51 protein-coding genes and 1 pseudogene (1 of these 52 running past the window's edge) are annotated in these 56,650 nt (G+C 62.3%); 24 read left to right on the top strand and 28 right to left on the bottom strand.

Annotation, left to right across the window (positions count from 1 at the left end; all coding sequences use genetic code 11):
• Positions 1–318: 318 nt before the first annotated feature.
• Complete coding sequence (locus tag FW789_RS01870; protein WP_207072985.1) at positions 319–1,215, top strand: sensor histidine kinase; 897 nt, start codon at positions 319–321, stop codon at positions 1,213–1,215.
• Positions 1,205–1,864, top strand: a complete 660-nt coding sequence (locus FW789_RS01865) for a response regulator (RefSeq protein ID WP_103438034.1) — start codon at positions 1,205–1,207, stop codon at positions 1,862–1,864. Before FW789_RS01870 ends, FW789_RS01865 begins: the two co-directional genes overlap by 11 nt.
• On the opposite strand, the gene yegS is transcribed toward FW789_RS01865, so the two are convergent.
• The gene (gene yegS / locus FW789_RS01860) at positions 1,848–2,735 is read right to left on the bottom strand and encodes a lipid kinase YegS (protein WP_446430808.1); all 888 of its coding nucleotides are present in this window, start codon (positions 2,733–2,735) and stop codon (positions 1,848–1,850) included. The genes FW789_RS01865 and yegS overlap by 17 nt on opposite strands.
• Before the next feature lie 291 nt (positions 2,736–3,026).
• Between yegS and FW789_RS01855 the strand changes: the two genes are divergently transcribed.
• Positions 3,027–4,481 carry a mannose-1-phosphate guanylyltransferase/mannose-6-phosphate isomerase gene (locus tag FW789_RS01855; RefSeq protein ID WP_103438036.1) on the top strand — a complete coding sequence of 485 codons (1,455 nt, stop codon included), beginning with the start codon at positions 3,027–3,029 and terminating at the stop codon, positions 4,479–4,481.
• A 57-nt stretch (positions 4,482–4,538) separates the two neighbouring features.
• Complete coding sequence (locus FW789_RS01850) at positions 4,539–5,786, top strand: glycosyltransferase family 4 protein (RefSeq protein ID WP_411562806.1); 1,248 nt, start codon at positions 4,539–4,541, stop codon at positions 5,784–5,786.
• Here the strand turns inward: FW789_RS01850 and FW789_RS01845 are convergent.
• On the bottom strand, positions 5,775–6,962 hold the full coding sequence (locus FW789_RS01845; RefSeq protein ID WP_103438038.1) for a molybdopterin molybdotransferase MoeA: 1,188 nt from the start codon (positions 6,960–6,962) through the stop codon (positions 5,775–5,777). The genes FW789_RS01850 and FW789_RS01845 overlap by 12 nt on opposite strands.
• A 22-nt stretch (positions 6,963–6,984) precedes the next feature.
• Entirely contained in the window at positions 6,985–7,524 is a 540-nt protein-coding gene (moaB, locus tag FW789_RS01840; protein WP_103438039.1) for a molybdenum cofactor biosynthesis protein B, read from the bottom strand.
• Between the two features lie 182 nt (positions 7,525–7,706).
• Between moaB and FW789_RS01835 the strand changes: the two genes are divergently transcribed.
• Entirely contained in the window at positions 7,707–7,928 is a 222-nt protein-coding gene (locus tag FW789_RS01835; RefSeq protein ID WP_103438040.1) for a YgdI/YgdR family lipoprotein, read from the top strand.
• 76 nt (positions 7,929–8,004) lie between these two features.
• On the opposite strand, the gene FW789_RS01830 is transcribed toward FW789_RS01835, so the two are convergent.
• From FW789_RS01830 to FW789_RS01820, 3 genes and pseudogenes are all read right to left on the bottom strand, one after another.
• A complete protein-coding gene (locus FW789_RS01830; RefSeq protein ID WP_411563179.1) occupies positions 8,005–8,709 on the bottom strand; it encodes a methyl-accepting chemotaxis protein in 705 nt (234 codons plus the stop codon).
• Between the two features lie 228 nt (positions 8,710–8,937).
• Positions 8,938–9,048 (bottom strand): annotated as a pseudogene (locus FW789_RS01825) (hypothetical protein); the annotation flags it as partial.
• 765 nt (positions 9,049–9,813) lie between these two features.
• A complete protein-coding gene (locus FW789_RS01820; protein WP_186699573.1) occupies positions 9,814–11,577 on the bottom strand; it encodes an ABC transporter transmembrane domain-containing protein in 1,764 nt (587 codons plus the stop codon).
• A gap of 266 nt (positions 11,578–11,843) precedes the next feature.
• Here FW789_RS01820 and FW789_RS01815 point away from each other — a divergent pair, with 266 nt between their 5' ends.
• The gene (locus tag FW789_RS01815) at positions 11,844–12,011 is read left to right on the top strand and encodes a PA1571 family protein (protein WP_181003811.1); all 168 of its coding nucleotides are present in this window, start codon (positions 11,844–11,846) and stop codon (positions 12,009–12,011) included.
• A 96-nt stretch (positions 12,012–12,107) separates the two neighbouring features.
• Here the strand turns inward: FW789_RS01815 and pdxB are convergent, their stop codons facing one another.
• From pdxB to FW789_RS01790, 5 genes are all read right to left on the bottom strand, one after another.
• On the bottom strand, positions 12,108–13,250 hold the full coding sequence (pdxB, locus tag FW789_RS01810) for a 4-phosphoerythronate dehydrogenase PdxB (RefSeq protein WP_207072983.1): 1,143 nt from the start codon (positions 13,248–13,250) through the stop codon (positions 12,108–12,110).
• Positions 13,251–13,310: 60 nt separating this feature from the next.
• Complete coding sequence (gene tusA, locus FW789_RS01805; RefSeq protein WP_101321253.1) at positions 13,311–13,553, bottom strand: sulfurtransferase TusA; 243 nt, start codon at positions 13,551–13,553, stop codon at positions 13,311–13,313.
• 75 nt (positions 13,554–13,628) lie between these two features.
• Positions 13,629–15,032 carry an aspartate aminotransferase family protein gene (locus FW789_RS01800; RefSeq protein ID WP_103438044.1) on the bottom strand — a complete coding sequence of 468 codons (1,404 nt, stop codon included), beginning with the start codon at positions 15,030–15,032 and terminating at the stop codon, positions 13,629–13,631.
• Positions 15,033–15,146: 114 nt separating this feature from the next.
• Entirely contained in the window at positions 15,147–16,469 is a 1,323-nt protein-coding gene (locus FW789_RS01795; RefSeq protein WP_446430807.1) for an ATP-binding protein, read from the bottom strand.
• Complete coding sequence (locus FW789_RS01790) at positions 16,466–17,140, bottom strand: response regulator (RefSeq protein WP_101321259.1); 675 nt, start codon at positions 17,138–17,140, stop codon at positions 16,466–16,468. The genes FW789_RS01795 and FW789_RS01790 overlap by 4 nt, the downstream gene beginning before the upstream one ends.
• 182 nt (positions 17,141–17,322) lie before the next feature.
• Here FW789_RS01790 and dsbD point away from each other — a divergent pair, with 182 nt between their 5' ends.
• Genes dsbD through dsbG form a run of 3 tightly spaced genes read left to right on the top strand, consistent with a single transcriptional unit; the run spans position 17,323 to position 20,631 of the window.
• A complete protein-coding gene (dsbD, locus tag FW789_RS01785; RefSeq protein ID WP_186699581.1) occupies positions 17,323–19,035 on the top strand; it encodes a protein-disulfide reductase DsbD in 1,713 nt (570 codons plus the stop codon).
• Positions 19,035–19,871 carry a TlpA family protein disulfide reductase gene (locus FW789_RS01780; protein WP_103438046.1) on the top strand — a complete coding sequence of 279 codons (837 nt, stop codon included), beginning with the start codon at positions 19,035–19,037 and terminating at the stop codon, positions 19,869–19,871. Before dsbD ends, FW789_RS01780 begins: the two co-directional genes overlap by 1 nt.
• Before the next feature lies 1 nt (position 19,872).
• Positions 19,873–20,631 (top strand): thiol:disulfide interchange protein DsbG, encoded by a 759-nt coding sequence (gene dsbG, locus FW789_RS01775; RefSeq protein ID WP_186699583.1) that lies wholly within the window; start codon positions 19,873–19,875, stop codon positions 20,629–20,631.
• A 13-nt stretch (positions 20,632–20,644) separates the two neighbouring features.
• On the opposite strand, the gene rlmM is transcribed toward dsbG, so the two are convergent.
• Positions 20,645–21,721: a 23S rRNA (cytidine(2498)-2'-O)-methyltransferase RlmM gene (gene rlmM, locus FW789_RS01770; protein ID WP_186699585.1), complete on the bottom strand. Its 1,077-nt coding sequence runs from the start codon at positions 21,719–21,721 to the stop codon at positions 20,645–20,647.
• A gap of 242 nt (positions 21,722–21,963) precedes the next feature.
• Here rlmM and acnA point away from each other — a divergent pair, with 242 nt between their 5' ends.
• A complete protein-coding gene (acnA, locus tag FW789_RS01765; protein ID WP_446430806.1) occupies positions 21,964–24,705 on the top strand; it encodes an aconitate hydratase AcnA in 2,742 nt (913 codons plus the stop codon).
• Positions 24,706–24,828: 123 nt separating this feature from the next.
• Positions 24,829–26,394 (top strand): methyl-accepting chemotaxis protein, encoded by a 1,566-nt coding sequence (locus FW789_RS01760; protein ID WP_103438050.1) that lies wholly within the window; start codon positions 24,829–24,831, stop codon positions 26,392–26,394.
• 47 nt (positions 26,395–26,441) lie between these two features.
• Here the strand turns inward: FW789_RS01760 and FW789_RS01755 are convergent, their stop codons facing one another.
• From FW789_RS01755 to FW789_RS01735, 5 genes are all read right to left on the bottom strand, one after another.
• Positions 26,442–27,326, bottom strand: a complete 885-nt coding sequence (locus FW789_RS01755) for a pseudouridine synthase (RefSeq protein WP_101321272.1) — start codon at positions 27,324–27,326, stop codon at positions 26,442–26,444.
• Positions 27,327–27,376: 50 nt separating this feature from the next.
• On the bottom strand, positions 27,377–27,682 hold the full coding sequence (locus FW789_RS01750; RefSeq protein ID WP_101321275.1) for a transcriptional regulator: 306 nt from the start codon (positions 27,680–27,682) through the stop codon (positions 27,377–27,379).
• A 72-nt stretch (positions 27,683–27,754) separates the two neighbouring features.
• Positions 27,755–28,186 carry a D-Ala-D-Ala carboxypeptidase family metallohydrolase gene (locus tag FW789_RS01745; protein ID WP_446430805.1) on the bottom strand — a complete coding sequence of 144 codons (432 nt, stop codon included), beginning with the start codon at positions 28,184–28,186 and terminating at the stop codon, positions 27,755–27,757.
• A gap of 110 nt (positions 28,187–28,296) precedes the next feature.
• Positions 28,297–28,533: a glutaredoxin family protein gene (locus FW789_RS01740; protein WP_101321279.1), complete on the bottom strand. Its 237-nt coding sequence runs from the start codon at positions 28,531–28,533 to the stop codon at positions 28,297–28,299.
• A 56-nt stretch (positions 28,534–28,589) separates the two neighbouring features.
• Positions 28,590–29,798, bottom strand: a complete 1,209-nt coding sequence (locus FW789_RS01735; protein WP_446430804.1) for an ammonium transporter — start codon at positions 29,796–29,798, stop codon at positions 28,590–28,592.
• Positions 29,799–30,111: 313 nt separating this feature from the next.
• Here FW789_RS01735 and FW789_RS01730 point away from each other — a divergent pair, with 313 nt between their 5' ends.
• From FW789_RS01730 to FW789_RS01705, 6 genes are all read left to right on the top strand, one after another.
• Complete coding sequence (locus tag FW789_RS01730; RefSeq protein WP_101321284.1) at positions 30,112–30,426, top strand: DUF883 family protein; 315 nt, start codon at positions 30,112–30,114, stop codon at positions 30,424–30,426.
• 9 nt (positions 30,427–30,435) lie between these two features.
• Positions 30,436–30,807, top strand: coding sequence for a phage holin family protein (locus FW789_RS01725; RefSeq protein ID WP_186699614.1), 372 nt, complete (start codon positions 30,436–30,438; stop codon positions 30,805–30,807).
• Positions 30,804–31,133: a hypothetical protein gene (locus FW789_RS01720; protein WP_101321288.1), complete on the top strand. Its 330-nt coding sequence runs from the start codon at positions 30,804–30,806 to the stop codon at positions 31,131–31,133. The genes FW789_RS01725 and FW789_RS01720 overlap by 4 nt, the downstream gene beginning before the upstream one ends.
• Positions 31,134–31,210: 77 nt before the next feature.
• The gene (locus FW789_RS01715; RefSeq protein WP_103438058.1) at positions 31,211–32,542 is read left to right on the top strand and encodes a deoxyguanosinetriphosphate triphosphohydrolase; all 1,332 of its coding nucleotides are present in this window, start codon (positions 31,211–31,213) and stop codon (positions 32,540–32,542) included.
• A gap of 314 nt (positions 32,543–32,856) precedes the next feature.
• Positions 32,857–33,477, top strand: a complete 621-nt coding sequence (locus tag FW789_RS01710) for a response regulator transcription factor (protein ID WP_186699616.1) — start codon at positions 32,857–32,859, stop codon at positions 33,475–33,477.
• Positions 33,478–33,485: 8 nt separating this feature from the next.
• Positions 33,486–37,088: a response regulator gene (locus FW789_RS01705; protein ID WP_446431047.1), complete on the top strand. Its 3,603-nt coding sequence runs from the start codon at positions 33,486–33,488 to the stop codon at positions 37,086–37,088.
• Between the two features lie 51 nt (positions 37,089–37,139).
• On the opposite strand, the gene FW789_RS01700 is transcribed toward FW789_RS01705, so the two are convergent.
• The gene (locus FW789_RS01700; RefSeq protein WP_101321297.1) at positions 37,140–37,484 is read right to left on the bottom strand and encodes a YggL family protein; all 345 of its coding nucleotides are present in this window, start codon (positions 37,482–37,484) and stop codon (positions 37,140–37,142) included.
• 184 nt (positions 37,485–37,668) lie between these two features.
• Between FW789_RS01700 and dacB the strand changes: the two genes are divergently transcribed.
• A complete protein-coding gene (gene dacB / locus FW789_RS01695) occupies positions 37,669–39,129 on the top strand; it encodes a D-alanyl-D-alanine carboxypeptidase/D-alanyl-D-alanine endopeptidase (protein WP_103438061.1) in 1,461 nt (486 codons plus the stop codon).
• Between the two features lie 65 nt (positions 39,130–39,194).
• Here dacB and FW789_RS01690 read toward each other — a convergent pair whose 3' ends face one another.
• Together FW789_RS01690 and rlmKL are read right to left on the bottom strand one after the other, a co-directional pair.
• On the bottom strand, positions 39,195–41,552 hold the full coding sequence (locus tag FW789_RS01690; protein WP_427115811.1) for a diguanylate cyclase: 2,358 nt from the start codon (positions 41,550–41,552) through the stop codon (positions 39,195–39,197).
• A gap of 101 nt (positions 41,553–41,653) precedes the next feature.
• The gene (rlmKL, locus tag FW789_RS01685; RefSeq protein WP_103438063.1) at positions 41,654–43,855 is read right to left on the bottom strand and encodes a bifunctional 23S rRNA (guanine(2069)-N(7))-methyltransferase RlmK/23S rRNA (guanine(2445)-N(2))-methyltransferase RlmL; all 2,202 of its coding nucleotides are present in this window, start codon (positions 43,853–43,855) and stop codon (positions 41,654–41,656) included.
• Positions 43,856–44,401: 546 nt separating this feature from the next.
• On the opposite strand from rlmKL, the gene rmf reads away from it, so the two are divergent.
• The gene (gene rmf / locus FW789_RS01680) at positions 44,402–44,617 is read left to right on the top strand and encodes a ribosome modulation factor (RefSeq protein WP_101321305.1); all 216 of its coding nucleotides are present in this window, start codon (positions 44,402–44,404) and stop codon (positions 44,615–44,617) included.
• A 97-nt stretch (positions 44,618–44,714) separates the two neighbouring features.
• On the opposite strand, the gene FW789_RS01675 is transcribed toward rmf, so the two are convergent.
• Positions 44,715–45,740 carry a quinone-dependent dihydroorotate dehydrogenase gene (locus FW789_RS01675; RefSeq protein WP_101321307.1) on the bottom strand — a complete coding sequence of 342 codons (1,026 nt, stop codon included), beginning with the start codon at positions 45,738–45,740 and terminating at the stop codon, positions 44,715–44,717.
• A gap of 138 nt (positions 45,741–45,878) precedes the next feature.
• Here FW789_RS01675 and FW789_RS01670 point away from each other — a divergent pair, with 138 nt between their 5' ends.
• The 5 genes from FW789_RS01670 to cobA all read left to right on the top strand — a co-directional run bounded on the left by FW789_RS01670 (position 45,879) and on the right by cobA (position 51,541).
• Positions 45,879–47,093 carry a CmpA/NrtA family ABC transporter substrate-binding protein gene (locus FW789_RS01670; protein ID WP_446430803.1) on the top strand — a complete coding sequence of 405 codons (1,215 nt, stop codon included), beginning with the start codon at positions 45,879–45,881 and terminating at the stop codon, positions 47,091–47,093.
• Positions 47,094–47,104: 11 nt separating this feature from the next.
• Positions 47,105–47,680: an ANTAR domain-containing response regulator gene (locus FW789_RS01665; protein ID WP_103438824.1), complete on the top strand. Its 576-nt coding sequence runs from the start codon at positions 47,105–47,107 to the stop codon at positions 47,678–47,680.
• Between the two features lie 193 nt (positions 47,681–47,873).
• A complete protein-coding gene (locus FW789_RS01660) occupies positions 47,874–49,085 on the top strand; it encodes a nitrate/nitrite transporter (RefSeq protein ID WP_101321311.1) in 1,212 nt (403 codons plus the stop codon).
• 9 nt (positions 49,086–49,094) lie between these two features.
• Positions 49,095–50,765 carry a protein kinase domain-containing protein gene (locus tag FW789_RS01655; RefSeq protein ID WP_446430802.1) on the top strand — a complete coding sequence of 557 codons (1,671 nt, stop codon included), beginning with the start codon at positions 49,095–49,097 and terminating at the stop codon, positions 50,763–50,765.
• 26 nt (positions 50,766–50,791) lie between these two features.
• Positions 50,792–51,541: a uroporphyrinogen-III C-methyltransferase gene (gene cobA / locus FW789_RS01650; protein ID WP_186699629.1), complete on the top strand. Its 750-nt coding sequence runs from the start codon at positions 50,792–50,794 to the stop codon at positions 51,539–51,541.
• Positions 51,542–51,616: 75 nt separating this feature from the next.
• Here the strand turns inward: cobA and FW789_RS01645 are convergent, their stop codons facing one another.
• The 7 genes from FW789_RS01645 to FW789_RS01615 form a co-directional block, all read right to left on the bottom strand.
• On the bottom strand, positions 51,617–52,651 hold the full coding sequence (locus FW789_RS01645; protein WP_103438067.1) for an OmpA family protein: 1,035 nt from the start codon (positions 52,649–52,651) through the stop codon (positions 51,617–51,619).
• A gap of 110 nt (positions 52,652–52,761) precedes the next feature.
• Positions 52,762–53,328, bottom strand: coding sequence for an RNA polymerase sigma factor SigX (gene sigX, locus FW789_RS01640; RefSeq protein ID WP_101321319.1), 567 nt, complete (start codon positions 53,326–53,328; stop codon positions 52,762–52,764).
• A 113-nt stretch (positions 53,329–53,441) separates the two neighbouring features.
• Positions 53,442–54,266, bottom strand: coding sequence for a mechanosensitive ion channel family protein (locus FW789_RS01635; RefSeq protein WP_101321321.1), 825 nt, complete (start codon positions 54,264–54,266; stop codon positions 53,442–53,444).
• Positions 54,267–54,268: 2 nt separating this feature from the next.
• A complete protein-coding gene (locus FW789_RS01630; protein ID WP_101321323.1) occupies positions 54,269–54,520 on the bottom strand; it encodes a CrfX protein in 252 nt (83 codons plus the stop codon).
• 89 nt (positions 54,521–54,609) lie between these two features.
• Positions 54,610–55,605, bottom strand: a complete 996-nt coding sequence (locus FW789_RS01625; protein ID WP_103438068.1) for a CorA family divalent cation transporter — start codon at positions 55,603–55,605, stop codon at positions 54,610–54,612.
• 27 nt (positions 55,606–55,632) lie between these two features.
• The gene (gene rraA, locus FW789_RS01620; protein WP_101321327.1) at positions 55,633–56,124 is read right to left on the bottom strand and encodes a ribonuclease E activity regulator RraA; all 492 of its coding nucleotides are present in this window, start codon (positions 56,122–56,124) and stop codon (positions 55,633–55,635) included.
• 47 nt (positions 56,125–56,171) lie between these two features.
• Positions 56,172–56,650, bottom strand: partial view of an alpha/beta fold hydrolase gene (locus FW789_RS01615; RefSeq protein WP_186699631.1) — the final stretch only. It continues 541 nt past the right edge of the window; 479 of the gene's 1,020 nt are visible here — the last part of the coding sequence; its start codon lies off the right edge, out of view; its stop codon occupies positions 56,172–56,174.

The following is a 56,650-nucleotide window of genomic DNA, read 5'->3' as shown; positions in this document are numbered from 1 at the left end:
GCAAGTTTCGACTGGCCGCTTGAGTAATAGTCGTTAGTTGCAGTACTCGATTATGCACGCACTTGCCAATGCTGGCTTTTTGATAGTTAGGCCAGACCCGGCCAGATCGTTTCGAGCCCGTGAATACGGCGGTTTGAGACCCCTGAGCAAGGCGACCAAACACAACTTAAGTGATACCATGCGCGCCAATGAATGCAGCCCATGCAGATAGCCGTCAATTGAACAGATGCTTTTAATTGATTGTGAGCAGGACGCCAAAGCCGCTGACTAGACACGTGCAAGGCCTCCAATAGCATTAACTCAGTGGCTTTCCAATTTATGTTCCCACGTTTGAATCTTACCCCGCGCCACTGCTCTCGCAACGCCGTGGCGCGCTGGACGACCGCGGCGCTATGCGTGGCGTCACTGAGCGCTAACGTGGCACTGCACGTAAAAGCCGTGCCGATGCCGATCGGCCTGATCCTGCTGCAGATGGCGGCCCTGCTTGGCGCCGCCTGGCAATGGCACCAGTGGGCCCGCTCGATCAGCCTGCGCCCCGCAGAACTGGCCGAGCGCATGCTCAAGGTCCAGGAGAACGAACGCCAGCGTCTGAGCCGTGAATTGCATGATGATATCGGCCAATTGCTCACAGCAGCGAAGCTACAGTTGGACTGGCTCCAGCGGCGCCTGCCAAGCGAGCTGCTGAGCCATGCCAGCAGCTTGCGCAGCACCCTGGATGAGGCCTTGAACAGCGTGCGTGATGTTGCCGCCCTGCTTAATCCGCGCCAGCTGGCCAGCCTCGGCTTGGAAGCCAGCCTGCGCGAGCACCTGCTGCGCACGCTGAACGATAGCGAGGTGCAGTGGAGCCTGGAGTGCAAACAGCGCCTGACCGGGATCAACGACGACATCAGCATGGCTGCGTTTCGCATCACCCAGGAGGCTGTCACCAACATGCTGCGCCACGCCGGCGCGCGCAATCTGCGGGTGCAGTTGCAGCGCACCGCTGCGGGGCTGGCCTTGACCATCGAGGATGACGGCTGCGGTTTCATCCCCAACAGCGATCCGGCTGCGGCCGGTCAGCGCGGCATGGCCGGCATGCATGAACGCGCCCGGGCGTTGCACGGTAGCCTGAGCGTGTACAGCCAACCGGGACGCGGCGCCCGGATCGAGGCCATGCTGCCGTGGCCAGCCCGCACCCAAGAACGCGCCAGGACCTTTGCCAGCCATGACCTGTAGATTACTTCTGGTCGATGACCATTCGCTCATTCGCGCGGGTGTGCGCGCGCTCGTGGCGGACATCGCTGGCTATACGGTGGTTGGTGAAGCGGATGACGGCGGCCAGCTCAACGCGCTTGTCGCACAGCTGCAGCCGGACATCGTCCTGCTGGATATCTCCATGCGCTCCACCAGCGGCCTGGACGCACTGACCCAACTGCGTGCCAGCGGGCATCCCTGCAAAGTACTGATTCTGTCGATGCACACTGATCCGGAGCTGATCATGCGTGCGCTCGAATGCGGTGCGCATGGCTACTTGCTCAAAGACACCAGCGCTGTTGAACTGGAGCAGGCGCTGAGCGCCTTGCGTGGGGATGAACGCTATCTCAGCCCAGCGATCGCTCACACAGTGATCAACCAGGCCTTACTGCGCGCGCAGAACAGCCGCCAAAGCATCAACGACCGACTTAACCTCACTGCACGCCAGCTGGAAATCCTGCGCTTGATCGTACGCGGCAAATCAACTCGGGAAATAGCCGGCGGCCTGGGCCTGTCGATCAAGACCGTGGAGACCCATCGCTCTCAGATCATGAAGCGCCTGCAGATTTACGACGTCGCAGGCCTGGTGCTGTTCGCCGTGCGCGAGAAGATCATCAGCCTTGACGACTGAGCAGCGGTGAATCGGCTGGCAGGTGCACACGCAGTGCTGCCGGGACCGCTTCGAAGCGCAGACTTTCGCCGTGCATCGGCTCACCATCCAGGTTGATATCCAACCCCTGCGCACTTTTTACCTCGACCCACGGCAGGCGAGCACGCACGTACAAGCCCTCACCACCGATCAGCTCTTTCAGCGCACCGACCACCTCCTGCGGTGCGGGCAAGATGCCGATATCGAGCAGACCGTCGTCAGCCAGCGCCTCGGGGCACAGCTCATGCCCACCTCCGGCCTGGCGGCCATTGCCGATACCCAACGCCAGCACCTCGCCTTGCCAGTGAAAATCCGGCCCGGTCAGCTCGACTGCAGCGGCCTGCAGCTCAGTGAAGCGTGACAGCCCGGTGAACAGGTAAGCCGCAGCACCGAGAACCTTCTTCAGGTCCTCAGAGGTGTTGGCGGTAACCTGGCTACCGAAGCCGCCGGTGGCCATGTTCAGAAACAACTGATCACCGGCCCGCCCCAGGTCGATGGCGCGTGCGGGCTGGTCCAGCAAGGCCAGCGCCTGGGCTGGTTCCAGCGGTATTCCGGCCGCTTTGGCGAAGTCATTGGCAGTGCCCAGTGGCAACAGCACCAGGCTGGCCTCTGTCGCGGCCAGGCCCATGGCTTCGGCGATATCGCGAAGGGTGCCATCACCACCACCGGCGATGATGTGGCTGTACTCTGCTGCCAGGGCTTCAGTGACCAGCCGCTGGGCGTCGCCGCCCTCCCAGGTCAGGCGCACATCGATCTGCCAGCCTTGCTCGCGCATGATGCCCACAGCGGCTCTGACATCCTCGTTCATGGCTTGCTTGCCATGCAGCACCAACATCGCCTTGCGCTCGCTCATCCGTTCCACTCCGCAAAAATACCTATCCCAATCTCGACCATGGCCGAGGGCAAAGTGCTGCATACAAAGAGCGCTTGCGTCAGAAAATAAACGGGTTTAACACAAATGCCATTGAAAGCCGGGGCGAGCAAGCGCATCATCGACAAATAATTGGCCATCACGGATGGGGTCACTAATAAATGTCGGTTTTTTGACTTATTGCCTCGCCGTACATCTGACAGATCGCCTGATTCTATGGCGAAGTCCCTTTGATCGCGCTGCCCCCAGCGCCCCCGCTTCGAGGCTGTGATAATGAGCGTTCTGATCCCTTGCATCATTGCTGGCGGTGCCGGCACCCGATTGTGGCCGGTTTCCCGTGAAGCCATGCCCAAACCGTTCATGCGCCTGGCCGATGGTGAAAGCCTGCTGCAGAAGACCTTCGTGCGTGCCAGCGCCCTGCCGGGTGTCGAGCGCGTGCTGACCGTGACCAACCGCGACGTGCTGTTCCGCACCCAAGATGAATACAACCGGGTCAACAGCTTCAATGTCGCGCTGGACTTCATTCTCGAGCCATGTGGCCGCAACACTGCGCCGGCCATCGCTGCCGCTGCGCTGCACTGCGCCAAGCAGTACGGTGAGGATAGTCTGCTGCTGATCTTGCCGGCAGATCATTTGATCGAAGACATCCCAGCCTTCGAACAAGCGGTCGCCCAAGCGGCGCAGCTGGCCCATGACGGCTGGTTGAGCACCTTCGGCCTGGTGCCCAGCCGTGCTGAAACCGGCTTTGGCTATATCGAGCAAGGCGAGACATTGGGTGAGCGCGCGTACAAGGTCGCACGCTTTGTCGAAAAACCGGACGCCGCGACCGCTCAGGCCTACCTGGACGGCGGCCGCCATCTGTGGAACGCCGGCATGTTCTGCCTGCGCGTCGACGCCGTGCTGCGCGAGTTGCAGACCCACGCGCCCGAGGTGCTGGAAACCGTCGCCCATTGCCTTGAGCAGAGCGTCAGCAAACAAGGTGAGCGTGCCCTTCAGGTAGAACTGGACCCGGACACGTTCGTTCTGGCGCCGGACATCTCCATCGACTACGCGTTGATGGAGCGTTCCAGCCAGGTTGCAGTGGTACCGTGCGAGCTGGGCTGGAGCGATATCGGCAGCTGGGAAGCAGTACGCGAACTGCGCCAGACCGACGCTCAGGGCAACTACGCCAACGGCGAGACCGTACTGCATGATGTGAGCAACTGCTACATCGACTCGCCGCGGCGCCTGGTCGGCGGCGTGGGCCTGGACAACCTGATCGTCATCGACACCCCCGATGCGCTGCTGATCGCCGATGCGGCGCGCAGCCAGGAAGTCAAGATCATCGCCCAGCAGCTCAAGCGCCAGGGCCACGAAGCCTATCGCCTGCACCGGACCGTGACCCGGCCGTGGGGCACCTACACCATCCTCGAGGAAGGTGCGCGGTTCAAGATCAAGCGAATCATGGTCCGCCCCGGCGAATCGCTGTCGCTGCAAATGCACCATCACCGCAGCGAGCACTGGATCATCGTCAGCGGCATGGCCTGCGTGACCAACGGTGACGAAGAGTTTCTGCTCGACACCAACGAGTCGACGTTCATCAAGCCAGGCCGTACCCACCGCCTGACCAACCCAGGGGTGATCGACCTGGTGATGATCGAGGTGCAGAGCGGCGAGTATCTGGGCGAAGATGACATCGTCCGCTTTACTGATATATACGGACGCGTCCCGGAAACAGCCATCGGCTGATACCGTGCGGGCGCGCCTTGCCATCCATGACCCAACCGTCAGCGAGGATTTGGGGCGATGCGCATACTTTGGACCTTGCCCTACCTGCCCTGGCCAACCACCAGTGGCAGCAAGACCCGGCAATACCACCTGCTGCGCGAACTAGCGCAGCGTGGTCACCGGATTACCTTGTTGGTGCAGTCCAAGGTGCCCCTCGGCGACGCCGCCCGCACTGCCCTTGAACCGCTGCTCGAGCGGCTGATCGTGCTGCCCAGGCGCGCGCTGCACAGCCCGCTCAACCTGCTTGCCTCACCGATCATCGATTACCCCATGCGGGCGATCATCCATGGCCTGGCACCTGCCCTGCGTCATCAATTCGAACAACTGCTGGACGAACCCTGGGATGTGATCCAGATCGAGCACAGCTACAGTTTTCAGCCTTTCGAAAAAGCCCTGCAGGCCCGCGGCCTGCCCTACATGCTCAGCGAACACACGCTCGAGTCAGTGATGGGCGCAGCCTGTCACGACCGTCTGCCGCTGTGGCTGCGGCCTCTGAACGCCTTCGACCGCTGGCGCTACCGGCGCTGGGAGCAGCGGGTGCTGCGCCAGCCCACAGCGGTGGTAGCAGTAAGCCCGCACGATGCCGAGCTGATCAGCCAGATCAGCGGCAGGCCGGTCGATGTCGTGGTCAACGGCGTTGATTGCGACTACTTCGAACAGGTGCGCCCCGCCACGCACAGTCAGCGCCTGCTGTTTGTCGGCAATTTCGAGTACGGCGCCAACCTCGAGGCTATCGAGTGGGCGCTGGAAGAAATCCTGCCGCAGGTCTGGCAGAGCAACCCCGCCGTGCGCCTGGCGATTGCCGGGCATGCCCTGCCAGCGAGCTGGAAGCTGCACTGGAACGACCCGCGCATCGAATGGATCGGCTACCGCCCCGACCTGCGCGAACTGCAGCGCCGCTCCGCGCTGTTTTTTGCCCCGCTACGGTATGCCGGCGGCTCCAAAGTGAAGATTCTCGAAGCCATGGCGGCCGGCCTGCCGGTGATCACTACCAGCAAGGGTGTGTCGGGACTGGCGGTCAACAACGGCGAGCATTATCTGGGCAGCGATGACAGCGGACAGTTGGCGTTGCAGATCACCCAGTTGCTCAATCAGCCGTGGCGGATGTGTCAGCTCGGCGAAAGCGGCCGCCAGTTCACCCGCCAGCGGCATGACTGGAGCGTCGTCGCGCAGCAGCTGGAGAACGTACACACGCGCTTGACCCAGACGCTGCCAAGCACCGCCCCAGCGCCAGCGGCGGTGATTCTGAGGCGCTCAGCCAAGTAGTTCGCTTAGGGGAATGAAATTGACGTTGTCGCCCTGTTGCGGGGTGCTGCCTTCGCGCACTTCGACCAGACCTTCAGCCCACGCCGCGCTGCGCAGCACACCCGAACTCTGGTTCTTGTAAATGCGCACGCGGCCGTCTTCGATACGGGCGCGCAGGTACTCGCGGCGCGTCCCGGCCTTGGGCCAATCGAACCCGGCCGGCACGCTGAACTGCAGCGGTGTGACAGTTGCCACGCCCTGGCGACGCAATAGATAAGGTCGCGTCAGCAGGCCAAAGGTGACCAGGGTCGAGGCCGGATTGCCAGGCAAGCCGATCACCGGCACACCGCGATAATGGCCAAAGGTAAGCGGTTTGCCGGGTTTGATCGCCAGCTTCCACAGCGCCAGCTCGCCGGCTTCACGCAGGGCGATGCCGAGATAATCAGCCTCGCCTACCGAAACCCCGCCTGTCGAAAGAATCAGATCAACGTCAGCCAACCGCGCCAGGCAGTCGCGGGTCAGTTGCAGGTCGTCAGCCAGGATACCGGCATCAACCACTTCGCAGCCCAGCCGCTGCAGCCAACTGGCGAGCAGGCGACGATTACTGTTGTAGATCTGCCCCGGCCCCAGGGGCAAACCCGGCTCGACCAGTTCGTCACCGGTCGACAGCAGCGCCACGCGCACCTTGCGCACCACTTCAAGGCGCGCATGGCCAAGCGTCGCCGCCAGGCCAAGTTCAATCGGCCCAAGCCGAGTGCCAGCGCTCATGACCTGCTCGCCAACGCGGGTTTCCTGGCCCTGCGGGCGAATATTCTGGCCCACCCGCAACGGCTCGCTGAAGGTTACCCGGCCGTCATCCAGCACTTGGGCGTTTTCCTGCATTTCGACACAGTCGGCGCCCTCGGGTAGCGGCGCGCCGGTGAAAATCCGCGCACAGGACCCGGCCTGGAGCGGCTGCGGCGCATGCCCTGCAAAGATCCGCTGGCTGACCGCCAGCGGCTCGCCGTGCCAGTCGGCCAGGCGCAGGGCGTAGCCGTCCATGGCGCTGTTCGGCCAGGGCGGCAGGTCCAGGGCGGCCACCAGCTCGGTGGCCAGCACGCGACCTTCAGCGTCCGCCAAGGCAACCCACTCGGTGTCCTTGATTGGCGCAGCTTCGGCCAAGGCCAGCAGACGTTGCAGGGCCTCTTCGACCGGCATCAATGGCCGGCTCGGGGCGGGTTCAACCACGGCTGTCACAGGCCGCTGCCTGCTTCAGATGAGGGACAAAGTTGCACGGGCGATGACGCGCGTCGAGCTGTTCGGCAAGAATGCCGTCCCAGCCGGTGCGCACGGCATTGGTCGAACCCGGCAGGCAGCACACCAGCGTGCCATTGGCCAGACCAGCCAAGGCCCGGGACTGGACGGTCGAGGTGCCGATGTCGGCAAGCGATATCTGCCGGAACAATTCGCCAAAGCCATCGACCTGTTTATCCAGCAGGCAGGCGACCGCCTCGGGCGTGCTGTCACGGCCGGTGAAGCCGGTACCGCCGGTGATCAACACCACCTGCACCTGGTCGTCAGCAATCCAAGTCGCAACCTGAGCGCGAATCCTGTACAGGTCATCCTTGAGCAGCACCCGCGCGGCCAATTGGTGACCAGCCTCGGTGAGACGGTCGACAAACACCTGGCCAGAGGTGTCGGTTTCAAAAGTGCGGGTATCGCTGACCGTGAGCACGGCAATGTTCAGCGGCACGAACGGGGTGTCTGCCTTGGCTTTCATAGGGGCTCCAGCGCAGGGAAGGAAGAAGATGGCGCCTGTTATATCACAGCCCGCACAGCGCCGAACGCGACGCTTGTTCTCGGTCAATGTCAGCCTGCTGTGACTATGCTGCACTGGCTGAGGAACTTGCGCGGACACACCGCGTCATAAAACCATCAAGCACCATCGACAGGAGAGACACGATGATTCAACGGACCCTTCCCGCCTTTATTCTTGCACTTGGCCTCGGCGCCCTCGCTGGCTGTGCCTCGCCAACGGTGATCACCTTGAACGACGGCCGCGAAATTCAAGCGGTAGACACCCCAAGCTATGACGAAGATGCCGGCTTCTACGAATTCGAGCAGCTCGACGGCAAGCGCGCCCGGATCAACAAAGACCAGATCCGCACGGTCAAAGAGCTCTGATCTGAGCTTGGTATCCAAGGCCGCCCGCGCACCCTGTGCAGGGGCGGCCTTTTGTCACTTGGATCTGTAACCTGGATCACACCCCCAGTTGCGCCGTGACCTGGCCCAACTGCCCGGACAACCCATGCAAGCGCTGCCCAGCCTGCTCGGTATGCTCGACCGCCTGCTGATTGGCCGTGGCGATGCGAGTGATTTCGATCAAGTTGCGCGAGATGTCCTCGGCCACGCTGGTCTGTTCCTCGGCTGCCGTTGCAATCTGCCGATTCATATCGCGAATCGCCTCGACCGCCTGGGTAATCCGCTGCAGCATCTGCCCCGCATGCTGGACTTGTTCGGCGCCCTCCTCGCTGCGCCGCTGGCCGCTCTCGATAGCCTTGACCGCCTCCACCGCTCCTGACTGCACCGCGTCGATGATCTGATTGATCTCGGCAATCGAAGCCGCAGTGCGCTGGGCCAGGCTGCGTACTTCATCGGCCACCACGGCAAATCCGCGCCCGGCCTCTCCGGCACGAGCCGCTTCAATCGCGGCGTTGAGTGCCAGCAGGTTGGTCTGTTCGGCAATCCCGCGGATGACTTCAAGCACTTTGCCAATACGCGTGCTGTCGTGCTCCAGGTCGCGAATCACTGCAGCGGTACCGGCAATCTCGCGGTTGACCCCGGCAATGGTGTCGATGGTTGCCTGCATCACCTGCTCGCCCGCCTGGGCACTGTGATCGGCATCGTCGGCAGCGTGGGCGGCCTGGGCAGCATGGCGCGCGACATCCTGCGCAGTCGCCGACATTTCATGCATGGCCGTGGCCACCTGATCGGTGCGCTGGAACTGATCCTGGGTGCCCCGCGCCATGTCGCCGGCAAGGTTGCGCAGCTGGCCACTGGCGCCTTCCAGTTCTTCGGCGTTGTCCTTGAGCCGACCGATGGTCTCGGCAAGAAAATCACGCAAGGTATTGGCCGCACGCGCCAGGCGCCCGAGCTCATCTTTACGGCGATCATCAACACGGGCGGCGAAACGTCCTTGGCTGAGCTGAGCCACATAGTCGATCAACTGGCGGATTGGCTCGATCAGGCTGCGGTTTACCAGCCACAGGCTGAGCAACCCCACCAATATGGCTGAGCCAAGCATGACCAGCAGACCGATCCACACGGTACGCTGGGCGCTGTCATTGATCATCGCCGCACGCTCGCGGGCCTCACTGCGCAGTTGCTCAACCAACGCGCTCATCTGCTCACTGGCGGCGCGGTCGACACCCTTGACTGCAGCATCGCCTGCCACCGGGTCGCCGCCGGCGGCCAGAAACGCCTCACGCCCTTTGCTGTAGGCCTGGCCCAACTGGCGATGGCTGTCGCGCAGCTGGCGCAGTGGCGCCGTCAGCTCGCCATCGCTGTCTGCCAGCAACTGCGCCAGCAGGGTCTGCACCTGCTGCTCGCGGCTCTGAAACTGTTGCCAGTACTTGTCCAGCTCGGCCGGTTGGCGGCCGCGCAGCAGCACGTTCTTCCACTCCTGCACCTGGATCTTGAATTGCAGATTGGCCTCGTCGATCAACTGTGACGCGCGCAATGGCCCATCGACCAGCTCGGCATAGCTGCGCACGCTGGACGACAGGAACTGGAAGCAAACCAGCGCGATCAGCAGCATGGCGATCAGGCTGCCGCCCAGCAGAGAGAGAATTTGCACGCGAAGGGATGTACGCAACATGCGGGTCTCGAGAACAAGGAGAGAAGAAAACGGCGCTGCAGGCAGCACCACGACAGACATCCATGTCCTCGTTCGCAGGGCAAAAAAAAGCTGCCATCAGTCGATAGCAGCCAGGTCGAGCACTTACGCTGAGGCAGATAGTCTCAGGCCATTGCTACAGAAATGTGACAGATCAGCGACGTGCCTCCAATTTCAGCTCGAGGTGAACTGCAACTGCGCCAACCGCGCATATAGTGGGCTTTCTTCGATCAACTGGCGATGGCTGCCCACCGCCACGATCTGGCCCTTGTCGATCACTGCGATACGATCAGCATGCTGCACGGTGGCCAAGCGGTGCGCGATCACCAGGGTGGTACGGCCCGCCATCAGCGCGGGCAGCGCCTGCTGGATCAGGTGCTCGCTCTGGGCGTCGAGGGCACTGGTGGCTTCGTCGAGCAACAGGATCGGCGCATCCACCAGCAGCGCCCGGGCAATCGCCAGGCGCTGGCGTTGACCACCGGACAAGCCGACCCCGCCTTCCCCAAGCAAGGTCTGATAACCCTGCGGCAGCTGCTGGATAAACTCCTCGGCATGCGCCCCGCGGGCCGCGGCCTGCACCTCGGCGAAGCTGGCATCGGGGCGGCCATAGCGAATATTGGCCTCAACCGAGCCGCGAAACAGCGCAGGGTTCTGCGCCACCATCGCGAACTGGCTACGCAACAACAGTGGGTCGAGACTGGTCAATGCCTGGCCATCGAGGAGGATGCTGCCTTGTTGCGGGTCATAGAAACGCAGCAACAGGTCAAACAACGTCGACTTGCCGGCGCCGGACGGACCAACCAGCGCCAAGGTCTGGCCCGGTTCGATCAGCAAGCTAAGGCCATCGAGCGCCGCCACGGTCGGCCGCGACGGGTAGGCAAAGCGCACCTCGCGCAGCTCGATGCGACCGCTGGCGCGCGTGTCAGCCAGGCCCGCGCTCAGCGCCGGCGGCAGGATCGTACTCTGCGCTGCCAGCAACTCGGCGATCCGCTCTGCCGCCCCAGCCGCCCGTTGCAGCTCGCCGATCACCTCGCTGAGGGTGCCAAACGCGCTGCCGACGATCAGGCTGTAGAACACGAATGCGGCCAGCTCGCCACCGGTGATACGCCCGGCGATCACATCCATGCCGCCCACCCAGAGCATTACCCCGACAGCGCCGAGCACCAGCACGATGACCAGCGTGATCAGCCAGGCCCGCTGGGCAATCCGCTGCCGCGCCACATCAAAGGCCGCCTCGACCGTGTCGGCAAACCGTTCACGGTCGAGGTTTTGGTGGTTGTAGGCCTGCACGGTCTTGATCTGGCCGAGGGTCTCTGCGACATAACTGCCGACATCGGCGACCCGGTCCTGGCTCTGCCGCGACAGGCTACGCACCCGTCGGCCAAACAACAGGATCGGCGCCAGCACCAGCGGCAGTGCCAGCACGACGATGCTGGTGAGCTTGGGGTTGGTGATGAACAGCAACACCACGCCACCAATCACCATCAAGGCGTTGCGCAGGAACATCGACAACGACGAGCCGATCACCGATTGCAACAAGGTGGTGTCAGCGGTCAGCCGCGACTGGATTTCCGAACTGCGGTTGTCCTCGAAAAAGCCCGGATGCAGACCGACCAGGTGATCGAACACGGCGCGGCGGATATCGGCCACGCAGCGCTCGCCGATCCACGACACGAGGTAGAAGCGACTGAACGTGCCGATCGCCAGTGCCAGCACCAGCAACATGAACAAGCCGAGGGTCTGGTTGAGCTGGTGCGCAGAACCGGTCATGAAGCCTTGATCGACCAGCAGGCGAATGCCCTGGCCCATCGACAAAGTGATCGCAGCGGTGACGACCAGCGCGAGCAGTGCCAGTACCGCCTGCTTGCGGTAGGGACGCAGAAACCGCCAGCTGAGGCGCAAGGCGCGGCGCTGACGTGAGGAGACAGGTTCGGTCATGACTCAGATCATTCAGGCGAAGAAGCAGCAAGCCTACCATCCATCTGCACAGGCTGAACTTTGCAGCGGTTGTCAGGATCGCAGAAAAGGACATGCCATTGGCCAGCACAGCAGAGCACAGTAGCAATAGCTTATGGTTCTAAAGTGGTAGTGGAGCTTTGCCGAGCTTTCTGTTGGACTAGAGCAGTCGTGGCGGCACAGACAATGTCATACGCCAGTCACGACCCGTGGATAGGCTTGGTTTGAACCTGATGAGGAGACAGCACATGCAGCAACACAGTGAAACGCTCGCCAACCAGCAAGCGCAACCGCAGCCGATTTGCGGTTCGATCATCGACGACCAGGGCCGCGAAGTGGCAATTACCCCTGAGATGATCAAACAAGCGTGTGAAGAGCTGGAAAAGAGCCGAGTGGCGCTTGCCGAGAAGAATTGATTTGATCACAGCAGCGCGGCGCTCAGTTAGCTAATTGGAGCGCTGCGCGGGCTGGATTGGGGCCGCCAAGCGGCCCCTGCTTTACTACACGACTGGCTAAACCAGCACCGCCCCCAGCGCACTGATCATCTGCGCCAACTGCGCCGACTCGCCGCGCACCTTCACTGCCAACCCTTCGATTTCCCTGCGCACCGGGTAATGCTTGCGCAGCAGGTCAAAGGTTGCTCGCTGTTCGATCGGATCCTCGCTCAAGCTACGGCGCATGTCGGCATCGTCGCGGCGCGGGTCGTAGACTGCTCGGCAGACCGTCGCCAAGGCCAAGGCCGGATCACTGGCCGCATTCAGCTCTATCTGGACCAGGTCGCGTTCCGGCAGCAGATCGGCCAACTGCACAGGCGCCGGCACGCCGCGCCACTGGCAAAATGCCTGATAGATCTGCGCCGTACCGCGCTGCTTGCCGTCGAGGCTGTAACCGGCAATGTGCGGCGTCGCCAGCGTGCACAGGTCGGCCAGTTGCAGGTCAACCTGAGGTTCACCCTCCCACACATCCAGGACCGCGTGCAGATCGTCGCGCTGCAGCAGCAACTCACGCAGCGCCTGGTTATCCACCACCGGCCCGCGACTGGCGTTGATCAGCCACGCGCCCGGGCGTAACCGCGCCAGTTGCGGGGCGCCGAGCAAGTGCCAGGTGGGGTGTTCGCCGCCGCGCTGCAGCGGGGTATGCAGGCTGATCACATCACACTGCTCGAGAACGTGATCGAGGCTGACGAAATCGCCGCCTTCCGCCGCCTGTCGCAGTGGGTCACACACCAGTACTTTCCAGCCCAGGCCATGCAGCACCCGCACCAGACGCTCACCAACCTGCCCGGCACCGACCACGCCATAGACCCGCTCGGCGAGGTTTTCACCCTCGAGCTCGGCCAGGGTCAGCAAGCTGCCCAACACATAGTCGACCACGCCACGGGCATTGCAGCCAGGGGCGCTGCTCCAGCGGATACCGGCCTCGGCGAAGTAGTCCAGATCCAGGTGATCGGTGCCGATGGTGCAGGTACCGACAAAGCCGACCTTGCTGCCTTGCAGCAGTTGCCGATTGACATCGGTTACCGAGCGCACCAGCAGCACGTCGGCATCTTGTACGCACTGAGCATCGATGCTGCGGCCAGGGTAGCGGCGGATCTCGCCGAAACCGGCAAAAAACGCGTCGAGCAGCGGGATGTTTTCGTCGGCAACTATCAGCATGGCGCTCTCCTGTCAGGGGTCCGCAGTGTAGGCCCTGCGCCGGGCGCGATCCAGCGCGGCTCAATCGGCCTTCTTGCGAATCCAATACAGATAAGTGCCAGCCTGTTCCTGCTGCTCAAGCAACTGATGGCCGAGGAAGGTGCAGAACTTGGGGATGTCACGCTGGGTCGACGGGTCGGTGGCGATGACCTTGAGCAGGCCGCCGGCAGCCAGTGCGCGAACCTGTTGATGCAGCATCATCACTGGCTCCGGGCAGTTCAGGCCGCTGGCGTCGAGGACGGCGTCGGGGGTGTAATCGGTCATGGGCTACTCCGTGAATGGCCGACCATTGTCGCTCAAGCCCGCCCCCAGAACCATCCTCGACGCCTTTTCGGCGAATTAGCCGCAGCTCCCCAGCGCAGCCTGCAAGGCCTCGGCAAAGCGCTGCGCGACCTCGTCGACCTGCTCGGCACTGATGATCAGTGGCGGCAGGAAGCGCACCACCGCGCCATGCCGACCGCCGAGTTCGAGAATCAAACCGCGCTTGAGGCACTCGCGCTGCACCTTCGGCGCCAGCTCGCGGGCCACCGGCGGATGCCCGCAGGTGTCGAGTGGCCCATTCGGCTCGACCAACTCGACGCCCAGCATCAGGCCACGCCCGCGGATATCGCCAAGCTGCGGGTAGCTGCGCTGCAACTGCTGCAGGTGGCCACGCAGGCGTTGGCCCATGGCCTCGGCGTGGTCTGCCAGGCGATGCTCGAGCAAATAGTCGATGACTGCCGAGCCCGCCGCCATGGCCATCTGATTACCACGGAAGGTGCCGGCATGGGCGCCCGGTTTCCACGTGTCGAGCCAGTCGCGATAGACCACCACGGCCAACGGCAGGCTGCCACCAATCGCCTTGGACAGGGTCACCACGTCGGGCACGATGCCGGCATGTTCAAAGGCAAACATCTTGCCGGTGCGGGCAAAGCCGCTCTGGATCTCGTCGACGATCAACGCCACGCCGACCTGCTCGGTGATGCGCCGCACGCCCTGCAGCCATTCGATATCGGCCGGGATCACGCCGCCCTCGCCCTGTACCACTTCAAGGATCACCGCTGCCGGCAGCGGCACGCCGCCCTCCGGGTCGAGCAGCAGATTCTCCAGATAATGCAGGTTGGCGCGCACGCCTGCGGCACCGCCGAGGCCAAACGGGCAACGGTAGTCATACGGATACGGCATGAACTGCACACCGTTGCCCAGCAACGCGCCCAGCGGTTGCTTGGGCCCGACGCTGCCCATCAAACTCAGCGCCCCCTGCGACATGCCGTGGTAGGCACCCTGGAACGCCAACACCGTGCTGCGACCGGTCGCCGTGCGCACCAGTTTCAGCGCAGCTTCCACCGCGTCGGTGCCGGTCGGGCCACAGAACTGGACCTTCGCCTCACGCCGCAAGGCTTCGGGCAGAATGGCAAACAGGTCCTGGACAAAGCGGTCCTTCACCGGTGTGGTCAGGTCGAGCGTATGCAGGGGCAGTTCATCGGCCAGCACACGCTGGATCGCCGCCACCACCACCGGGTGATTGTGGCCCAGCGCCAGGGTACCGGCCCCGGCCAGGCAGTCGATGAACTGCCGCCCTTCGACGTCCTCGACATAGATCCCGCGGGCGCGCTTGAGCGCCAGCGGAATCCGCCGCGGATAGCTGCGCGCATTGGACTCCTGTTGCTGCTGGCGCAGCAGCAACGGTGATTCGGCGAATTCATATAACGGCTGCGGCGTGGCAAGCGGCAGGATCTGGGCAAGGCTGGAAGCGGTCGACATTGAAGAGTCCCTTGCAAGCGAAAGGTGGCATCGCTTGAAATACGCTTCAGCCCGGCACGGATTTACAAACATTTTGCGCTTGGGCCTACCCAGGCCAAGGCGCCGCCGGCAAACTCAGTTGTCCGCCCGAGTCGGCACCTGCAGCCAAGCCCGCAAACCATCGCTGCGGCTGTCAAAGCGCAGGCTGCCGGCACAGCGCTGGACAATCGCCTGCACGATCGCCAGGCCCAGGCCGCAACCGCCACTCTGGCTGTTGCGCCAGAAACGCTCGGTCATATGCTGCAAATCGCCTGCGCTGATGCCCGGGCCATGGTCACGCACCAGGAACCCAGCCTGGCCGTCGGCCATCTGCACTTCCAGCTCCACGGCGGCATCACCGCCATGGCGCAGTGCGTTGTCGAGCAGGTTGCGCAACGCCGCCACCGCCAGCGGGCCGGGCATGCTCAGGTAAACCTCGGTGGCATCCTGCGGCAGGCGTACGGTGATCCGCCGACTGTCACCGGCGCCGACATCCTGCACGGCCTGGCGCGCCACTTGCTCGGCAGTGCACTGCACCCCGTCGTCAAACGACAGGCTGCCCTCGACCCGCGCCAGCATCAGCAACTGCTCAAGGGTGCGATGCATGCGGTCGGTGCCCTGCTCGGCGTGCTCGAGTGCCTGCTCGCGTACCGCGCCGTCGGTCATGCGTGCCACCTGCAGGTGCGTCTTGATCGCGGTCAGCGGGCTGCGCAGCTCATGGGCAGCGTCGTCGGTCAGGCGCCGCTCGCGCTCAAGGGTCTGGGCGATGCGCTGGAACAGCTGATTCTGGGTTTCCACCAACGGCTGCAGTTCACTCGGTATGCCACTGACCTGCAGCGGCTCGACGCTGTCGACACGACGCTTGCGCAACGCATCGCGGATCCGATTGATCGGCTCAAGCCCTTTGCCCAGACCGATCCACAACAAGCCCAGGCTGCCCAGCAAGGCCATCAGCACCGGTGCCGAAGCCGCCAGCAGGATCGATTGATTGAGCGCCTCGCGCTCTTGATGGCGGTCCGCCGTGGTGATGCGGATATCACCGCGGTGGTAGGTGAACGTGCGCCAGCTTGCACCGTCGATGGTCTGGTCACGAAAGCCGCTGTACTGGTCGTCCATGGTGCCTTCGTGCTTGTGGTTGCTGGCGATGATCTCGCCGCGCAGCGAGCTGACCTGGCAGGCCATGCCATCCGGCACGCTGAGCTGATCAGCGGCAAAGCGAGTTTCTTCACCCTTGCCCGCCAGGGGCTGGGGCAACTGGTCGATCAGCCCGGCAACCATCCGCGCGGAGGCCACCAGGCGCTGGTCAAGGGAGAACATCATCTGCTGACGCAGGTCGCGCAGCATCCAGGCGGCGGCAAGCGCCCAGATGACGATGAAGGCGCTGCCCAGAATCAGCGACAGGCGCACACGCAGGCTCATGGTGCGGGCACCTGCGCCGGGCCCAGCCGATAGCCGAGGCCGCGCACGGTCTCGACGATGCCGTTGCCCAGCTTGCGCCGCAGGTGATGGATATGCACGTTGAGGGCATTGCTCTCGACTTCATCGCTGAAGCCGTAGACGCAGTCTTTGAGTTGTTCACTGGAGAGCACCCGCCCCTTGTTCTGCAGCAGTGCCTGCAGGAGCGCCTGTTCACGCCGGGACAAGTCAACAGGCTGGTCGCCCAGATAGGCTTCGCAGCTACTCGGGTCGTAGCGCAGCGGCCCGTGCTCGATCATGTTCACGGCGCGCCCGGCCATGCGCCGCAGCAAGGTGTGCAGGCGCGCCGCCAGCTCGCGCAGGTCGAACGGCTTGAGCAGGTAGTCGTCGGCGCCCGCCTCTAGGCCGGCAACGCGATCGGTGATCGCATCGCGGGCGGTCAGTACCAGCACCGGCAAGCTCTCGCCCTGCTGGCGCAGCCGCCGTAGCAACTTGAGGCCGTCTTCGTCAGGCAAGCCAAGATCGAGAATCATCACGTCGAACTGTGCCGCCTGCAGCAGCGCGCGGGCGGCCGAGGCACTGGCAACCCGATCCACGGTCAGGCCCTGGGCGGTAAGCCCGGCGCAGATGCCGCTGGCGATCAGGTCGTCGTCCTCGCAGAGCAGTACGTGCATGGTCAATCTCCAATAGGCGATGAGCTATTGCGCCATGGCCTGATTAAGTCAGGATTATGGACTGTGCGGCTGGATTAGTCGCCTGCGCCTGGCTGTAGGACGACCCGTGTAGGGCTGGGTTAACCCTCGGTTAATCAGGCCGATCCAGCATGGCCATTCTTCTGCACTGCCAAGGCCCAGACATGCGCGTTTTTCTGTTGCTGCTGACATTCTTCATGAGCGGGCCATTGCTGGCCAATCCATTCGAGGTCAAGCCTGACTTTCTCCCGGTGGAACAGGCGTTCATGCTCACCCACGAGCGCTTGCCGTCAGGCGAACTGCGCGTGCAGTTTCAAATCAAGGACGGCTATTACCTGTACCAGAAGCGGCTGAAATTCGACGGCCTGGATGCAACGCAGCACCCGCCGCTGCCAGCGGCACTCAACCATCACGATGAATTCTTCGGTGACAGTGCGGTGTACCGCAGCGAGCTTGAGCTGCTCATCCCGGCGACAGCCAGTGGCCAGCTGCGGCTGGGCTGGCAGGGCTGTGCCGACGCCGGCCTGTGTTACCCGCCGCAAACCACCGTTATCGACCTTGGCGGCAGCACGCCTGCTACGAGCGCAGACCAGGCGGATGACCAGGCGCTGGCAAGTGATCTGCAACAGGGCCAGTTGGCCTGGGGCCTGCTGGCATTCTTTGGCCTGGGTCTGCTGCTGGCCTTTACCCCCTGCTCGCTGCCCATGCTGCCGATCCTGGCTGGACTGGTGTTGGGCAACGGCGCCAGCGCTCGCCGCGGCTGGCTGCTGGCGGGCGTCTATGTACTGAGCATGGCTCTGGTCTACGCCGCACTGGGTGTGATCGCCGCACTGCTGGGCGCCAGCTTGCAAGCCTGGCTGCAGCAACCATGGTTGCTCGGCAGCCTGGCGGGGCTGTTCATTTTGCTGGCGCTGCCAATGTTCGGCGCCTTCGAGCTGCAATTGCCTGTCGCCGTGCGCGACCGCCTCGACCGGGCCGGCCAGGGCACCCGCGGTGGCAACCTGTACGGTGCAGCCCTGCTCGGTGCGTTGTCCGGGCTGTTGATGGGCCCATGCATGACCGCGCCGCTGGCCGGTGCACTGCTGTATATCGCGCAGAGCGGCGATGTCGTGCAAGGCGCTCTGGTGCTGTTCAGCCTTGGCCTGGGGATGGGCGTGCCACTGCTGTTGCTGGTCACCCTCGGTAACCGCTTCCTGCCGCGCCCCGGCGCCTGGATGAACCGGGTCAAGGGCCTGTTTGGCTTTGTCTTCCTGGCCATGGCCCTGTACACCCTCCGCGGCTTGCTGCCAGCGCCGCTGCTGCTGGGTCTGGCCGGCAGCTGGCTAATTGCCCTGGCCTGGGCCGCCTGGCCCGCCCTGCAACGCTTGCCGGCGCTGCGCGTGCTGCCGCTGCTCGGCGCGCTGTGGGGTGGCCTGCTGCTGGTGGGCGCCGCTGCTGGTGGCAGCGAGTTATGGCAGCCGCTGCATCCGTTTACCGCCGGTGCGCCGAGCTCAGCGGGTAAAACCGAAGACGCCTTCATCACCGTCAGCCAGCCGCAGGACCTGCAACGCGAGCTGCAAGCCGCCAAGGCCCGTGGCCAGTGGGTGCTGGTCGACTACTATGCCGACTGGTGCGTGTCGTGCAAGGTCATGGAAAAACAGGTATTCGCCCGCGCTGATGTACAAGCCAGCCTAGCCGGCGTGCACCTGCTAAGGCTGGATGTCACCGCTGACTCGCAAGCCAGTCGCGAGTTGCTGCAACACTACAAGGTACCGGGCCCACCCAGCCTGATCTGGGTCGGCCCAGAGGGTGACGAACGCCGTCCACGGCGCATCACCGGTGAAGTCGACGCGGCGACATTCTTGCAACACTGGGCACAGACAAGGAGCCAAGGCTGATGCTGAGCGTGACCCTCGGGCCATTGACCATGGCCCTGAACCATCTGCTGATGCTGGCGGCGCTGGCGATTGCCTGCGTGGTTGGCTGGGCCGTCGCCCGACGTGGTGGCCAGAGCCCGGAGTCGGCACTATTCAACCTGTTCTTGCTGGGGGTACTGGGTGCACGCGTGACCTTCGTGCTTGCCTACTGGCCGATGTACCGCGATGAGCTGCTGCAGATCATCGATATCCGCGATGGCGGCTTCTTGCTCTGGGGCGGCTTGCTGGCGATCGTGCTCGGCACCCTCTGGCAGGGCTGGCGCCAACCCGGGCTGCGCCGGCCGCTGGGCTGGGCGTTGGCCAGCGGCGGTGTGTTCTGGGTGCTGGCCAGCCTGGGCAGCCACCTGTACAGCAAGGGCACCGAACTGCCGCAGCTGGCCTTGCGCACCGCCAGTGGCCAGTCGATGGCGCTGCACGACTACCGCGGCAAGCCACTTGTGATCAATATCTGGGCGACCTGGTGCCCGCCTTGCCGGCGCGAGATGCCGGTGCTGCAACAGGCCCAGCACGAATACCCACACGTGACCTTCCTGTTCGTCAACCAAGGGGAAACCCCGGAAAACGTCAGCACCTTTCTTGCTACCACCGGCCTCAGCCTGACCCATGTGCTGTTCGACGGCGCTGGCCAACTGGCCCAACGGGTCGGTTCGATGGCCTTGCCCACCACCCTGTTCTACAGCGCCGACGGCAGGCTGGTCGGCAGCCACCTGGGCGAGCTGTCCCGGGCCAGCCTGAGCCACGCGCTGCAATCATTCGAGCGGGACGATGTGCCCGCCTCCGCTGCAAAAGGAAATTGACATGCGTTTGACCGCACTCCTGCCATTGACCCTCGCTCTGCTCGCCGCGCCCTTGCTGCAGGCCGAAGAACTGCCAAAAGCCATCCAGCAACTGCAGGCCAAGGGCGCCGTGATCAAGGGCAGCTTCGCCGCTCCAGACGGTATGCGTGGCTACGCAGCCGAGTACCAGAACAACGGTATTGCCCTGTATCTCACACCAGACGGCAAGCATGTGCTGGTCGGCAGCCTGTTTGACGAGCAAGGCCAGGATCTGAGCGCTGAACCACTGGAAAAACTGGTCTATGCGCCGATGAGCAAGGCGATCTGGGCAAAGCTGGAAAAATCGGCGTGGATCGCCGACGGCAAGGCCGATGCACCGCGCACGGTGTATCTGTTCAGCGACCCGAACTGCCCCTACTGCAACATGTTCTGGCAGCAGGCACGGCCGTGGGTCGAGTCTGGCAAGGTGCAGCTGCGGCACATCATGGTCGGCATCATTCGTGAAGACAGCCCCGGCAAATCGGCAGCCCTGCTGGCCGCCAAGGACCCGGCCAAAGCACTGCTGCAACACGAGAGCGCAGGCAAGGCCAGCACCCTCAAGGCGCTGGACAAGATCCCCGAGAACATCCAGCAACAGCTCGACAGCAACCTGGTGGTGATGGAAGAACTCGGCCTATCGGCAACCCCGGCGATCTTCTACCAGGACGCGCAAGGCCGCCTGCAAAGTCAGCAAGGCGCACCACGGCCGGACAAGCTCGGCGAAATTCTCGGCAAGCGTTGATCCCGGCAGAGCCTCAGCCGCGCGTGTTGCGCGGTTTGAGGTCAAGCCGGCGCAAATGGCAGGTGACTTCTTCGCGGTCGTGATAGAGCTGCTTGCAGGCGATCGAGACCCTGACCTTGCGCTCCTTGAAGCCCGCTTCGATGCGGTCCAGCAGGCGCCGGACTTCGGCGTAGCGCTGCTTCATCGGCAATTTGAGGTTGACCACCGCCTCACGGCACAAGCCCTCGCCCAGCCACGTCTCGATCAAGGCCGCACTGCGCGCAGGCTTTTCGACGATGTCGCAGACCATCCAGTCCACGGTGTGCTTGGGCTTCCAGGTGAAGCCATCGGCCATCAGGTGCTGCACCAGGCCGGTATCCATCAAGCTTTCGGCCATCGGCCCGTTGTCGATCGCGGTAACCAGCATGCCGCGCTTGACCAGCTGATAGGTCCAGCCACCCGGTGAGGCACCCAGGTCGACACCGGTCATGTCATCCTGCAAACGCTCTTCCCACTGATCGCGCGGGATGAACTGATGCCACGCCTCTTCCAGCTTGAGGGTCGAACGGCTGGGCGCCTCGCGGGGGAATTTAAGGCGCGGAATACCCATCGGCCACAGCGCCGAGTTGTCTGCTTCGGCAAGGCCGACAAACACCCGTCGACCACTGATGAAGCTCAACAACAGGCGCGGCCGCTGAGCGTCTTCGACCAACCGGCCAGCCTTCTCCAAAGCCTTGCGCAACGGCCCTTCGAACTTGCGGCAGAACGTCGACAGCTCTTTGCCGTCATTGGTATCAAGCACCTCCAGCCACAGGCTGCCGGCGACCGGCAGTGCCGCCAGATGCTCGAGCAACACGCTGATGCGGTCGGTTTCGGGCAACTCGACAAATTCACCGCGCGCCCATTGGCGAGGGAAGATCAGTTTGTCGAAGCGCAGTTCACGCATCAGGCGCTCGGCGGCACCCGGCTCGCTGCAGACGAACTCGGCACTGGCGCTCTGCGCTTTACCTTTGGCATAGCCGGCCACCCCAAGCTGAGCGGCGTGTTCGCTGATTTCGGCGCAGACCTCGCCTTCGAAACCAGGCCGGCAATGCATGAACAGGGTATTCATTTGTCACTCCACATCGCTGACGGCGATCGTCAGCCTTGATCCAGCGCACAACACGCACCGGCACGGCGGCGATGATAAAGGAAGATCGGAACCAGCGACATGCCCCGCCTGTCCAGTACAGGGTCATGGCCGCAATTTCGGCCTAACCTGACTACTCAGCCAGGTCCGTGCCGTGCGGACCTACTCAGAGCGGTGACACCGGCATTCACGAGAGGCCGGGCACCGGCGCAAAGGAGTTGGCAATGCCCTCGCTCGATAGCCTGAACACCCTCAAGACCCTGCAGGTAGGCGACCGCGCCTATCAATACTTCAGCCTCGACGAAGCCGCACAGCAGCTAGGCGACCTGCAACGCCTGCCAATGTCGCTCAAGGTTCTGCTGGAAAACCTGTTGCGCTGGGAGGACGGCAAGACCGTCACCGGCACCGACCTCAAGGCGCTGGCGCAATGGCTGGACACGCGCAGCTCCGACCGCGAGATCCAGTACCGCCCGGCCCGGGTATTGATGCAGGATTTTACCGGCGTACCGGCCGTGGTCGACCTGGCAGCCATGCGCGCGGCGATGGCCAAGGCCGGTGGTGACCCGCAGCGGATCAATCCGCTGTCGCCGGTGGACCTGGTCATCGACCACTCGGTGATGGTCGACCGCTACGCCAGCGCCGATGCATTCGAAGAAAACGTCGATATCGAAATGCAACGCAACGGCGAGCGCTATGCCTTCCTGCGCTGGGGCCAGAATGCGTTCGATAATTTCAGTGTGGTGCCACCGGGTACCGGCATCTGCCACCAGGTCAACCTGGAATACCTCGGCCGCACCGTCTGGACCCGCGAGGAAGACGGCAAGGTCTACGCATTCCCCGACACCCTGGTCGGCACCGATTCGCACACGACCATGATCAACGGCCTCGGTGTGCTTGGCTGGGGCGTGGGCGGCATCGAGGCGGAGGCAGCCATGCTTGGCCAGCCAGTGTCGATGCTGATCCCTGAAGTGATCGGCTTCAAGCTGACCGGCAAGCTGCGCGAGGGCATCACTGCAACCGACCTGGTCCTTACCGTCACGCAGATGCTGCGCAAGAAGGGCGTGGTCGGCAAGTTCGTCGAGTTTTATGGCGACGGCCTTGCCGAATTGCCCTTGGCCGACCGCGCGACGCTGGCCAACATGGCACCGGAATATGGCGCCACCTGCGGTTTCTTCCCAGTGGACCAGGTGACCCTCGACTACCTGCGCCTGTCAGGCCGGCCGCAAGCCACGGTCGACCTGGTCGAAGCCTATTGCAAGGCCCAGGGCCTATGGCGTATGCCAGGCCAGGAGCCGCTGTTCAGCGACAGCCTGGGGCTCGACATGGACACCGTGGAAGCCAGCCTGGCCGGCCCGAAACGGCCGCAGGACAGGGTCGCTTTGGGTCAGGTCAGCCAAGCCTTCGATGACTTCCTCAAGCTGCAGGTCAAACCTGCCGCCAAGGAAGTCGGCCGGCTCGAAAGCGAAGGTGGTGGTGGCGTTGCAGTGGGCAATGCCGACCAGACCGGGCAGATCGACTACAGCCACGAGGGCCAGAACTACACCCTGCGCGACGGCGCGGTGGTGATTGCCGCGATCACCTCCTGCACCAACACCTCCAACCCCAGCGTGATGATGGCCGCCGGCCTGGTGGCGAAGAAGGCGATCGAGAAGGGTTTGAGCCGCAAGCCTTGGGTCAAGAGCTCGCTGGCGCCTGGGTCCAAAGTCGTCACCGATTACTACAATGCTGCCGGCCTCACCCCATATCTCGACCAACTGGGTTTTGCCCTGGTCGGCTACGGCTGCACCACCTGCATCGGTAACTCCGGGCCGCTCGATGAAGCTATTGAAACGGCCATCGGCACCGCTGACCTGAGCGTCGCCTCGGTGCTCTCGGGCAACCGCAACTTTGAAGGCCGGGTGCACCCCCTGGTCAAGACCAACTGGCTGGCCTCGCCACCCTTGGTGGTGGCTTACGCGCTGGCTGGCAGTGTGCGCGTCGACCTTACCCAAGAGCCTCTGGGTGTCGGCAAAGATGGCCAGCCGGTGTACCTGCGCGACATCTGGCCGAGCCAGCAGGAAATCGCCGATGCGGTAGCCAAGGTCGATACCGCGATGTTCCACAAGGAATACGCCGAAGTATTCGCCGGCGATGAACAATGGCAGGCCATCGAAGTGCCCCAAGCGGCAACCTATGTCTGGCAGGCTGACTCGACCTATATTCAGCACCCGCCATTCTTCGAGGACATCGGCGGGGCGCTGCCCGAGATCGCTGATATTCAGCAGGCCCGTGTGTTGGCGTTGCTCGGAGACTCGGTCACCACTGACCACATCTCCCCTGCCGGCAACATCAAGGCTGACAGCCCTGCCGGTCGCTATCTGCGCGACAAAGGCGTGCAGCCCAAAGACTTCAACTCCTATGGCTCGCGCCGCGGCAACCATGAGGTAATGATGCGCGGCACCTTCGCCAACATCCGCATTCGCAACGAGATGCTCGGCGGCGAAGAAGGCGGCAACACCGTGCATATACCCAGCGGCGAAAAACTCTCGATCTATGATGCCGCCATGCGCTATCAGGCCGAAGGTACCCCGCTGGTGGTGATCGCCGGGCAGGAGTACGGCACTGGCTCGAGCCGCGACTGGGCAGCCAAGGGCACCAACCTGCTTGGGGTCAAAGCCGTGCTGGCCGAGAGCTTCGAACGCATTCACCGCTCGAACCTGATCGGCATGGGCGTGCTGGCGTTGCAGTTCATGGCCGGTGACAGCCGCAAGACGCTGAACCTGATCGGCACTGAACGCATTGACATCCTCGGCTTGAGCGACGCGCAGATCCGCCCGGGCATGACCCTGACCCTGCGCATCCACCGTGAACACGGCGAGCAACAGGACATCCAGGTGCTGTGCCGGATCGACACCCTCAACGAGGTCGAGTACTTCAAGGCAGGCGGCATTCTGCACTATGTGCTGCGGCAACTGATCGCCAGCTGATCGCCATCTCATCAACCAAGGGGCGCACTGCGCCCCTTCCCTCACCCGCCGCTGGTTAAATAATCATTCAATAAAACCGCAGCCATGCCGATAGCCATGGAAAGCCTTGCGGACCGAGCAGCCATGCGTAACAACCAGCCGATTACCCAGAGAGAACGGACTTTCCCTGCCCAACAGCGGTTGATCTCCACCACCAATGCCAAGGGTGTGATCAGTTACTGTAACGATGCCTTCGTCGAAATCAGCGGTTTCTCACGCGAGGAATTGATCGGCGCTGCGCATAATCTGGTCCGCCACCCCGATGTCCCCGCAGCAGTGTTTGCCCACATGTGGCAGACCCTCAAGCAAGGCCTGCCGTGGATGGGTATCGTCAAGAACCGCTGCAAGAGCGGCGATCATTACTGGGTCAACGCCTACGTAACACCGATTTTCGACAACAACCAGGTAGTCGGTTACGAATCGGTGCGGGTCAAACCTACCGCTGAACAGATTCGCCGTGCCGAAGGCCTGTACCAGCGCCTCAATCAGGGCAAGTCGGCGATCCCCCGCCGCGACCGCTGGCTCCCGGTGCTGCAGGACTGGCTGCCGTTCATTCTGGTCAGTCAGGTCGGCTTCCTGATCGGCAACTGGCTGGGCCATTCCTGGGGCTTCGCCCTCGCTGCCGGCCTGTCGGTACCGTTGGGTCTGCTCGGTTTGAGCTGGCAGCAACGCGGCCTCAAGCGCCTGCTCGGTCTGGCTGAGCAAACCACCTCCGACCCGCTGATCGCGCAGATGTACACCGACAGCCGCGGCGTACAGGCGCGTCTTGAGATGGCCATGCTCAGCCAGGACGCGCGGATGAAGACCTGCCTTACCCGCTTGCAGGACAGCGCCGAACACCTGAGCGATCAGGCGCGTCAGTCCGATGTCCTGGCTCACCAGAGCTCATCGGGCCTGGAACGCCAGCGCGTGGAAACCGAGCAGGTCGCAGCTGCCGTCAACCAGATGGCCGCGACCACCCAGGAAGTTGCCAACCACGTGCAGCGCACTGCCGATGCCACCCAGGAAGCCAATCGCCTGACCAGCCAGGGCCGGCAGATCGCCGGGGAAACCCGGGATGCAATTGCTCGCTTGTCTACCGCCGTCGGCGAAACCGGGCAAACCGTGACCCAACTGGCCAAGGACAGCGACGAGATCGGCGGCGTGGTCGATGTGATCAAAGGCATTGCCGATCAGACCAACCTGCTGGCCTTGAACGCTGCCATCGAAGCCGCCCGCGCCGGCGAAATGGGCCGCGGTTTTGCCGTGGTGGCTGACGAAGTGCGTCAGCTGGCGCAACGCACCGCCGAATCCACCGGGCAGATCCACGGCTTGATTGCCAAGCTGCAACAGACGGCAAGCAGCGCCGTGTTGACCATGGAAAGTGGCCATCGCCAGGCGCAGGAAGGCGTTGCCCGGGTTATGGAAGCGGACCAGGCGCTGATCGGCATTAGCGAAGCGGTGGCCAACATCACCGACATGGCGACCCAGATCGCAGCGGCAACCGAAGAGCAAACCGCCGTGGCTGACGAAATCAGCCGCAACATCAGCACCATTGCCAGCCTTGCTGACGAAACCGCCGAACAAGCACAGCACTCGGCTTTGCTCAGCGAAGAGCTGACCAGCACGGCGGGGACTCAGTACTCACTGGTGGAGCGCTTCAACCGTTGATGTGCTGACGGAGCCGTTATCGCTGGGGAACCTGCGATGACGGCCGTTTACCAGTCCAGCGCCAGCCGAGTTTCGAAACAGCGCTCGCTGCCGTCCAGCGGATCGGCAAAGCGCAGGCTCTGCGCCAATAGTTTCAAGGGCCGCTGATAGTCATCCTCGACCGCCTGCAGTTGCGGGTAAAACGGGTCGTTGCAGATGCCCGCCCCCAACGCGGCCATGTGCACGCGCAACTGGTGTGTCTTGCCGGTTACCGGCGACAGGCCATAGCGCCAGCAATCACCATTTTTCTCGATCACATGCGCCAGCGTCTCGCTGTTCTCTGCGCCGGGGACCTCGTGCATGCGGAAAAACGGTTCGCCGTGCACCAGCCTGCTGCGTCGCACCAGCGGAAAGTCGAGTTCAGGCAGTGCAGCGGCAATCGCCTGATACTGCTTGTCGATACGCCGTTCGGGGAACAGGCGCTGATAGGCGCTGCGGGTCTCAGGGTTGGCCGAGAACATGACCAGTCCTGCCGTATGCCGGTCGATGCGATGCAAGGGCACCAGGTGCGGGTTGCCAAGCCGGCGGATGAGCCGACGGAGCAAAGTCTGCTCGACATATTCGCCTGTGGGTGTCACCGGCAGAAAGTGCGGCTTGTCGGCGATCACCAGGTGCTCGTCCATGTGCACAATCGATTCGTGCACCGGGATCGGTTTCTCGTTGGCCACTTCACGAAAATAATGCAGGCGCATGCCGCGTCGGTAAGGCAAATCTGCGCCGATTGCACGCCCTTCAGCGTCCAGTACCCGACCTCGGGCAAAACGGTCAAGCCATTGCTCGCGATCAATCGCCTTGAAGTGCTCACACAAGCAATCAAGCACCGTCTTCCACTCACCAGGCGGCAGGCATACCGTGCTGGCTTGTTGATGTGCAGGATCGAAAGGTGCGCTCATGTCAGGCTCAGGCAGTCAGTTAGCCGGCATTATCACCGATGGCCTGCGGCTCAGCCAGCTTCGGCCGTCTCGCAGCGCACCTTTAGCCAGCGCAGTACCTGCACGGCGTCCCAGCGGCCAGGATCGTACAGCGCATAAACCAGGCCTTGATAGCCGACGACATCCAGCGGTCGGTGAAAACCGGCCCGTTGAAACAACGCCTCGACTTCAGCGAAGCAGGTATTGAAGTGGACCTTGCCAAAGGGCGTCCGGTCATCCGTGACCAGGCCCTCGAGACGCAGCTCCAGAACGGCGTCGGCTACACGCTCGGGCGCCATCCTGTTGATGCTGTATTTCAGTTGCTCGACATTGAGCATCGCTTCACCCTGACACTGTATTTATATACAGCATACGAAGTTGTTCCGGCTTTCGTCAAATGGCGGGCGTTTTCATTGGACGCCCGGTAGGTAGCCGCCGCCTCGTTGAATAGTCAGTACCTGACGGCGTGGCTGCTCGGTCGAGACAGCCAGGTGGACCCAGCTGTCGAACTCGAGAATCAACTGATCGAACATGATGTCACTGTCGCGAATCCGTATTGCAACTTGGCGTGCGGGAATGTTCAAAGCCGTGAAGTCAGCCGCCAGCCCCAGTACATGAGCGCTTTGCGGTGTGCCGCCGACCTTCTGGTTGAGCGCCTGGCTACGAAAGCCGCTGGTAATCGTCAGTGGCACCTGGAGCAGACTACGCACGTGCTCGAGTACGCCGCATAACAGGCCCAGGTTCGCCAACGCGGCGGGTGGCGGCGTGTTATCCAGACCTGCAAGCGCTGCTGTGCTGGAAGCGGTCATTTCGGCTAGCGTGAAGTGGGGGGTGATGAACATCACGGACCTCTGCGTGGCTGATGGCAAGGCTCGCTCATGGCGGGCCAGGGCCGATCATCTGTCACCACACAGGTTTGCACACGAGGGACGCGCCGCCGCTGGTGCGATCATTACCTGAGGAAAGCCACCACCTGTTCGCTATCGAACGGCCAGTGCAACTCATCGCCTGAATCGCACCGACGCAGCACCGGGATAATCAATCCATAGCGCTCGAACAAGGCCTGCTGCTCGCTGATATCGACCAACTCCACCAGCAGGCCGCGCTCGACGAATGGCATCAGCACGGCTTCGGCGACTTCGCACAGGTGGCACCCAAGGGTGCCCAGCAGTTGGCATTCCGGAAGCATGGCGGGCCTGCGCACAATGGGGGGGTGAACTTATTGTAAAGTCCAGCCCGCACGCGTCAATCCTGGCTGGTGGCACCGATTCGATGCAGCGACAGGTCTGCCCCCTGAAACTCCTGCTCATGGCTCAGACGCAAGCCCAGCGTAGCCTTGAGCAAGCCATACACGACCAGGCCACCGGTCAATGCCACGAGTACACCGCCGAGGCTGCCGATCAGCTGACTGATCATGCTCACCCCGCCCAGGCCACCCAGGCTCGGCTGGGCAAAGATCCCGCAGGCGATCCCGCCCCACACTCCGCAAACGCCATGCAGTGGCCAGACGCCGAGAACGTCGTCGATTTTCCAGCGGTTCTGCGCAGCGGTGAAACACCAGACGAACAGCCCACCAGCTACTACGCCGGTGAGCAGCGCGCCAAGTGGATGCATCAGGTCGGAGCCGGCACAGACTGCTACCAGTCCTGCCAACGGACCGTTGTGCAGAAAACCCGGGTCATTGCGTCCGGCCAGCAGCGCTGCCAGGGTGCCGCCCACCATTGCCATCAGCGAATTGATCGCCACCAGGCCACTGATCCCTTGCAGGCTCTGCGCGCTCATGACGTTGAAGCCGAACCAGCCGATGATCAGGATCCAAGAGCCCAGCGCGAGAAACGGAATGCTCGAGGGAGCAAAGGCGATAAGTCGCCCGTCACGATAACGCCCACGCCGTGCGCCAAGCAACAACACCGCTGCCAGGGCCAGCCAGCCGCCCATGGCATGCACTACCACCGAGCCAGCGAAGTCGTGAAACGGCGCACCGAAGCGCTGTTGCAGCCAGTCCTGCAAGCCAAAATTGCCGTTCCACACAACGCCTTCATAGAACGGGTAGACGAACGCCACAATCAGCGCTGTCGCGCATAACTGCGGGGCGAAGCGAGCACGTTCGGCGATACCGCCAGAGATGATCGCGGGAATGGCCGCTGCGAAGGTGATCAGGAAAAAGCACTTCACCAAGACGTAGCCATGATCGCTGGCCAGCGTCGCTGCCGGCTGCAGGAAGGTCACCCCATAAGCAACCCAGTAACCGACGAAAAAGTACACCAGCGCCGAAATGGCAAAGTCGCTGAGGATCTTCGACAGTGCGTTGACCTGATTCTTGTGGCGAACCGTACCTACTTCCAGAAAGGCAAAACCGGCATGCATCGCAAGCACCAGAATGGCGCCCATCAGTAAGAAAAGCGTGTTGGAACCGTGGACCAGAGAGTCCATTGCGCTGTGGGTGTTTTCCATGAAGTTGGCAGACCTGCTGAAAAAGGCACCATGACAGTTCAAAAACCGGCATCCCTGCACCGAATCGGTGCCCGCCCCGCTGCCCTGTTCTGGTGAGGCCTGGCGGAACGTGCGTGGTTTTTTCTTGGGTTTGTCGTGGATTGGGTTAAGGTTTATCGGTATGTGCAGACGTGATGCGCGAAATCGTCGCAGCCGCTGCTGGCACGCCCCAATACTTAACAAACACTTAGCAAACGCCATACCAGCAACTGCAGTGAACCTTCACAACAGCCATCACTCGAATTATCCACATACCTCAACAGGGAGAGACCCAATGGCCAGCAAATCGGCAAAGAATGCTCAAGAGATATTGATGGCTGACTTCCAGGCGCTAGTACGCGACACCGAGCGGCTGCTGGCGGACACGGCCAATCTGGCGGGTGATCAGGCTGACGAATTGCGCGAACAGATCCATGCGCGCCTCGAAGAAGCTCGTGCCAACCTGCAGGTGACTCAGGAATCGGTGCGCGCACGCGGTCAGGAAGCGGTTGTTCAAGCTGAAGCCTATGTCCAGGAAAACCCTTGGCAGGCTATCGGCATTGCTGCAGGTGTCGGCCTGCTGATCGGGCTGCTGGCCAACCGCCGCTGAGGTAACTTCATGGAAAATGACGCCTCCACTGGCGCAACCGGCAAGCGCCTCGGCGCTGCCGTGCTTGGCCTGCTGCACAGCCACATTGAGCTGTTCGGCATCGAGCTGCAGGAGCAGAAAGGCCGTACATTGAAGCTGCTGCTGTTCGCAGGCATGGCATTGGTATTTGCCCTGCTGTTGTTGTCGGCATTGTCTGGTCTGCTGCTGGTACTGGTCTGGGACAGTTATCGCCTGGCCGGGATCATCGGTCTGTGCGTGTTCTACTGCCTCGCCACGCTGTACTGCGCTGTTCGCCTGAAAGCTGCGGTATTCGATGACTCTTCACCGTTCAGCTCCACACTTGAGGAGCTTGCCAAGGATCGGGAGCGACTGTTGCCATGAGCCTGCCTGAACTTCCCAATACGCGTAATCCGCGCGAGCTGCGCAAGGCGCTGTTGCGTCTGCGCCTCGAAATGCACCGCCAGGAAATCCGCCAGGAATCGGCGCAACTGCTCGAGCCAGTCCGTCGCCTGCGCGGCATAGGTAGCTCTGTGCAGCAAGGGCTGGGGATCAAGCATGCGCCGTTATGGGGCATAGCCGGCGTGGTTTTGATGGGCTTTCTGACTGGCAAGGGTGCCCGCGGTGGTGGCCTTACCCGCTTGCTGCGCCTGGGCGGCACGTTGCTGCCCTTGGCCAGACTGTTCCTGCACAACGGTCGACGCCGCTAGCAGCGACTGCGCCTGCCCCTTGCGCAGGCGCAGCGCTACCCTGAAGCTATGGCGATTATCCGATCGGAGAGCGAGCCTTGGACTGGGATACCCTGCTGACCCGTGAGCGCCTGGGCAAGGCCCTGTACAGCCCTGAGGAACTAGGGCGCAGTCCTTTCCACAAGGACCACGACCGGATCATCTTTTCCGGTGCGTTTCGCCGGCTTGGACGCAAGACTCAAGTCCACCCGGTGTCGAGCAACGACCATATTCATACCCGCCTGACCCATTCGCTGGAAGTGAGCTGCGTCGGCCGCTCACTCGGCATGCGTGTGGGCGAGACCTTGCGCGACGAGCTGCCGGCCTGGTGCGAGCCGAGTGACCTGGGCATGATCGTGCAGTCGGCGTGCCTGGCCCATGACATCGGTAATCCGCCATTCGGCCACTCTGGCGAAGATGCTATCCGCTCATGGTTCCAGCAGGCGGCAGGCCGCGGCTGGCTGGACGGCATGAGCGACGAGCAACGCGCTGACTTTCTCAATTTCGAAGGCAATGCGCAGGGCTTTCGGGTGCTCACACAGTTGGAGTATCACCAGTTCGATGGCGGTACCCGGCTGACCTACGCCACCCTCGGCACCTACCTTAAATACCCGTGGAGCTCGCGTCACGCCGATGCCCTGGGCTACAAGAAGCACAAGTTCGGCAGCTATCAGAGCGAGCTGCCGTTGCTCGAGCAGATCGCACGCAAGCTGGGCCTGCCGCAGCTCGAGGAGCAACGCTGGGCACGCCATCCGCTGGTGTACCTGATGGAGGCTGCCGACGATATCTGCTACGCCTTGATCGACCTTGAAGACGGGGTCGAGATGGAGCTGCTGCAATATGCCGAAGTCGAAGCGCTGCTGCTGGACCTGGTCGGTGACGACCTGCCCGAGACCTACCGCCAGCTCGGCGCCAACGATTCGCGCCGGCGCAAGCTGGCGATCCTGCGCGGCAAAGCTATCGAACACCTGACCAATGCCGCCGCCGAAGCATTCGTCGAGCAACAACGGGCGTTGCTCAGCGGGCAGCTGGCCGGCGATCTGGTCGAGCACATGCACGGCCCTGCCAAGCGCTGTGTACTGCAGGCCAAGGACATGGCGCGAAAAAAGATCTTCCAAGACAAGCGCAAGACGCTGCACGAGATTGGTGCCTATACCACGCTTGAGATCCTGCTCAACGCGTTTTGCGGCGCGGCCCTGGAGCAGCATGGCGGGCGTACACCGTCATTCAAAAGCCGGCGCGTGCTCGATCTGATCGGTAATCACGCGCCTAGCCCTGATGACACGCTGCACAGTGCCTTTCTGCGGATGATTGATTTCATCGCTGGTATGACCGACAGCTATGCCAGCGAGATGGCTTGTGAGATGACTGGGCGTTCCAGCCCGACTTGAATACGGCAAACTTAGGCAGATTTCAGCCAGTATCGGGGCCGCTGTGCGGCCCCGGCTAAGTGAAGGTTAGCAGTGTATATAGATGAACCAATCTTACGCATATCGATTAACCAACCCCAACTAACAGCCACACACCACGTTACTAATTTCTTGGCACATATAAACATCTCGTTTCAATAATCATCGACCATGTAGTCTCTTGCTGTAGTCCATTTCCCATATACGACTGACAAACGCTTGTTGCCTGCTTCCTGCCGCCCATCTGGGTTAAAGTGCGTGCTGTTCACGCCATCTGTCCCAATGGAATGTAAACTATGCAATCCGTATTTATTGTCGACGACCATCCGGTTATTCGCTTGGCCGTACGCATGCTACTGGAAAACCAGGGTTACAAGATCGTCGGTGAGTCTGACAACGGCGTCGACGCCATGCAGATGATTCGCGAAACACGCCCTGATCTGGTCATCCTTGACATCGCTATCCCACGACTGGATGGGCTCGAAGTGCTGGCGCGTTTCCAGAGCATGGCCCTGCCCATGAAGGTGCTGGTACTAACTGCCCAGTCACCCGCGCTGTTCGCCATTCGCTGCATGCATTCGGGCGCCTCGGGCTATGTCTGCAAGCAGGAAGACTTGAGCGAGTTGATCAGTGCAATCAAGGCCGTACTTGCCGGCTACAACTATTTCCCCAGCCAGGTACTACAGGGCGAGACCGAAAGCAGCAAGTCAGAGATAAGTCTTTTCCGGCAAGTAAACGACCGAGAACTGATGGTGCTGCAACTTTTCGCGCAAGGTCGAAGCAACAAGGAAATCGCTTCAGGCATGTTTCTCAGCAACAAGACCGTGAGCACTTACAAGAAGCGCCTAATGCAGAAACTCAAAGTAGGCACTCTGGTCGACCTGATTGACGTGGCAAAGCGGAACGCGCTGGTGTGATGCTGCGCGTGGGACGTTACCTGACGTGTTTGTGCCTTGCCCTCGCTGCACCTGGCTTGTCGGCAGTGGCCGAGGAACATGAGCCTACGGCCCTGACCATGCTCAAACGCGCATCAGCCCAGCCAAGTCGCCCCAAGCTCAGCGTCGAGCAGCGCAACTGGCTCGAGAAGAAACAGCGACTGACACTTGGCACCTCCTTCCCCGATTACGCCCCGTTCGATATCACCAGCGGTGGCCGTGACTACCAGGGCATTACCGCTGAGTATGCGGCGGTGATCGGCACCGCCCTCGGGCTACCGGTGACTGTATTGCGCTTCGACAATCGTCTGGATGCCGTCGAGGCGCTCAAGCAGGGTCGGATCGACCTGCTGGGCAGCGCCAACGGTTTCGAAGCCGCAGCACAAGGGCTGGGGCTGTCGGCCCCCTATGCGGTCGACCAACCGGTGCTGGTGACCCGCGAAGACGAGGTACGCCCGTTGAACAAGGGTCTCAACGGCATGCGCCTGAGTATGCTGTATCACTACCTGCCACCCAAGGATGTACGGCAGACCTACCCCAATGCCTCCCTGCTGACATTCGGCTCGTCGACACAGGCCCTAAACGCGGTTGCCTTTGGGCAGGCCGACGTGTTCATAGGCGATACCATTTCCACCTATTACCAACTCAATCAGGGCCACCTGCCGCGCCTGCGCATGGCCAATTTCGGCCAACATGAAGCCGTGGGTTTCAGCTTCGCCATGCGCCGCGACGACGAAATGCTCAAAGGCCTGGTCAATCTCGCGCTGCAAAGCCAGCCGCTGGTAGTGCAGACCAATATTCTCAAGCGCTGGAGCTCCGGTAGCGACGTTCTGCTGAGCGAGCGCAAGTTGCAGTTGAGCGCCGCCGAAGAGCAGTGGCTGAGGCAACATCCGTTGTTGCGGGTGGTCATCGACGAAACGGCCGCTCCGGTGTCCTACTTCGACGCGGCCGGGCAGTTTCGCGGCATTACCGCAGACCTGCTGGAGATGCTCCGGCTGCGTACAGGCCTGCATTTCGAAATTCAGCGTGCGGGCAGTGTTGGCGACATGCTCACGCGCCTCGCCGACGGTCGTGCCGATGTCATCGCAGCACTGCCGATGCAAGAGCAGCGCAACACTCAATTGCAGGTGACCCGCCCCTATCTGGAGAGCTCGCTGGTGCTGGTCACGCGGCACAGCGAAACCGCCAGCTCATTCGAGCAACTCAAGGGCAAGCGGGTTGCCGTCACACGCGGCAGCGCAGCCGCGCAATTGCTCGCCCAACAGTATCCGGAGGTCATGGCTATCCACACCGAAAGCCCGTACTACTCCGTGACGCTGCTCAGCAGCAGCGCAGTCGACGCCGCCGTCAGCACGTTGATCGATGCCAATCACGCGCTGGCCAGCGACCCGGATCTGGTGATTCGCAACACGGTGGGCACCGAACCGGCCAGCTTTGCGATGGCAAGCGCGAGCAATGCGCAGCCGCTGGCAGCCATCCTCGACAAAGCCTTGCTGAGCATCTCTCCAGAAGAACTCGGGGTGATCTACAATCGCTGGAGTGGCCTCACTGCAAAGGACGATGCCTACTGGCGGCAAATGCGCCAACTTGCCCTGCAGATTACATTGGGGATCGGCTCGCTGCTGTTGCTGGCGCTGATCTGGAACGCCTATCTGCGTCGGCAGATTCGTCATCGGCAACGCGTAGAACGCGCCCTCAGCGATCAGCTCGAATTCATGCGGGTAATGCTCGATGGCACGCCTCATCCGCTGTTTGTGCGGGGTCGTGATGGCAAGTTGCAAAGCTGCAACGACAGTTATCTGAAAGCGATGGACGCCTGTGCGCAAGACGTCATTGGCAAACGCCTGGAAGAGAGCCTGGGCAGCCAGCATGCCTCTACGCATCAGATCGAAGCCGACTATCAGCAGGTCATGGCCGCCGGCGAGCCGTTGATCCTTGATCGCCAGCTCCGCCTGAAAGACCGCGAGTTGACCGTGTACCACTGGGTCTTGCCTTATCGCGACTCCCTGGGCGAAGTGCAGGGCATCATTGGCGGCTGGATCGATATCAGCGAGCGCCGCCAACTGGTGCAGGAGCTGCGCCTGGCAAAACAGCAGGCCGATGATGCCAACCGTGCCAAGAGCACCTTTCTGGCAACCATCAGCCATGAAATTCGCACCCCGATGAACGCAGTCATCGGCATGCTCGAACTCGCCGTCAGGCACGCCGACCAAGGCCGCGTGGACAAACCGGCACTGGAAGTCGCCTACCATTCTGCCACCGACCTGCTGGGCCTGATCGGAGATATCCTGGATATCGTGCGGATTGAATCCGGGCACATGAGCCTGGCGCCAGAGCCGGTCGAGCTGGCCACTCTGATCAAATCCGTGGCCCGGGTATTTGAAGGCCAGGCACGTGAAAAGGGCCTGGCGCTGGAAGTCCAGATCGAGCCGAGCGCACAACGTCACGTCCTGCTCGACCCACTGCGTTTCAAGCAAGTACTGAGCAATCTGCTCAGCAACGCGATCAAGTTCACCGACGTTGGCCAGGTCCGCGTACACGCACAGCTGCACCAGTCAGCTTCTGCGCCAACCACTCAACTGGAACTTGAGGTGCGCGACAGCGGCATCGGCATTCCCGAGCACGAAATACAAGGTCTGTTCAGTCCCTTCGTGCAGGCCAACACCCAGAGCGACGGTGCACGCTGCGGCACCGGGTTGGGCCTGACCATCAGCCGCACCCTGTGCGAAATGATGGGTGGCACACTGACCCTGCGCAGTTTGCAGGGGGTAGGCACCCAGGTCCGCCTGAGCATGCCGGTCTGCCCAGCCGGTGCGCCAGTGGCAGCCGAGGCGGCGATACGCCAGGTCGACGCGCTCAATCCCGACTTGCGCGTACTGGTCATCGACGACCATCCCGCCAACTTGATGCTGATGGCGCAGCAGTTGAATTTCATGGGGCTGCGCCACACCAGTGCCCGGGATGGCAATGAAGCCTTGCAATGTTGGTACAGCGATACGTTCGATGTGCTGCTGCTCGACTGCAACATGCCCCACATGAACGGCTATCAGGTGACGCGAGCCATCCGCGCTGAAGAGCGCGCCAGCGACCGGCCACACTGCGTCATTTTTGGCTACACCGCCAATGCCCAACCCGAAGTTCGCCAGCGCTGCCTGGATGCGGGCATGAACGACTGCCTGCTCAAGCCGATAAGCTTGCGTACGCTGAGTGAGCACCTCGCCAATGTCACCCCATTGCCCGAATCTGCGGCGCTACAGCCCCGCCGAGCGGCGTTCGACGTCGCCAGTGTGAGGAGGGTTGCTGGCGACGACCCGGCAGATCAAAAGCGTTTTCTGCAGCTGTTGCAGCAGAGCCTGAAGGATGACTGCACAGTGCTGATGAGCCTTGATCCAGAGCAGCAAGCCCTGGCCATCGTCGAGCAGGCACACAAAATCCTCAGCGCCGCACGGATGCTGGATGCCCAGGCAATGATGGAGGTGTGCGAGCTGCTCGCCAGTGGCGAACTGACGCTGCACGAGTTGAAGCTGAAGCGGCAGGCCTTGGCCAGGCACATGCGCAGAAGTGAAAAAGCCCTGAGCCGTCAGCTGGGCTGAGCGTTCAGGGCTTTGGCATGGCGGCGCGCCGACAGCGCCCGCCAGGCTGGATCAGGAAGCCGAGTTGATCGGCTTTTCCGGATACCAGGCGTCGAGCAGCGGGCTGACTTTGACTTCGGTCAGCTCGTTACGGCCCTTGAGCCACGCTTCGACAGCAGCACGCTGCTCTTCGCTGACCGAGCCACGCTCGGCCAGGCAGACCAGACCGAAGTCATCGCCGCCGACGTAGTCCAGGCCGTTGGCGTCCATGGCTTCTACCAGGAAGGCGTCGAGGAAGGCATCGATGGCTTCTTCAGACAGGTCTTCCTTGAAACCAAGGTTCAGTTCGAAGCCCAGCTCCTGGAATTCATCTACGCAGAGTTTTTTGCGCAGACGGCGGGAACGGTTGGTAGCCATGAAACAATCCTCTTAAGTAATTACGGGCGGCACTTTACCAGTTTCCGGGGCGCAGCGGCGCTTTTGTGTCGAACCCGGCACATACAGGACGCGCTTGGGGCATAATGCCCGCTATATTTCGATCTGGGGCCACCATCTTTTACAGCCCCGTTATTTCCCCCTCGCCCGCAGGGTTTTCGTACTTATGATCAAAGCGCTCCGCCCACTGCTGCTCGCCGGCCTGATGCTGCCTCTGGCCATGCCCACTCAGGCCGCCGTCAACACCACCTTGCCGCCCAAGGTGCAACAGGCTCTCAAGACCAACAAATTGCAGGACAACGCCCTGTCGCTGGTCATGCTGCCCCTCGATGGCCCCGGTACGGCAACGGTGTTCAATGCCGATGTGTCGGTCAACCCGGCCTCAACCATGAAACTGGTTACCACCTACGCCGCCCTCGAGCTGCTTGGCCCGACCTTTCAATGGAAAACCGAGTTCTACACCGATGGCACCCTGAACAATGGCGTGCTCAACGGCAACCTGTACCTCAAGGGTGGCGGCGATCCCAAACTGAACATGGAAAAGCTCTGGCTGCTGATGCGTGACCTGCGCGCCAACGGCGTGCGCACCGTCACCGGTGACCTGGTGCTGGACCGCAGCCACTTCGTGCAGCCCAACCTGCCCCACTTCGACGATGACGGCGGCGACACCAACAAGCCGTTTCTGGTCAAGCCAGACTCGTTGCTGGTCAACCTCAAGGCGCTGCGTTTCGTTGCTCGCAATGACGGCGGCAAGGTCATGATTGCAGTCGAACCGCCGATTGCCAGTATCCGCATCGACAATCAGGTCAAGGCTGTCGCCTCCAAGCAGTGCGCCGGTGAGGTCCGCTATAACCCGCAGGTCAGACCAGACGGTGTCACCGTAGTGGTCAGCGGCCAACTGGGCGAAGGCTGCAACTCGCAGACCTATCTGGCCCTGCTCGACCACCCTGCCTACGCGGCAGGTGCCGTTCGCGCAATCTGGAACGAACTGGGCGGCACCATCCAGGGTGGCGATCGCATCGAGAACGTGCCGAAAAGCGCCCGAGTACTGGCGCGGGCATTCTCGCCCGACCTGGTCGAGGTGATCCGCGACATCAACAAATACAGCAACAACACCATGGCTCAGCAGCTGTTCCTGAGCCTGGGCGCGCAGTTCCGCACCGATGCCGATGGCGATGACGCGCGCGCCGCACAACGGGTCGTGCGTCAGTGGATGGCGAAAAAAGGTATCACCTCACCGCACCTGGTGATGGAGAACGGCTCTGGCCTGTCCCGCGCTGAACGTGTCAGCACACGTGAAATGGCGACCCTGCTGCAGGCGGCCTGGAACAGCCCTTACGCTGCTGAATTCATCAGCTCGATGCCGCTGGTGGGCATGGACGGAACCATGCGCAAGCGCCTTAAACGCACTGCCATGACCGGCCAGGCGCATATCAAGACGGGCACTCTGAATACCGTGCGCGCAATCGCCGGCTTCAGCCGCGACAGCAACGGCCACACCTGGGCAGTGGCGGCGATCCTGAATGATCCCAAGCCATGGGGTGCGTCACAAGTGCTTGATCAGGTGCTGCTTGAGCTGTATCGCCAGCCGAAGCTGAACACTGGCACCGCCGCATCGGGGCTCTGAACCAAGCAGTCTGAGCAGCGCGTGCCAGCCGCCGCGGCGCTGCTCGGCAGGCAGATCAGGCCTACTTAAGGCTGCACTACTTCAACTCGGTCGCGGCCACCCTGCTTGGCCGCGTACACCCCGGCATCGGCGCGCAGCAGCAGTGCATCGGCGCCCTCCCCCGGGTGCCAGGCAGCCACGCCGAAGCTTGCCGTGACCTTGCCGACCCCGTTGATCACCAGACTGCGTACACCCTGCCACAGCTCCAGCGCCAGGGTGCGCGCCTGCGCGATATCGCTACCGGGGCACAGCACCATGAACTCCTCGCCGCCGAGCCGGCAGAACACGTCCGTACGGCGCAGACGATGGCTGATGTGCTGGCACAGACTGCGCAGGACATCGTCACCTACCGCATGCCCGTGCTGATCGTTGATGCGCTTGAAGTGATCGACATCGAGCATGATCACCGCCAGCTCCAGGCCATCACGCGCGGCGCGATCAAGCTCGATCTTCAGCCGCTCCTGGAAGTAGCGGCGGTTGTGAATACCGGTCAACACGTCGGTAATCGATAGCGCGCGCAGCTCGTGCTCGACCCGCTTGGGCTCGGAAACGTCGGTCAGATAGCCATGCCACAAAGTGCAGCCCGCCTCGCCCAGTTCAGGCGTGGCCTCACCGCGTACCCAGCGCAGACCGGCCTGCGGCAGAATCACCCGATACTCTTCGCGCCACGGGGCAAGATGCTCTGCCGAGTAACGGATCGAGCGCAGCACCCGCTCCAGGTCATCAGGATGAATCCGCTCGGTAATCAGCGCCGCATCCTCGCGCAGCTGATGCAAGTCGATCTCGTAGATGTCGAACAAGCCCTGGCTGGCGTAGGGGAAACATGTATGTCCAGACGCATCCAGACGGTATTGATAGATGCCTCCGGGCACTTCAGCACTGAGTTTCTCCAGCAGCCGATCACGCACCGCCAGTGCTTCATGCACGCGGCGCCGTTCGGTGACATCAATGCAGATTGCCAGGTAGCCGACCCAACGGCTGTGCTCATCGAGCACCGGGCTGACCAGCATGGTCGCCAGCAGCTGGCTGCCATCGCTACGTTGCAGGGTCCATTCGCCAGGCTGGTTGTCCGCGGCCTGCGCCGCATCGGCAAAGATTGCCTGAGCGCAGCTGATGTCGCGGCCGTGCTGCTGGCTCAGGGCCTGGGCGCGCTGGTGCAACTCGTCCGCCTGAATCAGCGCGGGCAGATCAAGCCGGCCGACCACTTCGCTGGCGGCATAACCCAGCATGCGCTCGGCGCCAGCATTGAAGGTGATGATCCGGCCCTTGAGGTCAGTGGCGATAATCGCCACCTGAGTTGCCGCATCGAGCACGCTGCGCAGTTGGTTATGGGTGCCCCTGAGGGACTGCTCACTGATGCGCAATTCGGCCGTGCGCTGCTCGACCAGCTTCAATGCGCGCTGGCGCTGGCTGAGCACGCTGTACAGCAAAGCGCCGAGCAGCAGGCTCAGCAGCGCCCCAAGTAGCGCCACCGCCGGCACCAACGATGAACGATTGGCGTGCACGAAGCTTTGGCTGGGACGAATCAGCATCTGATAGGGATAACCAGCCAGCTGCAGTTGACGGGCACTGCTCATTGCCAGCGGCGCTGCCGGGTTGAGCGACTGGTACAGCAGGTTTTGCCCGCTGCCATCGCTGATGCGCACCACCAGGTCGTCGTCCGTTGCAGCTGACACGCCCTCGCTGACCAAGCGCTGCAAGTCGAGCAGGACAATCACATAGCCACTGGGTACACCGTCACCTGCAACATTGGCGAAGACTGGAGCAAGCATCATCAGCACTACCGCCGCCGGCTGCTCTGGCAGCTGCCATGGCGCGGACACCGCCATGCTGCCTGGGGTAGTCGCGCGCACCAAAGTGCTTTGCACGCGTCTCAGGTTGAACAGCTCCAGGGCAGAAGGCAGCCCAGGCAGATTGGAAGTTTGCACAAAGCGTATGGGGTAGGCGTGGCCGCGCAATGCTAAGGGCTGTACCTGCGCCTGGCCGCCAGCATCACTGGACGCATCGTGGACAGCCAGTTCGGCACTCGCCCCCCACCTGGCGGTGGCAACGGCGGGCGCCCAGGCGTAGGCCAAAGTGCGCTGCAACAGCGGTTTGACGTAACCCTGAAATTCGCCTGCGGTGACATTATCGGAATAACTGAAAAAGCGCCGCAGGCTATCCAGGCGCTGTTGCTGGTCTGCCAGGCGTTCGGCAATGCGGCTGTAGCGGTCTGCGGCCAGCAGCTCGAAGCGCTGGCGCAGTTGCTGTTTGGAGAAGCTGTACGCGGCGGTCGTCAGCGCCGCCGTGAACAAAGCGCCGCTGATTACCGCCAGCAGCGCCAACGCCCAGGCCGGTAATGCCTGATAGAGCAGGCCAAACACATTCGCACGCACCTTCGACATAGAGCGATCTCGTCACGTCAGCGTCCTGCGAATTGTTCAGCCCTGACTATTTATAGCTATTGGCCACTAGCGGCGCAACTCCGACATTACCCAGTGCTACTTCAGCGCAGCTGCAAGCGCCAGGCACGGTGGATCTTGCTGTTGCGAGCAAAGTCCGGATCAACCGTCTGCGCGCTTATTTCTTCCACGGCATACCGCGCGCTCACGCTCTCGTCGAGCTGGAACTTGCGGAAGTTGTTGGAGAAATACAGCACACCGCCAGGCGCCAACCGGGCCAGGGCCAGGTCAAGCAACTGCACGTGGTCGCGCTGCACGTCGAACACCCCTTCCATGCGCTTGGAATTGGAGAACGTCGGCGGGTCGATGAAGATCAGGTCGTAGCTCTCGCGGCAGCTCTCCAGCCAGGCCATGACGTCACCCTGCTCCAGGCGATGGCGATCGGAGTAGCCATTGAGCGAGAGGTTGCGCCGCGCCCAGTCCAGGTAGGTCTTGGACAGGTCGACGCTGGTGGTCTCGCGTGCGCCGCCCTTGGCCGCATGCACAGTCGCCGTGGCGGTGTAGCAGAACAGGTTGAGAAAACGCTTGCCGGCCGCCTCGCGCTGGATGCGCATGCGCATCGGGCGGTGATCGAGGAACAGCCCGGTGTCGAGATAGTCGGTCAGGTTGACCAGCAACTTGACCCCGCCTTCGCTGACTTCCTGGAAACGCCCTTCAGTCGCTTGACGCTCATACTGGCGAGTACCGCTCTGACGCTGACGGCGCTTGAGCACAATACGCTGCTGATCGATGCCCAGTGCCTGCGGGATCGCTGCAAGCACATCGAGCAGACGCCCTTGGGCCTTTTCTGGATCGATGGTACGCGGGGCGGCGTACTCCTGAACGTGCACCCAATCCTGGTAGAGGTCGATCGCCACAGCGTATTCGGGCATGTCGGCGTCATACAGGCGGTAGCAGTCGATCTGTTCGCGGCGGGCCCACTTGCCCAGCTGCTTGAGGTTCTTCTGCAAGCGGTTGGCAAACATCTGCGCACCTTCGGAAAGGCGCGCCGGCTCATTGACGACTGCTACCGGGCGATCGCTTTCAGCTTCCTTGGCCTCGACAGAACGACGCTCGCCGGAGACACCCGTGACGAACTGATCAGGCTGGATCTTGAACAGCAGCAGTTTGCACGGCAACGCGCCGTTCCAGAACGCGTATTGTTTGTGGCTGCGCACACCCATACGCTTGCCCAGTTCAGGCGCGCCGGTGAACACCGCCGCCTCCCAGCCCAGACACGCCTGGCGCAGACGCTCGCCCAGGTTCTGGTAGAGGTAGAGCAAACTGGCCTCGTCGCCCAGACGCTCGCCGTAAGGCGGGTTGCTAATGACCAGACCTTTCTGGTTCTGGTCCGGACGCGGTTCAAACGTGCCGACCTCACCCTGATAGATCTTGATCCAGTCGCTCAGGCCGGCCCGTTCGACGTTGTTGCGACCCGGCTGAATCAGCCGTGGGTCGGCTTCGTAACCGCGAATCCACAGCGGCGGCTTGGCCAGGCCGGCTTCGGCGCGCTGGGTTGCTTCGTCATGAACCTTGCGCCACAACGCCGGCACGTGGCCAAGCCAGGCGCTGAAGCCCCAACGCTCGCGCTTGAGGTTGGGCGCAATATCGGCGGCGATCATCGCGGCCTCGACGAGGAAGGTACCGACACCGCACATCGGGTCAGCCAGCGCGCCGCCTTCGGCAGCAATGCGCGGCCAGCCGGAACGAATCAGCACCGCTGCGGCGAGGTTTTCCTTGAGCGGCGCGGCGCCCTGCTGCAGGCGATAGCCGCGCTGGTGCAGGCTGTGCCCAGAGAGGTCGAGCGAGAGGATCGCTTCACCACGATCCAGGCGCAGGTGCACACGCATGTCCGGATTCAGCTTGTCGACTGACGGGCGCAGGCCGTCTTTGTCGCGCAGCTTGTCGACGATGGCATCCTTGACCTTCAGCGCACCAAAGTGGGTGTTGTCGATGCCCGAACCATGCCCGCTGAACTCCACGGCCAGCGAGCCATCGGCGAGCAGATGATCCTGCCATTCGACGGCATTGACGCCGTCGTAGAGGTCATCGGCATTTTTCATCGCAAAGCGTTTGAGCACCAGCAGTACGCGGTTGCCCAAGCGGGACCATAGGCACAAGCGGTAGGCGGTTTCCATGTCGGCCTCGCCACGAATGGCCGAGGTGTGCTCACGCACGTCCTCAAGGCCGAGGCCTCGGGCCTCATCGGCGAGCAGGCCTTCTAGGCCCTTGGGGCAGGTGAGGTAAAGTTCGAAACGGTCCGACATGAGTATTCCAGTGCCTATGGCTATTTGAGTGACGGGACGACGCATCGTCCGTCAGGGTTTTCCCGAGCGCCCTTTTCAGGCGCTCGGGTGGCCTTGCGTGATTCGCGAAGGCCTGGCCGCCCGACAATTGTGCATGCACCCAAGGGTGAAAGCAGCCTTTGATCGTCGAGCAGTACGAAAAATTCTTGCGCCAGGTCATTAAAATGACCCTTCGTCGCATTTCAAATTAATTCAGCCGTTTTTTGACGACGCTGGCTAAATAGCGGCCAGTGCGGCTAAACCCCGATCACAGCGGGCATTTGCTCAAACAAGGTTGAGTCGCATTTATTTACTTATCACTTCACCTACAGAAACGTTACGTCCTTATGACAAAACGATCATTCACACTGTGACTTTCATTGGTTAGAACTGATCACAGGCCGCTTCGCAACGAAACGGCACTTCAAGCTCGCCACGCCGGCAGCGAGCGCAAACCGGCAGAAAGATTCTGCCCGGCCTCTGTGAGGCCGACGGGACATTACAGTCAACAAGTGAGGGCAACACCCTATGAGAAGACTTAAGCGTGATCCGTTGGAAAGAGCATATTCACGTGGCTACCAGTATGGGGTCACCGGCAAATCTCGCGAACTTTGCCCTTTCACCCTAGCATCCGTACGTCAGGCCTGGATAAACGGCTGGCGGGAGGGTCGCGGAGATAACTGGGACGGCATGACCGGCACTGCTGGCATCCATAGACTCAACGAAAATCACGCCGTTGGCTGATCAGGGAATCTGAATTCGAGTCACCATGCACGCCCCATCCGGGCGGCGGGCTACGGCCCAGGGGCCCCTTAAAGGGGCCCTTTTTTATACCCGCTGATCAGCCCCGTGGCATTGCTGCAATGGCATCGACTGCTTCGCGAATCAGCGCCGGGCCCTTATAGATGAAGCCCGAATAGATCTGTACCAAGCTGGCACCGGCAGCGATTTTCTCAGCTGCGTGACGGCCTTCGGTTATCCCACCTGCGGCGATGATCGGCATCCGCCCGGCCAACTCCCCTGCCAGCACCTTGACTGTATGGGTACTCTTGGCCAGCACTGGCGCACCCGACAGGCCACCGGCTTCAGCACCATACGGCAGGCTCTCGACGCCTTCACGGGACAGCGTGGTATTGGTTGCGATCACTGCATCCATGCCCGACTCCAGCAGCGCCGCAGCTACCAGCGCGGTTTCTTCGTCGGTCATGTCCGGGGCAATCTTGATCGCCAGCGGCACACGCTTGGCATACTCAGTGGCAAGCTGCTCGCGGCGCACCGCAAGCGCATCCAGCAACTGCTTGAGCGAGTCACCGAACTGCAGCGAGCGCAGGCCCGGGGTATTCGGCGAGCTGACATTGACGGTGATGTAGCTGGCGTCGTTGTAGACCTTCTCCAGGCCAATCAGGTAATCGTCCACCGCGCGCTCGACCGGCGTGTCGAAGTTCTTGCCGATGTTGATCCCCAGCACGCCATCGAAGCGCGAGGCACGCACCCGCTCCAGCAGATGATCGACGCCCAGGTTGTTGAAGCCCATGCGGTTGATGATCGCCGTTGCCTCAGGCAGACGAAACAGCCGCGGCTTGGGGTTGCCCGGCTGCGGGCGTGGCGTCACGGTACCGATTTCGACAAAGCCGAAGCCCAGCTGGGCAAAGCCATCGATGGCCGCGCCGTTCTTGTCCAGACCCGCCGCCAGCCCGACCGGGTTGGCGAAGTTCAAGCCCATCACCGTTACTGGCGATGGCGCCGGCTGCTTGCATAGCAAGCCATTGAGCCCCAGCCGGCCACCGGCTCCAATCAGGTCCAGGGACAGGTCGTGGGAGGTTTCCGGAGAAAGCTTGAACAGCAGCTGGCGGGCCAGGTTATACATGGGCGGGCAAGACTCGGGGATGAGTGAGGCGGCGATTATAGCCAGCACGCCGCTGGCGCGACAGGCCTTTGCTGACCGTCTGGCATATGCCTTGCTTCAACAGCAGGCAAAGCCTACTCGGTACAGGCGAGGATTTTTGTGAATACAGCTCCCCACGCAACACCTCTGGCCTGGGTCAACGGTAGTGACGCGCCGGAAAAACCCAGCCTCGATATCGGTTTCATGCCCCTTACCGACTGCGCTTCGGTAGTGGTAGCCGCCACTCAGGGCTTCGCCCAGCAGCAAGGCCTGACCCTCAACCTCAAGCGCCAGGCCTCCTGGGCCGGCATGCGCGACAAGCTGGTCAGTGGCGAGCTGGATGCAGGGCATTGCCTGTATGGCTTGATCTACGCCGTGCACCTGGGCATCGGCGGCAGCGCCCGCCGCGGTATGGCCGTGCTGATGGGCCTGAACCAGAACGCCCAGGCCATCAACCTGTCCCCCGCCCTGCAGCGCAAAGGCGTGACCAGCCCTGAAGCACTGGCAAAACTGGTGCACCAATCAGGGGCGAAGCTGACCTTTGCGCAGACATTTCCTACCGGCACCCACGCCATGTGGTTGTATTACTGGCTGGCCAGCCAGGGCATTCATCCGCTGCATGACGTCGCCAGCGTCGTGGTGCCGCCCGCGCAAATGGTCGCCCATGTACAGGCCGGTCGCATCGATGGCTTTTGCGTCGGCGAACCCTGGTCAGCCCAGGCGGTGGCCGAGGGCCAGGGTTTCACCCTCGCCACCAGCCAGTCGATCTGGCCGGACCACCCGGAAAAGGTCCTTGGCTGCGCGCGAGCGTTCGTCGAGCTGTACCCCAACAGCGCCCGTGCACTGATCAAGGCGATATTGGCCGCCAGCCAGTTTATCGAGCAGAGCCAGGAGAATCGCCGTAGCACGGCTCATCTACTGAGCGGCAGTGCCTACCTGGATACCGCAGTGGCGACGATTGAACCGCGCCTGCTCGGCGACTATCAGGACGGGCTGCGCAATCACTGGCAGGACCCCCACGCACTGCGCTTTCATGACCAGGGCCGGGCCAACCAGCCCTACCTGTCCGATGGCATGTGGTTCATGACCCAGTTCCGCCGTTGGGGTTTGCTGCGCGAAGACCCCGACTACCTGGCGGTTGCCAACCAGGTGCAGCAGCTAGCCCTGTATCGCGCCGCTGCCGCTGAGCTCGGCTTGCCAGGCGACGTATCAGCGATGCGCAGCAGCCTGTTGATCGACGGCATCCGCTGGGATGGCAGCGACCCGCATGGCTACGCCCGCAGTTTTCACCTGCACGCCATGACACCGGCGCCTAGCGCCCATCTCGCTCGGTGAAGGGGCTGAACATGCTACGGATCCTGTTGATCGACGACACAGAGAAAAAAGTCGGCCGGCTCAAGCTGGCACTGATCGAGGCCGGCTTCGAGGTCATCGAGGCCACGGGCCTAACCATCGACCTGCCTGCCTGCGTCGAAACGGTGCGCCCGGACGTGGTCTTGATCGATACCGAGTCACCGGGGCGTGATGTCATGGAGCAGGTTGTGCTGGTCAGCCGCGATCTGCCGCGGCCGATTGTCCTGTTCACCGACGAACACGACCCGGATGTGATGCGCCAAGCGATCCACGCCGGGGTCAGTGCCTACATCGTCGAGGGCATTCAGAGCAGCCGCCTGCAGCCGATTCTGGATGTAGCGATAGCCCGCTTCGAGAGCGACCAGGCGCTCAAGGCTCAGCTGTTGGCGCGCGACCAGCAACTGGCCGAGCGCAAGCGTGTGGAGCATGCCAAGGGCTTGCTGATGAAGATGAAGGACTGCAATGAAGAGCAGGCCTACACCCTCATGCGCCGCCAGGCCATGAGCAAGCAGCAGAAGCTCATCCAGGTGGCGGAGCAGATCATCGCCATGCACGAGTTGCTCGGCTGAAACGGATGCCGCCTACGGGATTGGCCCGGCTTTTGCTCTGCAATCACTACAGGTAGCCAACGGCGGTTGCCACAGTTTCCGACAAAGACGTCGCTCACCCCTCCATCAAGATGGATCGGGTAGCGGCGTCTTTCTCGTTCCAGCCCGGCACAGCCTGGGCATGACAACCGTTGCAAGCCGCGTGAGGTGTTCGATGAATACGAGCTTCTGGAAATCCGGGCATGTGCCTACCCTGTTTGCTGCATTCCTGTATTTCGACCTGAGTTTCATGGTCTGGTACCTGCTCGGCCCGATGGCGGTGCAGATTGCCACTGACCTGCAGCTGACCCCACAAGAGCGCGGCCTGATGGTCGCCACGCCCATCCTGGCCGGCGCCCTGCTACGCTTTGGCATGGGTCTGCTGGTCGATCGTCTGTCGCCCAAAACCGCTGGACTGATGGGCCAGGTGGTGGTGATCGTGGCGTTGGCCTGCGCCTGGCACTGGGGCGTGCACAGCTACGAACAGGCCTTGCTGCTGGGAGTATTTCTCGGATTTGCCGGCGCTTCGTTCGCCGTGTCACTGCCGCTGGCCTCGCAGTGGTACCCGCCGCAGCATCAGGGCAAAGCGATGGGCATCGCTGGCGCCGGCAACTCCGGCACCGTCTTCGCGGCGCTGCTGGCGCCTGCCCTGGCCGCAGCCTATGGCTGGAACAACGTGTTCGGCTTCGCCCTGATCCCGCTGCTGCTGACCCTGCTGGTGTTTGCCCTGCTGGCCCGCAACGCGCCGCAACGACCAAAACGCAAAGCCATGGCCGACTACTTCAAGGCGCTGGGTGATCGCGACAGCTGGTGGTTCATGTTCTTCTACAGCGTCACCTTCGGCGGCTTCATTGGCCTGGCCAGCGCCCTGCCGGGCTACTTCAGCGACCAATATGGCCTGAACCCGATCACTGCCGGCTACTACACCGCGGCCTGCGTGTTTGGCGGCAGCATGATGCGCCCGCTGGGCGGCGCTCTGGCCGACCGCTTTGGCGGCATTCGCACCCTGCTCGGCATGTATGGCGTAGCTGCGGTATGTATCGCCGCGGTCGGCTTCAACCTGCCTAGCGCCACCGCTGCGCTGGCTCTTTTCGTCAGCGCCATGCTTGGCCTGGGCGCCGGCAATGGCGCGGTGTTTCAGCTGGTGCCGCAGCGCTTCCGCCAGGAAATCGGGGTAATGACTGGCTTGATCGGCATGGCCGGCGGCATCGGTGGCTTCCTCTTGGCCGCAGGGCTAGGCATGATCAAGCAGCACACCGGCGACTACCAGCTGGGTCTGTGGCTTTTCGCAAGCCTGGGCCTGCTGGCCTGGTTTGGCCTGCATGGGGTCAAACTACGCTGGCGCACCACCTGGGGCTCGGCTGCGGTTACCGCAGCGCGGGTATAGGGCAAACCCATGAGCCTGCAATTGCGCTTTGCCCAAGCCAGCGCCACCGGTCCGCGCAGCGAGAACCAGGACGCCCTGCGGCTGGTGACACCGGCGCCGGAATTGGCAGCGAGCAAAGGCTATCTGGTCGCACTGGCCGACGGCGTCAGTCAGTGCGCCGATGGCGGCTTGGCCGCGCGAGCCAGCCTGCAGGCGCTGGCGCTGGACTACTACGCCACGCCGGCCACCTGGCCGGTCGCGCAGGCGCTGGATCGCCTGCTGCTGGCGCAAAACCGCTGGCTGCGCGCCCAAGACAGCGGCCAGCCGCTGCTGACCACCCTCACTGCACTGGTCCTGCGCGGGCGTCGCTTCACCCTCGCCCACGTCGGTGACTGCCGCGCCTATCGCTGGGATCAGGGCCGCTTGCTGTGCCTGAGCGAAGACCATGTCTGGGATCAGCCGGGCATGCAGCATGTCCTCAAGCGCGCGCTGGGCCTGGACCAGCATCTGTTGGTGGACTATCTGGACGGTGAGCTGGTCGCCGGCGAAACTCTGCTGCTGCTCAGCGATGGTGTCTGGGCCTGCCTTGGCGAGCAAGCGATTGCCGCCATCCTCAAAGATCAACCTGACCTGCAGAACGCCGCCGACATCTTGGTCGCTAGCGCCCATCATGCCGGTAGCCAGGACAACGCCAGTGCCGTGCTGGTGCAGGTCGAACAGCTCGGCCCGAGCAACTTCAGCGACACCCTGGCGCAACTGCAGCAATGGCCAGTGCCCGGGCCGCTGCGCCCCGGGCAAGCCATCGATGGCTGGCAGGTCGATGCTCAGTTAGCCCGCAGCCGCCAGTCGCTGCTGTATCGGGTGCATGACAGCCAGGGCCAGGCGTGGCTGCTCAAGACCCTGCCCGGCGTCGCCGAAGCAGATCCGGGCGCCGCTCAGCGCTTGCTGCAGGAAGAGTGGTTTCTGCGGCGGGTGGCCGGTCGGCACTTCCCAGAGGTGCATGCGGCCAATCACCGTCAGCATGTGTACTACCTGATGCGCGAATACCCGGGCCAGACCCTCGGCGCCCTGTACAACGTGCAAGGCCCGCTACCCCTGGCGCAGTGGCTGGAAATCGCCCGTCAGCTGCTGCAGGCAGTCGGCGTGCTGCACCGGCGCAACCTGCTGCATCGGGATATCAAGCCCGAGAATCTGCACCTGGGCACAGACGGCCAGTTGCGCCTGCTCGACTTCGGTCTGGCCTATTGCCCAGGGCTTTCTGAAGACGCCCCCCATGACCTGCCCGGTACGCCGTCGTTCATTGCCCCGGAGGCGTTCGACGGGCAACCGCCGCAGGCGCGCCAGGACCTCTATGCCACGGGTGTAACACTTTACTACCTGCTCACCGGGCACTACCCCTACGGTGAAATCGAGGCCTTCCAACGGCCGCGCTTCACCCACCTGGTCAGCCCCGGCCGTTATCGCCCGGACCTGCCTGAATGGCTGCAACGCAATTTGGAGCAAGCCGTCGCGGCCGATCCCCGGCAACGTTTCGAAACCGCCGAGCAATGGCTGCTGTTGCTCGAGTGTGGCGACCGCCAGGAACTGAGCGAGCGGCCACGGCCATTGCTGGAGCGCGAGCCGCTCAAGGTCTGGCAGACGCTTGCCGTGCTGTCTCTGCTGTTCAACCTGATATTGCTGTTCAGCCTGTTCAAGGGCTGAGCGCGCTGCTTGATGAGGAACATCTGATGAATGCAAAAATCTGGTTGGTTGGTGCCGGCCCCGGCGACCCTGAACTGCTTACGCTGAAAGCGGTGCGGGCCTTGCGCGAGGCGCAGGTGGTGATGATCGATGACCTGGTCAATCCGGCTGTGCTTGAGCATTGCCCAGGGGCACGGGTGATTGCCGTGGGCAAACGCGGCGGTTGTCGCTCGACGCCGCAAGCGTTCATTCAGCGCCTGATGTTGCGCCATGCCCGCCAGGGGCGCTGTGTGGTGCGCCTGAAAGGCGGCGACCCATGCATCTTTGGCCGTGGCGGCGAAGAAGCACTATGGCTGCAGCAGCGCGGTATCGAGGTGGAGTTGGTCAACGGCATCACCGCTGGACTGGCCGGCGCCACTCAGTGCGGCATCCCCCTCACCCTGCGCGGGGTCAGCCGTGGCGTGACCTTGGTGACAGCACATACCCAGGATGACAGCGAGCTGAACTGGGCGGGCCTGACCCAGGGCGGCACCACCTTGGTGGTGTACATGGGCGTTGCTCGGCTGGGGGACATTCGCCGGGGTTTGCTCGAGGCCGGCATGGCGGCAGACACGCCCGTCGCCATGATCGAAAACGCGTCGCTACCGAGCCAGCGCGAGTGCCGCAGTACGCTGCTGGAGATGGCCATGGATGCGACCGCCTTCGCCCTGCGCAGCCCAGCAGTGCTGGTGATAGGCGAAGTGGCGCGGCAAGGCGCGGTGGTCGAACTGGTGACCGCAGCCGTAGGCGTTGCCTGAACACAGCGCAGCGGATTTTTTTACAGGCAAAGAAAAACCCGGCCTAGGCCGGGTTTTTCGTGAATCTCAGACCAATTACTTGGCTTGAGCTTCTACTTGCGCTTCAACGCGACGGTTAACAGCGCGACCTTCTTCGGTGGCGTTGTCAGCAACCGGACGGGTTTCGCCGTAGCCAACCGAGTCAACACGGCTCGATTCTACGCCGTACTGCTGGGTCAGAACTTGCTTAACGGCGCTAGCGCGACGCTCGGACAGCTTCTGGTTGTAAGCGTCTGGACCTACGGAGTCAGTGTGACCTTCGACAGTGGTAGTAGTCGATGGGTACTGCTTCATGAAGTCAGCCAGGTTCTTGATGTCGCCGTAGCTGTTAGGCTTGACAACCGACTTGTCGAAGTCGAATTTGACGTCCAGCTCAACACGTACGACTTCGGCAACTGCTGGGCAGCCGTCGGCGTCAACGGTAACGTTGGCTGGGGTGTCTGGGCATTTGTCGACGTTGTCGCAGACACCGTCGTTGTCGCTGTCGGAGCACACTTCAGCAACTGGAGCTGGAGCGACTTCAGCAGTCTTCGGGCTACCGCCGAAGTTCAGGCCGATACCAACGCTTGGCGCCCACTCGGTGTCGCCTTGGTCGATGTTGTACTGAGCTTCAACGCCAGCACGAGCGTAGAACATGTCGGTGATGTACCACTTGGCACCAGCGCCAACGTTGGCGAAGGTGGACTGGTTACGACCACCACGGCCGGTCTGGCCCAGGGACTGGTGGGAGAAACCAGCCGACACGTACGGACGGATTGCGTCGTACGGGTTGTTGAAGTGGTACAGAGCGTCCAGGGCGGTGTTCGAGCCCTTGATGTTCTTGCCATCTTCGCCACGAGCGTTGTGGACTTCGTCGTAGCCCAGACGCAGTTCAACGTCGTCGGTCAGGAAGTAACCGATCGAGCCGCCGAACAGGTTGCCGTCGTTCTTGAAGTCACGCTGGCTGTCGAAGAATTCTTTCTTGTAGAAGCCTTCGACTTCTACAGCGCCTGTGCCTTGTGCCAGTGCGCCGAACGAAGCAGCGGCAACGAGCGAGCCAATGGCCAAGCCCAAAGTGTTTTTCAATTTCATCCGTTAAATCCCCATCGTGTGATAGATAAGCAGTCCCACCAAAAACCGGGGGACAACTCGACGGCAAGTCTAGCAGAACTCACCGGTGGTTTAGAGACATTTGCTGGCCACTAAGTTTCAACCTCGCCAGCAAATTTCTCTCTGAGCTTGTCGAGCGCACGCTTGTAGCGCATTTTCGTTGCGCTCAAGCCCATGTGCATGATATCGGCGATCTCTTGAAATTCCAGCTCTGCGACAAAACGCAGCACCAGGATCTCGCGGTCAATCGGGTTCACATGCACCAGCCACTTGTCCAGGCCGCCCTTTTCTTCAGGTTTTGGTGCCTTGTCCTCTGACGCCTCTTCTATAGGGTCAAGGCTCAAGGCATCCATCAGCCTGCGTTTGCGTCGCTCCTTGCGGTACTGGGTGATGCACTCGTTGTAGGTGATGCTGTAGAGCCAGGTCTTGAACTTGGATTTACCTTCGAAGTTCTTCAAACCGTACAGCACTTTTAGCATCACCTCCTGACAGACATCGTCAGCGTCGCGGTCGTTCCCCAGATAACGTGCACAAACGTTGAACAGGGTCCGTTGGTACCGGCGCATGAGTTCCTCATACGCTCGGGTAACGTGAAACAGCTCCTCATGCGAACGCGCCACCAACTCCTCGTCGGTGAGTTCGTGTGGGTCATAGCGCATGGGCGGCGAATGAACTTTATTCAAAACGAATCTGGCCGACAGTCAGGTCAAGTCGCCGCACGCACCCTCAGGGCGCGTTTTCGCGGCGACATACAGTAACAGCTTTTACCCGGTTAGCGGCTATCGACACGCTGTTCGAGCAAGCTGCGGTTGGCCAACGACACCAATTCGCCATCGTCGGTCAGCACTGTCGTCTTCACCGTGCCGATCTCTTCGATCTGCCCTTCAACCTCTCCAATCCGGACCTGTTGGCCGACCTGATACAGCTCGCGCACGTAAATCCCAGCCAGAATCTGCCCGGCAATTTCGCGGCTGCCCAAGCCCATCGCCAGGGCAATTGCCAGACCAACGGTAATCAAGCCAATGACGATTACATGGTTAAGCAGGTCGGTCTTGACCTCCAGCTGGCTGATAGCCACCGAGATCGCAATGATGATCACCAGGCCCTGGGCGATGCGCCCGACGCCTGCAGCGTACTCCAGGCCGATGCCTTCGGCAGCGCCGCGGACCAGGCCATTGACCAGTTGCGCAAGCATGACCCCGGCCAGCAGCACCAGGGCCGCGCCAAATACCTTGGGCAGATACAGTGCGAGCATGTCCAGCGTTGCCGAGACCCGCTCAAGGCCGAGTGACTCAGCCGCAGAGACGAGGAAGATCAGCAGCACGAACCAATACACGATCTTGCCGATCAGGGTCGATATCGGCACCTGAATGCCGCCGCGGCTGAGCATCTTGGTCATGCCGGTACCGGCCATCAGGCGGTCCAGGCCGAACTTGGCGAGCAACTTGGACAACAGCGTATCGAGCAGCTTGGCCACCACGAAACCGAGCAGCACCACGACCAGCGCGCCGAACAGGTTGGGGATGAAGTTCGCCACCTTGGTCCAAAGGGCAGTCATGGCGGTGACCAGGCTCTGGGTCCAGAGATCGAGTTCCATATTCAATCAGCCTTATCAGCTTTGCTGCCAGCGGCAGGATTACGGCGCACCGGCGCAACATGCGCCGAGCCATTGTTGACGGCAATCATCAGCGCCTGGCTCCAACGGCCAAGCAAGCTGAACAGATCGCCCGCACCAACCTGACGGTTGGCGGTTTTCAGCACGCGACCTAGACACGCTGCGTCGTCTCGGTCCTGACCGGACGGCGACGCATTGAGCAGGTCACGCAAGGATTGTTCAAACGGATCGTGCATGGGCACCTCGCGTAATGTCAGTCAAAGACGAGGGCGCCGGGCAACGGGTCACAACTTCACCGCAGGCGAATGGTTCAAAATGCACCGGATCACACCCAGCGCAGGCGGCGGAACAACAACCACTGCCCTGCCGCCAGCGCCAGTACCAGCAGGCTGGCGAACAGGAATCCATAGGGGCTGTCGGCGCCCGGAATGCCGCCGACGTTGATCCCCAGCAGGCCGGTGACAAAGCTCATCGGCAAGAAAATGCAGGTGATGATGCCGAAGCGGAACATGGTCCGGTTCATCCGCTCGCTGCGCCGCCGGTCTTCGCTCTCGAGCACCAGGGCGGCGCGCTCGCGGGTCAGTTCCAGCTCCTCGAGGTAGCGGATCAGGCTGTTGTTGAGTTCATTCCAGTAATCGGCATCAGCGTCGGCGAACCAGCTCCACTTGTGCCGAGTGAGTTGTACGTAGATTTCCCGCTGCGGCGCCAGAAACCGGCGCAGGCCAGCAGCGCGGCGGCGAATCTGCTGCAGCACGCCGTCTTCCGGAGTGTACCGTTCGTCGGATTCCACCTTCTCTTCTTCGAAGTCGACCAGTTCAGACAGATCGCTGACCAGCGCCTGGACCTTTTCGGTCAGCAGTTCGCCCATCAGCAAGAGCAACTCGGAGGCCGATTTGGGTCCCCTGCCCTCGCTCAGCAGCTGCAGGATTTCGTCACTGGCACGCAGTGGCCGCAAGCGCAGCGAGATGATTCGTTGCGCCTGGGCAAATATGCGCACCGAGACCATGTCTTCAGGCTCGGCACCAGGATTGAGATTGACCCCGCGCAAAAACAGCAGCAACTGCTCATCCGCCAACGGCAACAGCCGTGGTCGGGTGTTTTCTTCAAGCAGCAGCTCGCAGCTGAACTCGCTCAGCCCGCTTTCGCGCAGCAACCAGCTGCGGGTCTGCGGATGGCTGCGGTCCCAGTGCAGCCAAAGGCTCTGCTCTGGCTGCAACTGCAGGTCATCCAGTTCGGTCCGAGCGATAGAACGCGCGCCACCTTTGCCATCGAGCACCAGGGCATGCACCAGCCCCCACTGCGCGTTGTCTTCCTCGAACATTCCAGCTCCATCAGCGCGCGCGGCGCATCACTCGGGCATTTGCAGCGGTTGCGGCGAAACGATCACGCCGTTGTTGTCGGCGTACACGTACTCACCCGGGCGGAAGGTCACGCCGGCAAAGGTCACCACCACGTTGAGGTCGCCAAGGCCACGCTTGTCGGTCTTCAGCGGATGCGCGGCCAGCGCCTGCACACCGACGTTGGTCTGCACCAGCACGTCGACATCGCGCACGCAGCCATAGATGACCAGGCCTTCCCAACCGTTTTGCGCAGCCTTGGCGGCAATCATGTCGCCCAGCAGCGCACATCGCAGCGAGCCGCCACCGTCGACCACCAGCACCTTGCCGCGGCCATCAAGCTCGGCCTGGGCCTTGACCAGCGAATTGTCTTCAAAACACTTGATGGTCACGATCTGGCCACCGAACGAGTCGCGGCCACCGAAGTTGCTGAACATTGGTTCCAGCACCTGGACCAGGTCTGGGTTGGCGTCGCACAGATCGGGCGTTACGTAATGCTGCATGGGAAGGCTCCTGTCAGGCACAACGAAAGCGGAAAGTCCGGCCAAGGCTACACCGTGCGAGGTGGTGCAGTCATCTGCGACTGCTCAGTCAGGCTGGCCGCCAGTTCGGCGCCACGTACCGGCGCGACAGGATCACGCAACCAGCCTTCGATCAGCGGCCACACCTGGGTCTGTGCGGCCTTGCTTACCAACATGTCGACATGGCCAAAGGCATCGAAGCCCTGCTCCCGGCCCAGGCAAAGAAACTGCTTGCGCTCGGCGCCGTATTGCTCGAACAGCTTGCGGCAGGCCCACACCGGGTCCTGCAGATCACCCGCGCCCGCCACCGCCAGCAGTGGCACGTCGACCTCGGTCAGCCCCGCCCACCAATCCTTGCCCTTCTCGCCGAAGCGACCGAACAGGCCATGCCAACGCATGCTTTCCAGCGCCAGGCCGATCGGCTCATCTTCCGGCCCGCGCTTGAGCCGGGAGCCAGAAATATGTGCAAAGCGTTTGAGCAGCAAGCGCGCGCCCCACTCCACTGTCG

It is taken from the genome of Pseudomonas sp. 1121_17, assembly GCF_052850745.1.
This window is presented reverse-complemented; position numbering and strand designations above follow the sequence as displayed.

Excerpts from the sequence above, each read along its gene's own strand:
- FW789_RS01780 (WP_103438046.1), top strand. The coding sequence starts at position 19,035 with ATGCTGAGCGTGACCCTCGGGCCATTGACCATGGCCCTGAACCATCTG.
- FW789_RS01710 (WP_186699616.1), top strand. The coding sequence starts at position 32,857 with ATGCAATCCGTATTTATTGTCGACGACCATCCGGTTATTCGCTTGGCC.
- tusA (WP_101321253.1), bottom strand. The coding sequence starts at position 13,553 with ATGACCGATTACACCCCCGACGCCGTCCTCGACGCCAGCGGCCTGAAC.
- FW789_RS01820 (WP_186699573.1), bottom strand. The coding sequence starts at position 11,577 with ATGACCGAACCTGTCTCCTCACGTCAGCGCCGCGCCTTGCGCCTCAGC.
- FW789_RS01720 (WP_101321288.1), top strand. The coding sequence starts at position 30,804 with ATGAGCCTGCCTGAACTTCCCAATACGCGTAATCCGCGCGAGCTGCGC.
- dsbG (WP_186699583.1), top strand. The coding sequence starts at position 19,873 with ATGCGTTTGACCGCACTCCTGCCATTGACCCTCGCTCTGCTCGCCGCG.
- FW789_RS01790 (WP_101321259.1), bottom strand. The coding sequence starts at position 17,140 with ATGCACGTACTGCTCTGCGAGGACGACGACCTGATCGCCAGCGGCATC.
- dsbD (WP_186699581.1), top strand. The coding sequence starts at position 17,323 with ATGCGCGTTTTTCTGTTGCTGCTGACATTCTTCATGAGCGGGCCATTG.
- FW789_RS01690 (WP_427115811.1), bottom strand. The coding sequence starts at position 41,552 with ATGTCGAAGGTGCGTGCGAATGTGTTTGGCCTGCTCTATCAGGCATTA.
- FW789_RS01735 (WP_446430804.1), bottom strand. The coding sequence starts at position 29,798 with ATGGAAAACACCCACAGCGCAATGGACTCTCTGGTCCACGGTTCCAAC.
- rlmKL (WP_103438063.1), bottom strand. The coding sequence starts at position 43,855 with ATGTCGGACCGTTTCGAACTTTACCTCACCTGCCCCAAGGGCCTAGAA.
- dacB (WP_103438061.1), top strand. The coding sequence starts at position 37,669 with ATGATCAAAGCGCTCCGCCCACTGCTGCTCGCCGGCCTGATGCTGCCT.
- acnA (WP_446430806.1), top strand. The coding sequence starts at position 21,964 with ATGCCCTCGCTCGATAGCCTGAACACCCTCAAGACCCTGCAGGTAGGC.
- pdxB (WP_207072983.1), bottom strand. The coding sequence starts at position 13,250 with ATGCTGATAGTTGCCGACGAAAACATCCCGCTGCTCGACGCGTTTTTT.
- sigX (WP_101321319.1), bottom strand. The coding sequence starts at position 53,328 with ATGCGCTATGACCCACACGAACTCACCGACGAGGAGTTGGTGGCGCGT.
- rlmM (WP_186699585.1), bottom strand. The coding sequence starts at position 21,721 with ATGAATACCCTGTTCATGCATTGCCGGCCTGGTTTCGAAGGCGAGGTC.
- FW789_RS01845 (WP_103438038.1), bottom strand. The coding sequence starts at position 6,962 with ATGCCGGTCGAAGAGGCCCTGCAACGTCTGCTGGCCTTGGCCGAAGCT.
- FW789_RS01745 (WP_446430805.1), bottom strand. The coding sequence starts at position 28,186 with ATGTTCATCACCCCCCACTTCACGCTAGCCGAAATGACCGCTTCCAGC.
- FW789_RS01750 (WP_101321275.1), bottom strand. The coding sequence starts at position 27,682 with ATGCTCAATGTCGAGCAACTGAAATACAGCATCAACAGGATGGCGCCC.
- FW789_RS01760 (WP_103438050.1), top strand. The coding sequence starts at position 24,829 with ATGCGTAACAACCAGCCGATTACCCAGAGAGAACGGACTTTCCCTGCC.
- FW789_RS01800 (WP_103438044.1), bottom strand. The coding sequence starts at position 15,032 with ATGTCGACCGCTTCCAGCCTTGCCCAGATCCTGCCGCTTGCCACGCCG.
- cobA (WP_186699629.1), top strand. The coding sequence starts at position 50,792 with ATGAATGCAAAAATCTGGTTGGTTGGTGCCGGCCCCGGCGACCCTGAA.
- FW789_RS01630 (WP_101321323.1), bottom strand. The coding sequence starts at position 54,520 with ATGCACGATCCGTTTGAACAATCCTTGCGTGACCTGCTCAATGCGTCG.
- FW789_RS01660 (WP_101321311.1), top strand. The coding sequence starts at position 47,874 with ATGAATACGAGCTTCTGGAAATCCGGGCATGTGCCTACCCTGTTTGCT.
- FW789_RS01730 (WP_101321284.1), top strand. The coding sequence starts at position 30,112 with ATGGCCAGCAAATCGGCAAAGAATGCTCAAGAGATATTGATGGCTGAC.
- FW789_RS01700 (WP_101321297.1), bottom strand. The coding sequence starts at position 37,484 with ATGGCTACCAACCGTTCCCGCCGTCTGCGCAAAAAACTCTGCGTAGAT.
- FW789_RS01675 (WP_101321307.1), bottom strand. The coding sequence starts at position 45,740 with ATGTATAACCTGGCCCGCCAGCTGCTGTTCAAGCTTTCTCCGGAAACC.
- FW789_RS01740 (WP_101321279.1), bottom strand. The coding sequence starts at position 28,533 with ATGCTTCCGGAATGCCAACTGCTGGGCACCCTTGGGTGCCACCTGTGC.
- FW789_RS01850 (WP_411562806.1), top strand. The coding sequence starts at position 4,539 with ATGCGCATACTTTGGACCTTGCCCTACCTGCCCTGGCCAACCACCAGT.
- FW789_RS01725 (WP_186699614.1), top strand. The coding sequence starts at position 30,436 with ATGGAAAATGACGCCTCCACTGGCGCAACCGGCAAGCGCCTCGGCGCT.
- FW789_RS01645 (WP_103438067.1), bottom strand. The coding sequence starts at position 52,651 with ATGAAATTGAAAAACACTTTGGGCTTGGCCATTGGCTCGCTCGTTGCC.
- FW789_RS01755 (WP_101321272.1), bottom strand. The coding sequence starts at position 27,326 with ATGAGCGCACCTTTCGATCCTGCACATCAACAAGCCAGCACGGTATGC.
- FW789_RS01795 (WP_446430807.1), bottom strand. The coding sequence starts at position 16,469 with ATGAGCCTGCGTGTGCGCCTGTCGCTGATTCTGGGCAGCGCCTTCATC.
- yegS (WP_446430808.1), bottom strand. The coding sequence starts at position 2,735 with ATGAGCGAGCGCAAGGCGATGTTGGTGCTGCATGGCAAGCAAGCCATG.
- FW789_RS01835 (WP_103438040.1), top strand. The coding sequence starts at position 7,707 with ATGATTCAACGGACCCTTCCCGCCTTTATTCTTGCACTTGGCCTCGGC.
- FW789_RS01635 (WP_101321321.1), bottom strand. The coding sequence starts at position 54,266 with ATGGAACTCGATCTCTGGACCCAGAGCCTGGTCACCGCCATGACTGCC.
- FW789_RS01655 (WP_446430802.1), top strand. The coding sequence starts at position 49,095 with ATGAGCCTGCAATTGCGCTTTGCCCAAGCCAGCGCCACCGGTCCGCGC.
- FW789_RS01855 (WP_103438036.1), top strand. The coding sequence starts at position 3,027 with ATGAGCGTTCTGATCCCTTGCATCATTGCTGGCGGTGCCGGCACCCGA.
- FW789_RS01865 (WP_103438034.1), top strand. The coding sequence starts at position 1,205 with ATGACCTGTAGATTACTTCTGGTCGATGACCATTCGCTCATTCGCGCG.
- moaB (WP_103438039.1), bottom strand. The coding sequence starts at position 7,524 with ATGAAAGCCAAGGCAGACACCCCGTTCGTGCCGCTGAACATTGCCGTG.
- rraA (WP_101321327.1), bottom strand. The coding sequence starts at position 56,124 with ATGCAGCATTACGTAACGCCCGATCTGTGCGACGCCAACCCAGACCTG.
- FW789_RS01665 (WP_103438824.1), top strand. The coding sequence starts at position 47,105 with ATGCTACGGATCCTGTTGATCGACGACACAGAGAAAAAAGTCGGCCGG.
- FW789_RS01830 (WP_411563179.1), bottom strand. The coding sequence starts at position 8,709 with ATGTCGGCGACTGCGCAGGATGTCGCGCGCCATGCTGCCCAGGCCGCC.
- rmf (WP_101321305.1), top strand. The coding sequence starts at position 44,402 with ATGAGAAGACTTAAGCGTGATCCGTTGGAAAGAGCATATTCACGTGGC.
- FW789_RS01870 (WP_207072985.1), top strand. The coding sequence starts at position 319 with ATGTTCCCACGTTTGAATCTTACCCCGCGCCACTGCTCTCGCAACGCC.
- FW789_RS01625 (WP_103438068.1), bottom strand. The coding sequence starts at position 55,605 with ATGTTCGAGGAAGACAACGCGCAGTGGGGGCTGGTGCATGCCCTGGTG.
- FW789_RS01815 (WP_181003811.1), top strand. The coding sequence starts at position 11,844 with ATGCAGCAACACAGTGAAACGCTCGCCAACCAGCAAGCGCAACCGCAG.